Genomic DNA, 57362 nt, shown 5'->3' on the forward strand with positions numbered 1-57362 from the left:
TCCTGCGCATACACGCTCGCCCCGGTCAGGGCATTGAACAGGGTGGACTTGCCCGCATTGGTGTAACCCACCAGCGCCACAATGGGGAACGGCACGCGCCTGCGGGCCTGCCGGTGCAGCCCGCGCGTGCGGCGCACCTGCTCAAGCTCGCGCTTGAGGCGCACGATCCGGTCGCCGATCATGCGGCGGTCGGCCTCGATCTGCGTCTCGCCGGGGCCGCCAAGAAAGCCGAAGCCACCGCGCTGGCGCTCAAGATGGGTCCAGGTGCGCACAAGGCGGCTGCGCTGGTATTCCAGATGGGCGAGTTCGACCTGCAGCGTGCCTTCACGCGTGGCCGCGCGCTCGCCAAAAATATCAAGGATCAGCGCGGTCCGGTCGATCACCTTGCAGCCCAGCGCGCGCTCGAGGTTGCGCTGCTGCACCGGGGTGAGCCGGGAATCGATAATGACAACGGTGATGTTGTCGGCCTTGACCGTCTCTTTAAGCGAATCGACCTGACCGCCGCCAAGCAGGGTAGCAGGCCTGCGGGCGCGTAGCAGCAGCACCGCCTGACACACCACCACCAGCCCGATGGAGGCGGCAAGTCCCACCGCTTCCTCCAGCCGGGCTTCGGCCGCGCGGGCATCATCGTGCCTGTCAGGGCGCTCCCATGGCAGGATGACAGCGGCGCGCGTGGCGGATGAAGGCGCCGCCACCGTCACGACGGGCTGCCATCCGTGGCAGCAGGTTCTTCCGTATCCTCAGCCGGGGGATCAAACAGGCTGACGGGGGTGGCGGGCATGACGGTGCTGATCGCGTGCTTGTAGACAAGCTGCGTATGCCCGTCGCGCCGCAGCAGAACGAAAAAATTGTCAAACCAGGTGATGATGCCCTGAAGCTTGACGCCATTGACGAGGAAAATGGTGACCGGCGTTTTCGACCGGCGGACGTGGTTGAGAAACACGTCCTGTACATTCTGTGAAGGTTCTTTTGCCACGGCAGGGCCTTACTTGTTGTTTGTTGGGCGAAAATCAACACGGCACAGTCACGTGTCATGCTACGGCGTTGCCACCATCCGTATCACGGTTCGTTGTCTAGCAGGCATGCGTCAGGTGGGCAAAAGCTCATCCTGCGTTGCGATCCTCCGATGTCACGCCGAGCTGCTTGAGCTTGCGGTGCAGCGCGCTGCGCTCCATGCCCACAAAGCCCGCGGTACGGCTTATGTTCCCGCCAAAACGCAAAAGCTGCGCCTGAAGGTACTGGGTCTCGAACAGGTCGCGCGCCTCGCGCAGCGGCAGGCTCATCACATCCTCGTCAGAATCGAACTTGAGCAGCGCGGGCGCCCCATCCCCCACCGAGGACGGCAGCATGTCGGCCCGGATGGGGTCGGTGCTGTTGCCCGGCATCATGATGAGCAGGCGCTCCATCAGGTTGCGCAGTTCGCGCACGTTGCCCGGCCACTCGTAGCTCTGGAGCGCGGCAATGGCATCGCCTGAAAGCTCGCGCAGCGGCAGGCCCGCGTTTTCTGCGGCGCGGTCAAGGAACATGCGGGCAAGCTCGGGTATGTCCTCGCGCCGCTCGCGCAGGCTGGGAATACGCAGCGGCACGACGGCGAGGCGATAGTACAGATCCTCACGGAAGCGCCCGAGCCCGATCTCGGCCTGCAGGTCGCGGTTGGTGGTGGCGAGCACGCGCACATCCACCTTGACCCGCCGCGAACCGCCAAGCCGCTCAAAGGTCTGGTCCTGCAGCGCGCGCACGATCTTGCCCTGCGTCTCGAGCGGCATGTCGGACACTTCATCAAGCAAAAGCGTGCCGCCATGCGCGCGCTCGAGCACGCCGGTGCGCCGACCCGTGCCATCATCGCTGCCTTCGATGCCGAACAGTTCTTCTTCAAACCGGCCCGGGGCGAGGGTGGCGCAGTTCAGCGCAATGAACGGCCCCTCCGCGCGGCGGGAGCTGGCATGGATCATCCTTGCTGCCACTTCCTTGCCCGTGCCCGCCGCCCCCGAGATCAGCACGCGCGAGCCGGTGGGCGCCACGCGGTCGATCTGGTTGCGCACGGCGGCAATGGCGGCGCTACGCCCCTCAAGCACGGTGCCCGAGCCCGCGCGCAGGCGCAGCTCGGCATTCTCGCGCGCAAGGCGCGAGGCCTCGAGCGCGCGGCGCACCACCACGAGCAGCCGGTCAGCCTGGAAGGGTTTTTCAATAAAGTCGTACGCGCCGTGCTGCAGGGCGGCAACGGCGGTCTCGATGGTGCCGTGGCCCGAGATCATGATGACCGGGACGGACGGCTCCTCCTTGTGCAGCACATTGAGGATGCCCAGCCCATCAAGCCGTGAACCCTGCAGCCAGACATCGAGCACCACCAGCGCGGGCCGACGCTCCCTGAAGGCGGCGATGGCTGAATCGGAATCACCCGCCAGCCGCGTTTCGTATCCTTCATCGGCCAGAATGCCTTCGATAAGGAGCCGTATATCCGGCTCATCATCGACGATCAGGATTTCATGCCCCATGGTCGTCCTTTATCGGCAAAATCAACGTCGACACAGCTCCCCTGCCCCCGGCATTGTCCTCAAGCCCGATGCTGCCGCCGTGATCTTCAAGAATCTTCTTGACGATCGCAAGGCCCAGGCCGGTTCCCTTGGGCTTGTGCGTCACATATGGCTCGGTCAGCCGGGCGCGATCCTCGACCGGCAGCCCGATCCCGTCATCCTCGACGCGCAGGCGAACATGCGCGCCGTCATTTTCCAATGTAATACGGATGTGGCCAATGACGCCATCCCCGCCCGGCGCCGCGTCGGGGGCGCGCATGGCAATGGCGTCGGCTGCGTTCTGCAACAGGTTGGTCAGCGCCTGGCCCACCAGCCTGCGGTCGCAGCGCACGATCGGCCCCCGGTCGGGCAGATCGACCTCATAGACCAGTTCGGGGTGGGCGTTGCGTTGCAGGATCAGCGCCTCGCGCACGATGCGCGAGAGATCCTCGTTGCGCATGACTGGCTGCGGCATGCGGGCGAAGGCGGAAAATTCATCCACCATGCGCCCGATATCGCCCACGTGGCGGATGATGGTGTCCACGCATTGCACGAACGTATCGGGGTCGGATGAAATCTCGCGCAGAAAGCGGCGCTTGAGCCGCTCGGCCGCAAGCTGGATGGGGGTGAGCGGATTCTTGATCTCATGGGCGATGCGGCGCGCCACGTCCGCCCAGGCCGCCTTGCGCTGCGCCACCTGCAGGGCTGTTATGTCATCAAAAGTAACCACGTAGCCCTCGGCCGAGACACCAGCCACGCTGCCCTGCATTTCCGCGCCGATTCGCACCAGCAGCGTACTGGCGCGCCCGCCCGCGAGCACCTGCACCTCGCCCGTCAGCTCGCGCGCACCATCATGGGCAATGCGGTCGAGCATGTCGGCAAGTTCGGGCACCACCTCGATCAACGGGCGGCCCACGCACTCGACCATGTCGCGGTGCAGCAGCACGCTCGCCGCCCGGTTGGGCAGTTCGATCATGCGCTGCGAATCCAGCCCGATCACCCCGGCCGAAACGCCTGACAGCACGGCCTCGGTAAAGCGGCGGCGTTCATTGATCTGGTTATTGGCCTGGATCAGCTCGGCGCGCTGGGTGGCAAGCTGCGTGGTCATGCGGTTGAAGGCGCGTGACAGGCTGGCCACCTCATCATCGCGGTCGCCCTCGGGCACGTTGCTGTCGAGATCGCCCTTGCTCACCCGCTCCGATGCCAGGATGAGCAGCCCGAGCGGGCGCACGATCTGGTTGGCCAGCATCAGCCCGATCAGGATGGCGGCACCGAGCACCAGCACCGCCACGAGCGCGAAGATCAGCACGAAGGTGAACTGGATCTTGCCGCGATTGCCATTGAGCCGCTGGTAGTCGGCCACCACCTGCTCGGTGCGGTGCATGTGCTCGAGAATGTCGGGGTCAACGGGGCGGGCGATCATGAGCATGAGCGGTGGCGTATCGCCCAGCGTCACAACCGCGCGGACAGTCTTTTCATCCGCCGAATCCAGGATCGCGATCTCGTTGGTGCGGGCCATGAGGGTTGCGGCGGGCGGCGGCAGGTCCTTCATGTTGGCCGTGCGCCCCATCAGCCCGCCCGAGGCCACGACCGTGTTGGTGAACGGGTCGTACACCACCGCCACGTCCAGCCCGCGCAGCGTAGCCTGCGAATCCAGCACCTGCGAGAGCGCATCGGCGTTGTGCAGCAGGTCGTTACCCGACCCGGCCAGCGCGGTCTGGGCGCTGACCAGGTAGTTGGCCAGCGAGAAGGCCTCGGTGCGGATGTTGGCGTTATGCTCCTGCAGGTACCCGCGCGAGGTTTCGAGCGCCTCGTTCAGCGCGGTGTTCACCCGGTCGCTGAACCAGATCTGGATGCCGTAATGAAAGAACACGGCGGCAAACGTGCCCACCACGATGGTGGGCGCCACCGCCACGATGCCGAACAGCGTGACCAGCCGCACATGCAGCCGGGCACCTGCCAGCCCGCTGCGCCGCTCGGCCAGCACGCGGCCCACCTTTTCGGTCAGCGATGTGGCCAGCAGCAGCAGCACCAGAAAGTTGAGAATGAACACCAGCGCCTGGATCTGCGGGTGATGGGCCAGCGAATTGCCACCCGACAGCACCACGAAGGTCGCAACCCCCAGCACAAGCGCGAGCAGCACCAGCACCAGGGCCACGTTGCGGCGCACGAGCATGTCGAGCATGCGCCGCGCCAGCCGATAGGCAACGCTCGTGCGCGGCGGGGCGGGCGTGGTCATGCCCCCCCGCGCACCACGGGAATGTCGAGATCGCGGATCTTCTTGCGCAGGGTATTGCGGTTCAGCCCCAGCATGGCGGCGGCGCGGATCTGGTTGCCGCGCGTGGCCGAGAGCATCATGGAAATGAGCGGGCGCTCCACCTCGGCAATCACCTTGTCATAGATATCGCTCATGGGCATGTCGTCCTGCCCTGCCCCCGCCGCGAGGAAGCGGCGCAGGTGGCGCTCGACCGCCTCGGCCAGGGTTTCGGTGCTGCTGCCCCCCTCGCCCGGGGCGCCACTGCTGCTGACTTCGGCGAGTTCGGCATCAATGATGTCGGCCCCGATGTTTTCCTGCGGGTGGAGTGCGGTGATGCGGCGCATCAGGTTTTCAAGCTCGCGCACGTTGCCCGGCCAGCGATAGGCCTGCAGGCGGGCCATCGCCTCCTCATCGAGCACGCGCACGTTGCCCGCGCCATCGGCGTTCTCGTTAAGGAAGTGCCGCGCGAGCAGCGGAATGTCCTCCACCCGCTCGCGCAGGGGCGGCAGGCGCATGGGCACCACGTTCAGGCGGTAGTACAGATCCTCGCGGAAGCTGCCTTCCCGGATGGCCTGACGCAGGTCGCGATGGGTGGCGGCGATGATGCGCACATTGGCCCTGATGGGCACGGTGCCGCCCACGGTGGTGAAGGCGCCATCCTGCAGCACGCGCAAAAGCCGGGTCTGGGCCTCGGGCGGCATGTCGCCAATCTCGTCAAGGAACAGCGTGCCGCCCGCCGCCTGCTCGAAGCGCCCCGCCACCCGGCTGGTCGCCCCCGTAAAGGCCCCGCGCTCATGGCCGAACAGTTCGCTCTCGATCAGGTTGCGCGGAATGGCAGCCATGTTGATGGCCACGAACGGCCCGGTACGGCGCGGCCCGTAATCATGCAGGGCGCGGGCGACGAGTTCCTTGCCGGTGCCGCTCTCGCCCGTAATCATCACGGTCAGGTCCGATGTCGTGAGGCGGGCGATGATGCGGTAGATGTCCTGCATCACCACCGAGCGCCCGATAAGCGACATCTGCTCCTCGGGCCGGGGGGCCACCACCGCGGGCTGCACCGGCATGGCGGGGGTGGCCAGCGCGCGGGCGACAACGGCCAGCACTTCCTTGAGGTCAAACGGCTTGGGCAGGTATTCGAACGCGCCGCGCTGGGTGGCCTTGACCGCCGTCATGAGCGTGGACTGGGCGCTCATCACCACCACCCGCAGGTCGGGACGGATACGGCGGATGCGCGGAATGAGGTCCAGCCCGTTCTCATCGGGCATCACCACATCGGTAATCACGAGGTCGCCCTCGCCTTCCTCCACCCACTGCCACAGGGTGGAGGCCTGGGCCGTGGCGCGGACCTGATAGCCCGCGCGCCCAAGCGCCTGGCTCAGCACCGTGCGGATGGAGCGGTCATCATCGGCAACAAGAATGGTCGGCAGCGACATACGCTATAAATCTCTCAACTCTGGCAGGGCTTCAGGGCGTGCCCCGGTCTTCGGTCACGACAGGCAGATGCAGCAGGACCTCGGTGCGGCCGGGGCGGCTTTCCACCTCGATCACGCCGCCATGGTCGCCCACGATCTTGCCCGCAAGCGCCAGCCCCAGCCCGCTGCCCGTGGTCTTGGTGGTGAGGAACGGCTCGAACAGGTGCGGGCGGATGTTCTCGGGAATGCCCGGCCCGTTATCACGCACCGACACCAGCAGCGGCAACTGCACGCGCTGGCTGCCCGCCCCGGTGGAAACCCATATGCCGGGGCGGTAGCTGGTGGTGAGCGTAATCTGCGGCGGCGCGTCGCCCTCGGGGTGGTCGTGCAGGGCCTCGGCGGCGTTCTTGACCAGATTGAGCAGCACCTGCACCAGCTGGTCGCGGTTGCCCCACACTGGCGGCAGCGAGGGGTCATACACTTCCTCAAAGCGGATATCAGCGGCAAAGCCCTGCTGGGCCAGCCTGCGCACATGCTCGAGCACGCGGTGGATGTTGACCGGCCTGCGCTCGATCGGGCGGTCGCTGAACATGTCCATCCGGTCCACGAGGTCGCGGATGCGGTTGACCTCGTCCTGGATCAGCACGGCAAGCTCGCGGTCCGATTCGCCCACCGAGGTTTCAAGCAGTTGCGCCGCCCCCCTTATGCCGGAGAGCGGGTTCTTGACCTCATGCGCCAAAATGGCCGCCATGCCCGCAACACTGCGCGCCGCCGAGCGGAAGGTAAGCTGGCGGTCGAGCACGCGCACGGCGGAGAAGTCATGAAACGTCAGCGCGACCGAGCCCGGCTCCTCCATCACGGGGGCGCCCTGCACGGTCACGCCCTCATGGCGCAGGCGGGGGCTTTCCAGCGTGACCTCGTGCTCGACCACGGTGTGATCCTGCGCGCGCACCTGCTCCATGAGCAGGAAGAGCGGGCTGTCACCGGGCAGGATATCGGTCAGGCGCATCTGCACCAGATGCGCGCGCGACATGCCGAAAAACGGCTCGGCGGCGCTGTTAACGTAGCCGATGGCGTTATCGGCGCGCACCACCACCACCGGCAGCGCCAGCGAATCGAGTATGACCTGCCCGTTTCCCGTTACGTTGTCGGGCGCGCAGGGCACATGGCCGGAGGGTGCGGGCGGGGTATGGTTCATGCCGCGCGCGCTGCGGCCTTTTCCGCCTCAACGGTGGAGGGGCGCGGCCCGCGCACATGGCCCGCCGCGATCTGCCCGTCATAGAATTCATGGATCATGCCGATCACGCCATCGACCGTGTCCATCTTGTTCACGGCAGCGCGGAAGCCTGCCGAACCCGGCAGCCCCGCCGAGTACCATGACACATGCTTGCGCGCGAGCCGCAGGCCGGGATGGGCGCCAAAATGGTCGATCATCATGCCGTAATGCTTCAGCACGATGGCTTTTTCCGCCACCAGATCAGGCTCGGGAATATCCTCGCCATGCATGAGCGCGCGCGCCACCTGGGCCAGGAACCACGGGCGGCCATAGCAGCCGCGCCCGATCATGACACCCTGTGCGCCCGAGCGCTCAAGGGCTGTGCGGGCATCCTCCACGCTCAGGATATCGCCATTGACGATCACCGGCAGATCCACCGCATCGACCACATTGCGCACGAAGTGCCAGTCCGCCGTGCCGTTATAGAACTGCTGGCGGGTGCGGCCATGCACGGTTACCATGCGAATGCCCGATTCCTGTGCAATTCGGGCCAGTGTGGGGGCATTGAGGCTGTTATGGTCCCAGCCCATGCGCATTTTCAGCGTAACGGGCACATTGACCGCGCGCACCACGCCCTCAAGCAGGCGGCCGGCATGGGCCTCATCACGCATCAGGGCGGAGCCGGCAAGCTGGCCCACGGCCACTTTCTTGACCGGGCAGCCGAAATTGATGTCGATGATGTCTGCCCCGCGATCAACCGCGATCCGCGCCGCCTGGCCCATCGCCTCGGGGTCGCACCCGGCAAGCTGCACGGAGTTGGGGCCGTCATCAGCCACTTCGGCCATGCGCAGGGTGGTCTCGTTCTCGCGGATCATGGCCCATGACGCGATCATCTCGGACACGACAAGCCCTGCGCCGAGGCTGCGCGCCAGCCTGCGAAACGGCAGATCGGTCACCCCCGCCATGGGGGCGAGAATGACCGGCGCCTTGAGAATGACCCCGCCACCCAGATCAATGGGCGAGAGCAGTTGAGACGACATGAACCCTACTTCCCCGCCGGCTTTCCAGCCGCGTGCGGCAACGTGGAAACAGGCCAGCTACATTATCCATCAAAAATGCTTATGATTTAGGCAGAATACCTGCTCCCGCCGCCCCGTGCAATCAGCTTCAGGGCACGCAACGCACATTTTTGCCCGATCGTGACAACCCGAAAAGCACAGCCGGAACAGACCCGACATTGCCCCTGCCCGCGCACAATGCTTGACGCGCGGCCCACATGGCCGCATTGCTCCGCATCATGCGTGTTGCAGCCATTCTTCTCGCCGCGGGCCAGGGCAGCCGGTACAGCGCCCAGACCGCGACCCCCGTCGCCAAGCAGTATGTCACGCTCGGCGGCTGGCCCGTCATCCGCCACGCGGCGGATGCCCTTGCCCCTCATGTCGGCCTCATCCAGCCGGTGGGCGATCCCGCCCTGCTGGCCCGTGCGCTTGAAGGCTTTGCGCCCGAAGGCTGCACGGTCCTGCCCGTGGTGCCCGGTGGCGAGACGCGCCAGGCCAGCGTGCGCGCGGGGCTTGAGGCCCTTGACCGCCTGCCCGGGGCCGAGCGCCCCGAACTGGTGCTGATCCATGATGGCGCGCGGCCCTACGTGCCCGCCAGCGTGACGCAGGGCGTGATCGCGGCATTGGCCGAACATGCGGGCGTGATCCCCGCAGTGCCCGTGGCCGATACCATCAAGCGCGCAAAGGATGGTATCATTACCGATACCGTGCCGCGCACCGATCTATTCCGTGCCCAGACGCCGCAGGGCTTCCGCTTTGGCCTGCTGCGCGACCTGCACCGCGCGGCCGAAGCCGCCGATGCCACCGATGACGCCGCCCTGCTTGAAGGCGCGGGTCACCCCGTGGCCATCGTGCCGGGTGCAGAAGACAACATCAAACTGACCTACAAGGAGGATCTGGTGCGACTGGAACGCCTGATCGGCCCGACCCTGCTGCCGCGCACAGGCATGGGCTACGACGTGCATGCCTTTGCCGAGAACCGTCCGCTCATCATGTGCGGCATCAACGTGCCGCACACGCGCGGCCTTGCGGGCCACTCCGATGCGGATGTGGGCATCCATGCACTGTGCGATGCCATTTATGGCGCCCTGGCCGAAGGTGATATTGGCCGCCACTTTCCGCCCAGCCAGAATGAGTGGAAAGATGCCGACAGCGCGCGCTTTCTGGTGCACGCGGGCGAGCGTATCCGCCAGCGTGGCGGCATGCTGGTCAATGCCGATGTGACGCTGATCTGCGAGCGCCCCAAGATCGGCCCGCACTCCGAAGCCATGCGCGCCCGCCTTGCCGAGCTGCTCAAGGTTGATGTCGACCGCATCTCGGTCAAGGCCACCACCTCCGAGCGCCTCGGCTTTACCGGCCGCGAGGAAGGCATTGCCTGCCTGGCCAGCGCCACGGTGCTGGTGCCCTGAGGCAGGGATAAAACGGACAGTAACTGTTTTGGGGGCCGCTTTTTTTCAGGGAGGGAAAGGCGGCACCCGAAAACTTTTATCTACAAGGTTGAGGTCAGACCGCCCGGCAAAGCTGGAGGAAGCGCGTCGCATCCTCCACTTCCACTGCCTGCAGGCGCAGGGCCTCGAGCAGTTTTGCGTCCTTGCCCCATATTTCCATCTGGCTGCGCTCGTCCACGCTGGCAATCTCGGCAGCTTTTGCCGCAGGCAGCGCGCCGGTCACGACTGCCAGTCCCAGCACGATGCTTTTCATCGCGGGCACCATCACCCCCAATGCGGCCAGGGTGGCATCATCCATTTGCGTCAGCAGCGCCCGCCACGCGTCATGCACGGCAGGTGACTGCACGAGCGGCATGATGCCCGTCGTCACTGCCATGTCGATGTCATGACGCGCACGCAGCCACGCAAGCTGCGGGTCCCATAGCGCCTGCTGCTCACGGCACAGGGGGGCTGGATAATCGGCGCGGTAACACAGCAGTTCGCCATCCACATAGTGCAGCAGGGCCGCGACCTGTGCTGTGGGATCAGGGGCCACGCGCTCGATCATGGTGCCCGCGATGCGCGTCATGGGCAGGTCATCGGGCGTGAAATGGCCGCCCTTTTCCCCGCCCGCCTTCATCCATTCATCAGCAATGGCCTGTGCGAGCGCGCGCGAGGGCACGCACAGCGCCGTGCCGCCGGGCAGGCGGATGCCCCGCCCGTCAAGTTCCACCGTAAAGCCGCCACCGGCAACCGGGCTGATCGCGGCCTTGGCCCAGAACCGCCGGCGCCTGCCTGCGGTCTGGGGCGTGGGGGGGCGTACGCCGTCCTTCATCATTTCAGGATGCCCAGCCCCTTGAGCAGGCCGCCAACCTTCTTCACATCAGGCGAGGCCTTGGAGTTGTTCAGCAGGCCAGCCGCGCCATTGGCGCCCCCTTCAGCCTTGGGGGCTGCCGTGGTGGGCTCGGGGCCGGTCGCGCCTTCACGCGCGGCCTTGAGGGTGGCCGGGCACGGATCGGTCACGGCATTGCTGTTCGAGCCGCCAAGCAGCAGGCCGATGGCGTAGCGCCCGTCAGACCCCGCATCCATCTTGGGGCGCGGCGCGCTGAGCGTGCCCCCTACGCGCAGCGGCACGGAAGCCCCGGTGCCACTGATCATGAGCTGCGGCACCAGATGCAGGTCAAGCGCCTGCGAGACCATGCCCACCGTGCCCTTGCCGGTTACGGTCAGCGCATTGGTCTGCACGCCGATGGTATCGACATTGGCCGTGCCATTGGCCATGGCCATGTGCAGGCCAAAGCAGCGCAGCGCGATCGGGCCGGACCCCAGCGCGCCACGCGCGGCATCACCAAGCAGTTCGCCCAGCGCACTGCCGCTGACCGTGCCATTGACCATCGACACGCCCAGATGCCCGTTCATGCCGTTACGCAGTTCGGTGCGGGTGTTGCCCTGCGTCCTGACCGAACCCACGACCTGTAGTGCGCCCTGCACCATGTTCGAAAGCCCGGCCTTGCTCTCCAGCCAGGCGGCGGGCAGCACCAGCGTGCCGATCGTGCCCGAAACGGTGGGGGTTTTGCCTGCCGTTGCATCCACCTCAAACTGCCCGGACAGGCGGCGGCCCGTGCCTTCGGCCTGCAGGGGGTCAACCTTCAGCACGCCGTTGCGCAGGTTGATGTGGGTCAGGGCATTACGATAGGTATCGCCCTCGAATTCCATCTGCGCCACCGTCAGGCGCAGGTCCATGTCCAGCTTGCGCAGTTCATCAAACGGCAGGGCCTCGTCATTCGCCTTGGCCTGCGCGGGGGCGGCGGTCACCTTTTTCGCATCCGCCTGCGCGGGCGGGCCCATCAGGGCATCGGCATTGAGCCAGCTTGCATCAATCGTGCCACTGACCAGCGGCACCCCGCCCACGCCACCATGCACGGACAGGTCAAGGCCGCCCTTGAGCGCAAGCTGCGTGCTCTTGACCACCAGATCGGACAGCTGGAAATGCGCGCCGTTATCCTCGCTCACCAGATGGGTCGAAGCATCGAGATGATCGAGCACCGCGCCATTGGGCAGCGGCAGTTGCCCCGCCGAGGCCGTGACATTGACCACCGCGCGCGAACCGCCCAGCGTGCCCGCTACCCGCAGCGAGCCCGGATCACCCGACAGGTCGAGCGAAAGCGGCAGCGCCTCGGCCAGGTGCGACATCACCGCGGCATCAAGCTGCTGGAGCGAGCCGAGCGTGCCGGTCAGCTTCAGCCCCTTGCCCTGCCACTGGCCCTGGCTGTTGATGGTGACCGTATCCTTCGGCCCCGGCGCGTCAATCGACAGGCCCTGCAATGTCAGGCCCGACAGGTACTGCCCCGCATCAACCGCCCCCGTATCGAGGTGCAGCGAATTGAGCAGCGGCGTGCTGCCTTCCTTGTCGGCGGCACTGCCATCAACCACATTGGCCTTGAGCGTGAGGCGGCGCACGTCGGGCAGGTTCAGCCCCGGCACGAAGGCGTCGATCGCCCTGAGGCTGGCGATGTTGCCATCAACCGTGACGTTATAGCCCTTCATGTGGTCGGGGTCGGCCACGGTGCCATCAAGCGCAAGCTGCCCCACCTGCTCGCCGCCTGCCTTGAAAGCCGCCTTGAGCGCGACGGGCCAGCCGGCGCGCGCGGTGGAGGTGAGGTTGATCGAACCCGTATGCCCCGCCAGCGTAAAGCTGCCGGTATCGTTATGGCCCGCCACGTCGATCTCGGGCTTGCTGCCATCCACATCGGTCAGGTTGATGTGGTCGAGCGCCACCTTGCCCTTGCTGCCCGACAGGCGATCATCCCAGTCCACATCGGCATTGCTGATGCGGATGCTGCCGATCTGCACCTTCCAGTCCGATGCCGCCTGCTGGGTCTTGGCATCCGGCTTTGCGGTGGCCTGCGCGCCGGTGGGGGTCAGGCGCCAGTTGGCCATGCCCTGTTTGGTGCGTTCGAGGTGGATGACCGGATGGTCGAGCTTTAGGCCATCAAGCTGGATCTCGTGGTGCAGCAGCGCCATCAGGCCCACGCTGGCCTGCAGCCTGTCTGCCGTGACCATGTCGGTATAGGCCCCGCCTGCCATGTCTGACAGGCCCACATCCTTCACCGAAAGCGAAAGGGTGGGGAAAACGCTGAACTCCAGCGCCCCCATGCGTACCTGCCGGCCGGTCTGTTTTTCAAGCGCGGCAATGGCCTTGGCGCGCACGGCATCGGGGTCGAGCATGGATTTGAGCACCAGCCCCCCGCCGCCTGCTATCACCACCAGGGCGACCGCCCCCCCGATCAGGATCCGTTTTGCATTTCCGTTCTGTGCCATCTTACTTCCTGTCCTGTGGTGCCGGGCGGCATTATGTGCGCCGTGCCGGGGCGGCGGCCGGGGCGACAAACCCGATCTGCCTGAATGTCTCGCGCATGTGAGGCGAAAGTTCGGCCTCGACCACCAGCGTGCCCCCGGCGGGGTGCGGCAGTTCCAGCCTGCGGGCGTGCAGGTGCAGCCTGTCGGCAAAACCGGTGACATGCGCCTTGTCACCCCCGTATTTCGGGTCGCCCAGTATGGGGTTGCCCAGCGCCTCGCAATGCACGCGTAGCTGGTGGGTGCGGCCTGTCAGCGGCGAGAGCGCCAGCCACGACATCTTGCGCGCCGCCGCATCCAGCACTTCATATTCCGACAGGGCATGCACGGCATCCGCATCTCCGCGCTCGGCCACTACGCTGATGGCCCCTGCTCCCGCGCCCAGCTTGGTCAAAGGCTGGTCGATGATGCCGGTGGCGGGCGACGGACGCCCCACAACCACGGCCCAGTAGACCTTGCGCACGTCACGCCCCCTGAAGGCGGCTGCCAGCTTGGCCGCAACGCCCGGCGTGCGGGCCACGAGCAGCAGGCCCGACGTGTCACGGTCGATGCGGTGGACAAGACGGGGGCGCGGATCATCGGGATTTTCACGCAGGCCCTCGAGCAGCGCGTCGATATGGTGGGTGATGCCGGGGCCGCCCTGCACGGCAATGCCCGCAGGCTTGTTGAGCACAATCAGATGGTCATCGCGGTACAGCACCATCTTGTTGATCTCGCGCACCTGCCGCTCATCAAGCGGCCTGACCGCCAGCGGCGGCGGGCGGTTGGCATTGGGGATGGGCGGCACGCGCACGGCCTGCCCCGGCGCAAGGCGGGTTGCGGCGGTGGCGCGCTTGCCATCCACGCGCACCTGCCCCGTGCGGCACAGCTTTTGCAACGCGCCCTGCGTCAGGTGCGGGTAATGCCTGCGGAACCAGCGGTCGAGGCGGATATCGGCTTCGTCATCGCTGACGGTAAGGGTAACGACACTCATGACCCACGGCTTTCGCGCACTCTGTTCCAACTGTCCAGCCGTCGCGCGACTTCACGTTCATATCCGCGGTCGGTCGGCTGGTACAGTTTTGGCCTGCGCATGCCATCGGGGAAGTAGTTCTGCCCCGATATGCCGCCCTCCGTATCATGGTCATATTCATAGCCCTTGCCATAGCCGATATCCTTCATCAGCGCGGTGGGCGCGTTGAGGATGTGGGCTGGCGGCATGAGGCTGCCGGTGGCGCGTGCCGCCCGGCGGGCCATGTTGTAGCCCTTGTATACCGCGTTCGACTTGGGTGCCGTGGCCAGATGCACCACAAGCTGCGCAAGGGCCAGTTCCCCCTCCGGCGAGCCGAGGCGCTCGAAGGTTTCCCACGCGGCAACGGCCAACGGCAGGGCCTGGGGGTCGGCCATGCCCACGTCCTCGGCGGCGAAACGGGTGAGGCGGCGGGCGATGTAGCGCGGGTCCTCACCACCTTCGAGCATGCGGGCGAACCAGTACAGCGCCGCATCAGGGTCGGAGCCGCGCAGGGATTTATGCAGCGCCGAGATGAGGTTGTAATGTTCCTCGCGGTCCTTGTCATACAGCGCCGCGCGGCGGGCGAGCAGGCGCGACAGGGCGGCGGGGTCAAGCGGTTCGCGCTGCGGCGGCAGGGCCAGAAGCTGCTCGACCATGTTGAGCAGGTAGCGCCCGTCGCCATCAGCCATGGCGCGCAACGTTGCGCGGGCTTCGGGCGTAAGCGGCAGAGGCGTGCCGGTGGTGGCCTCGGCGCGGTCGAGCAACTGCTCCATCGCAGCATCATCCAGCCGGTGCAGCACCAGCACCTGGCAGCGTGAAAGCAGGGCGCTATTGAGCGCGAAGGACGGATTCTCGGTCGTGGCCCCCACCAGCACTACCGTGCCATCCTCCACCACCGGCAGGAAGCCATCCTGCTGGGCGCGGTTGAAGCGGTGAATTTCATCAACGAACAGAAGCGTGCCCCCGCCCGAGGCCGCCGTGCGCCGGGCCTCCTCAAACGCGCGCTTGAGGTCGGCAACACCCGAGAACACGGCCGAAAGCTGCACGAAGCGCAACCCGGCGGCGGCGGCAAGCAGGCGGGCGATGGTGGTCTTGCCCACGCCCGGGCCGCCCCACAAAATCAGGCTGGCGAGCGAGCCGCGCGCAAGCATCTGCCGCAGGCTGCCATCGGGGCCGAGCAGGTGGTCCTGACCTACCACCTCATCAAGCGTGGTGGGGCGCAGGCGGTCGGCAAGAGGCTGATTGCGGGCAGGCTGGGCGATGGGAGCCTGCGGAAACGCGACAGGGCCACGCGCGGGGGGCTGCGGGGCCGCGTTGCCAAACAGATCCGCCGGGCCATCATCCATGCTGTCTCGCCTGCCTGCCATATGCTCCTGCCTGTACGTGGTGCAACCGTGCCCCATTATGGGCTGTATCTGCATAGATTGGGAAGCATCATGGCCAATACCAGTCCCGGCGACATGATACTGGCGTATGTTATCTTGAAAAACAGGGATTTCTGAAGTTTTCGGGAAAAAGCTTCACCAAAAACTTCCTTCCGGTTTCTGGCAGGTTTACAGGCCGGGTTTTAAAATTTCATGGATCAAGCAATGGACATCATAAAAAAGGGCATTATCCGATCAGGTGAATACAAGGGATGGGAGATCGAAATCGATGATGACACGGCCGGAGATACAACCGGTTATTACATATACATAAAGAACATGAAAACGGAGCCCAATACTGGATATGATTTGTGGTTCCTGAATATGGAGGAACTCAAAAACGAATTGACATTTTTTGATGTCGATTGGGATGCCTGAGGATTTCGATATATCCACACAATAAAACGAATAAACGTGTTTGGGTGCCGCCTTGTTTTCAGGAAAGGCGGCATTGCCTGCACAGGCTTTCAGAACTGGAAATAGATGAACGCTTCTGGCGGCCTGCCCCCCACCAGAAACACCAGCAGCACGAAAGCGACCCCCGCCGCCACCGCCAGCCAGGGTGTGGGCCGCATGCGCTCCAGCACCATCTGCTGCGAGGCGGGACCGATGACCGCAATGACCAGCGCAAGCCCCAGCACCACGGGGTGGCCCACCGCCACGCCACCGCCGCCATGCGCGCCCAGCATTCCCGCCAGCATGCGCCCTGCCGTGGGCAGGTCGGCAGCGCGGAACACTACCCATGTCAACAACACGAAGGTCATGGTCAACCCGTAGCCCATGCCCCGTGGCAAAGTGCGCCCGGTGCGGTCCCACCCGTGAGCGGTGGCGAGGGCTGCGCCATGCAGCAGGCCCCAGACCACGAAATTCCACCCCGCACCGTGCCACAGACCGGCCAGCCCCATGGTGGCCATGACGTTCGCCGCCTGCCGCGCGGGCGCACAGCGGTTGCCGCCCAGCGGAATATAGACGTAATCACGCAGGAAGCGTGACAGCGTCATGTGCCACCGCCGCCAGAAGTCACGCACCGATACGGCCCGGTAAGGCGCATTGAAATTGAACGGCAGGCGGATGCCCATCATCAGCGCCATGCCGATCGCCATGTCCGAATAGCCGGAAAAATCGAAATAGATCTGGAGCATGAAGCTCACAGCCGCCAGCCACGCCGCCCCCAGCGCCGGGGCATGGCCCATATGGGCTGCCTCGAACACCGGCGTGCACAGGCCGCCCAGCGTATCGGCCAGCCCGACCTTCTTGCCCAGCCCCAGCAGCAGCAGCAGGCCGCCCCGGCCAAGGTTTTCCCACATGGCGGGCCCACGCGGGCTGGCATCGAACTGCGGAATCAGTTCGTTATGCCGCACGATGGGGCCTGCCACGAGTTGCGGGAAGAAGGTCACGAACTCCACAAAATCCGCCAGCCGGTAAACCCGCGCCTGCCCACGCCCGAGGTCAACGAGGTAGGATACTTTCTGGAACACGAAAAATGACAGCCCCAAGGGCAAAATCACCGGCCATGGCGCAGGCGCGCGCCCCATGGCGGCCAGCACGCAGCCCGCCAGCCAGAATGCGTATTTGAAGCCGAACAGCACCGCCAGATTGCCCGCAATGCCCAGCCACAGCCAGCCCCGCCACCGCGTGCGCCCCCACAATACGGCAACGCCCTGGCTGAAGCCGGTCATGCCCAGCAGAAAGGGCACGAACCGCCAGTCCCACAACCCGTAAAAGACAAGGGAGGCCGCGATGAGCACGGCCTGCCGGGCGCCCCTGCTGGCGGCTACGACATAATACAGCCCCAGCACCACCGGCAGGAAGACGAGCAGGAAAGGCTGGCCCGCAAACAGCATTCAGCCGCGACGTTCGGCCACGGCCTGCCCTGCCGCGTGCCCGCTGGCCCAGGCCCACTGGAAGTTGTAGCCCCCCAGCCAGCCGGTTACGTCCACCGCCTCGCCCACCATGAACAGCCCCGGTACGTCGCGTGCTTCCATATCACGCGAGGAGAGGCTGGCCGTATCCACGCCGCCGCGCGTCACCTCGGCCTTCACGTAGCCTTCCGTACCATGCGGGTTGAGCCGCCAGGCCCCGAGCATGCCAGCCGTATCGGCCAGCACCGAATCAGGCAGGCCCGCAAGCTGACCTTCGGGCAGGCAGGAGCGCGCAAAAAGCTGGGCCAGGCGCTGCGGCAGCAGCATGGACAGCATGGCCACCCCGCCCGCGCGCGGGCGGTCGCGCTTGATCTCGAGCAGGCGCGCGGCTGCGTTGATGCCCGGAAGCAGGTCGATCTCGAGCGCCTCGCCCGGCTGCCAGTACGATGATGCCTGCAAGATGGCAGGCCCCGACAGTCCGCGATGGGTGAACACCATGCCATCGCGGAAGGTGGCATGACGCGCCTGCCGCCCTGCCCCCTCATGGCAGGTAATGCCCACATTGACCGAAAGCCCGGCCAGCAGCTCCATCCACTCCCGGTCGCGCGCGCCAAAGGTCAGCGGCACGAGGGCGGGCGCGGGCGCCACCACGCGCAGCCCGAAACGGCGCGCGAGGTCATGCGCCAGCCCCGTGGCGCCAAGCTTGGGAATCGACAGCCCGCCTGTCGCCACGATCAGGCTCGGCGCATGGAACACGCCATGGTCGGTCTCGACGCGGTAATGGCCTGCCGCATCACGCGCCACGTCGATGATGCGGTGCGACAGGCGCATCTCCACGTGGCCTGCCGCGCATTCGCGCATGAGCATGTCCACGATGTCACGCGCCGAGCGGTCACAGAAGAGCTGGCCCGCCGCCTTCTCGTGCCACGGAATGCGGTGGCGCTGCACAAGGGCCAGAAAATCGGCGGGCGTGTACCGCGCCAGCGCCGATTTGGCGAAGTGCGGATTGGCGGACAGGAACTGCCCCGCCCCCGCATCCATGTTGGTGAAGTTGCACCGCCCGCCGCCCGAGATAAGGATCTTGCGCCCCGCGTGCTGCGCGTGGTCGAGCACCACCACGCGCGCGCCACCCTGCCCCGCCGTGGCAGCGGCCATGAGGCCCGCCGCCCCCGCGCCCAGCACGATGGCGTCGTGACCGCCCCCCTGCGTTGTCATGCGCTAGAAATCCAGGTCCGCGTAATGGGCGGGCGGCGTAAAGCCTGAAATCCGGTCCTGCAGCACGGAGCGGAAGCATGGCCGGCTCTTGACGCGGGCGTACCAGTCCTTGGCGGCAGGCGCTCGCGACCAGTCCACATCATCAAGAAAGTCGAGGCAGGACAGATGGGCGGCGGCCGCAAAATCTGCCAGCGAGAGCTGGTTGCCCGCCAGCCACCGCCGCGTTTCCGCCAGCCAGTCGATATAGGCGAGGTGGGTGCGGATGTTGGCATACCCCGCCCGCAGCGCCGCCCCATCGGGGTTGCCGGTGCCGGAGATGCGCTTGTACACTTTCTCGGTCAGCAGGTTGCGCGAGACCTCGTGGCCGAATTTCTCGTCAAACCACACCACCAGCCTGCGCACCTCCACCCGCTCGGCCAGCGTGCGGCCAAGCAGCGGGGTGTCGGGGTAGGCTTCCTCAAGGTATTCGCAGATCACCCACGAATCCGGAATGCACAGCCCGGTGTCTTCCTGCAGCATGGGCACGGTGCCCGCGGGGTTGCGGTCAAGATACTCGGGGCGCTGTTCCCACACACGCTCGATCTTGAGTTCAAACGGCAGCCGCTTTTCGCCCATCACGAGGCGAACCTTGCGGGCATAGGGCGAAAGGGGAAGGTGGTACAGGATGCGCATGTTCCCGCTTTATTGCATTGCCACGCCCTTCGCCAAGCCCCGAGTACGGCCCATGCCACACATCCCTGCAAAACAGGTAATGCATATCCATGAAAAGACAGGATTCCCTCGACAGTCAGGCTACGGCGCGGTAGCTGAAACAGACAGGCCCATTGACCCAGAGCAGGACAGGAACACGTTGCCAGACGAACTGCGCCCCACACCCAAGATCCGCGCCCGTGGCCGATCCTTTCTGGCCCTGGTCCTCTCCCCCGAACCCCTGCTGGCCGACTGGCTGGCAGGCCTTGATGCCCAGATCGCGCGCTCAAGCGCCTTTTTCGCGGGCAAGCCGGTCATTCTCGACCTCTCCCTGCTCGAGGCGGGAACCGAGGGGCTGGCCGGGCTTTATCCCGCGCTGCGCGCGCGCGGCATCCGCATCATTGGAATCGAAGGCGGCGACACCTCCTGGCCCGCCTGCGCCGGGTGGGACTGGCCCGCGGGCTTTCAGGGCGGCCGCGCCTCGGGCGCCGTGGAGATCCCCGATGATACGACACCTGCCCCCCCCGAGCCGCCGCGCGGGGGTTCGCTCATCATCGAGCAGCCGATCCGCTCTGGCCAGGTAATCATGAACCCTGATGGGGACATCATCATCCTCGGCTCGGTCGGTTCGGGGGCAGAGGTGACGGCAGGGGGCTCGATCCATGTCTATGGCCCGCTGCGCGGCCGCGCCATAGCAGGCATGAACGGCCAGCCCGACGCCCGAATCTTCGCCCATTCCATGCAGGCCGAACTGCTGGCGATCGACGGTTATTACATCACCGCCGAGGAAATCGACCCGCGCTATGTTGAAAAACCGGCGCAGATCATTCTCAATAATGACACACTTGTGGTCCAGCCGCTTGTTCCGCCCACCCTCAGGGGCCGCAAACCCTGAACTGACGCCCAAGCCCCCCGTTGCGCTTCACGCGCGCCCATTCATATTACAACCGTATCCATCAGGTCATGAACAAGAAAACACCCCCCAAAAGCGCACAAGGAACTACCCCCATGGCAAAAGTGCTGGTGGTCACATCCGGCAAGGGCGGCGTCGGCAAGACAACGTCCACGGCGGCACTCGGCGCGGCGCTGGCACAGACAGGCCAGAATGTGGTGGTGGTCGATTTCGATGTCGGGCTGCGTAACCTCGACCTGGTCATGGGGGCCGAGCGGCGCGTTGTGTTCGACCTGATCAACGTCATCCAGGGCGATGCCAAGCTTTCGCAGGCGCTGATCCGCGACAAGCGGATCGAGACGCTGTCCATCCTCCCCGCCTCGCAGACACGCGACAAGGATGCGCTGACCGCCGAGGGCGTGGCCAGCGTGATGGCGCAGCTGCGTGAAAAGTTCGACTGGGTGATCTGCGACAGCCCCGCCGGGATCGAGCGCGGCGCGCAACTGGCCATGCACCATGCCGACCACGCCATCGTGGTGACCAACCCCGAAGTCTCGTCGGTGCGCGACAGCGACCGCATCATCGGCATGCTCGACAGCACCACCAAGAAGGCCCAGGACGGCGGCAAGATCGAGAAGCACCTGCTGCTCACCCGCTATGATCCCGCCCGCGCCGCCCGGGGCGAGATGCTGCGCATCGAGGATGTGCTCGAGATCCTGTCCATCCCGCTGCTCGGCATCATCCCCGAAAGCGAGGAAGTGCTGCGCGCCTCCAACCTTGGCGCGCCGGTTACCCTGAGCAGCCCGGACAGCCCGCCCGCCCGCGCCTATGCCGAAGCCGCCCGCAGGCTGGAAGGCGAGAAGCTGGAAGTGACCGTGCCGGTTGAACGCAAGGGCCTGCTCGCACGTCTGTTCAAGGGGAAAAGCTGATGAGCTTGTTTGGCTCCTTTTTTGGCCGTAACAACAAGACCTCGGCCCCCGTCGCGCGCGACCGGCTGCAGATCCTGCTGGCCCACGAGCGCACGGGCAATGGCAATGAATCCGACCTGCTGAACAAGCTGCAGGCCGAAATTCTGGAAGTGATCAAGCGGCATATCGCCGTTGACCAGGACAAGGTGCAGGTCAAGCTGGACCGGGGCAATTCCGTCTCGATGCTGGAAATCGACATCGAAGTGCCGCAGCAGATGCGCCCCTCGGGCCAGCCTTAAGGCGGCCCGGGGCAGCCCCGCCGGTTACGACAGGCGGGGTTCGATCCAGCGCCGCGCGTGCTCGAAGTCACGCGTGACCGCCGCCTGGGCCGCCGCGACATCGCGCTGGCGCAGCGCCGTGATCAGGTCTTCATGCGGGTGGGTGCGCCCTTCGTGCTCGGCCTGGATCATCGGGCGCGACAGGGCATAGATCGGCCCGATCCGCATCCACAGGTTGCGCAGGATGTTTGCCGTCAGCGGCAGTTCGGCCAGGGCGGCGACGGTCGTGTGAAAATCGGCATTGAAAGCGGCCATGCCCCCGTCATCACGCGCGCGGGAGGCATCCATGAACTGGTGCTGCAAAATGACCAGCGCTTCGATGCCGTGGGTTGAGGCACGCCGGGCGGCGGCGGCGGCAAGGCGCATCTCAAGGTCCATCCGCAGGTCATGGATCTCGGCAAAGCTGCGCTGGGTCATGGCAGGCACGATGGCGGTGTTGCGGTCATTGAGTTCCAGCGCATGTTCGGACACAAGCCGCAGCAGCGCCTCACGCACGGGCGTGGGGCTCAGCCCGAGTTCAGCGGCAAGCGGGCGCAGGACCAGCCGTTCGCCAGAGCGATACCGGCTACGGATCAGCCCACGGCGCACATGATCATAGGCTTCCTCGCTCAAGGCGCGGCGGGGAAGCTTTTCGGGCTGGCCTGCGGTGAATGCTACCATGCGCTTGAGTGATCCTTAATGCAAATAGGTCTTATTAATTCAGATCAATAATGATCTGCACGTGAATGGCAACGCCTGTGCATGCGAAAAACCTGCCTTAACCCCCATTTTCTTGGGTTTATGGGCGTTTTTTCATGAACGGCGGCCCATTTTGGGGGGAACCACGCGCTCTTTCGGCCCGTTACGCCAGCAACCACCCTTCAACAGGCCTGTGGCTTGAGCAGGCCAATCCATACAGGGAAACCATCATGGCCGATGTTGCTGAAAATACGTTCCTGACCGACGTAAAGACCCTGCGCGAACGCGCGAAGAAAGCGATCGAGAAAGGCGCGCTCACCCCCGCCTATCAGGGCAACGTGCAGACCGCCATCGACCTGCTGCAGACCGTGGTGGCGACCGAGCTTGTCTGCGTGCTGCGTTATACGATGCATTCCATCTCTGTCGAGGGCATTACCAGCGAGAGCGTGGCCGCCGAGTTCGCCACCCACGCCAAGGAAGAACGCGCCCATATGATGTGGGCGGCCGAGCGCATCGATCAGCTTGGCGGCGTGCCCGACCTCTCGCCCGAGGGGCTGGCCACCCGCTCCGCCAGCGAATACGGCAATGGCGGCAACCTGGTTGAAATGGTGCGCCAGAACCTTGTGGCCGAACGGCTGGTGATCGAGCATTACCGTGAACTGATCCGCTATTTTGCCGATCACGACCCCACAACGCGCATCATGCTCGAGAAGATCCTGGCAGAAGAAGAAGAACACGCAACCGACATGCACGACCTGCTGGTGGCGCACGAGGGGCGTCCGTTCCTGAAATCCTGACCGCGTTTCCTGCCTGTTGCCCTGTGCGCATCTATCCTGCCCCGCATCCGCGGGGCGGGTAGTCCTGCCGCGCGTGTTATACTCCCCTGACCCGAACATGGAGAAACCGGATCATGAACCAGATCATGTCCCAACCGAAAACCTACGACCTGTTCATTGGTGGTGAATGGAGCGCGCCCGGCACGCCCGAGCGTGACACCATCCACAACCCCGCCACGGGCGAGGTGCTGGCCAAGGTGGCCGTGGCCAGCGAGGACGATGTCAACCGTGCGCTGCAGACCGCGCAGAAGGCTTTCCCCGCATGGAGCCGGCTGGTGGCGACCGACCGGGCTGACTATCTGTACCGGCTGATCGAGCTGATCAGACGCGACAGCGAAAAGCTGGCCCGCATCATTACCTCCGAAAACGGCAAGCCGCTCAAGGAAGCCCGCATCGAGGTCAACTTCGCCATCCAGCTCATCCGCTTCGCAGCCGAGAACGTGCGCCGCCTTGAAGGCAACATCATTCCCGGCAGCCGCCCCGGCGAGAAGATCCTGATCGAGAAGATTCCCCACGGCGTGGTGGCGGGCATCTCGGCATGGAATTTTCCGCTCGCACTCACCGCGCGCAAGCTCGGCCCGGCCCTTGCCGCAGGCAACACATTCGTCATCAAGCCGCATGAACTGACACCGCTCGCCACCTTCGCGCTGGCCGAACTCTCGGTCGAGGCGGGCTTCCCCAAAGGCGTGTTCAATGTCGTGACCGGCGGCGGCGCCACGGTGGGCAATGCACTGGTGACCAACCCCCTCACCAAGCTCATCACCATGACCGGCAGCACGCCCGCAGGCCGCAAGATCATGGCCGCGGCCTCTGAAGGGCTGAAGGAAGTGCGGCTTGAACTCGGCGGCAAGGCCCCGTTCATCGTGATGGAGGATGCCGATATTGAAAAGGCGGTAGACGCCGCCGTGGCCGCGCGCTTCATGAATTGCGGGCAGGTCTGCACGGCCAACGAGCGCACCTATGTACACACCGCCGTGTATGACGAATTCCTCAAACGCCTGCGTGAGAAGGTCGCCGCGCTGAAAACCGGCAACCCGCTCGATGAAGCCACCGACATGGGCCCCAAGATCAGCGCCGCCGAACTTGAGAAGGTGGATGCGATCGTGCAGAAAGCCATCGGGCAGGGTGCCAAGGTCGAACTCGGCGGCAAGCGCCTGACCGGCGGCGCATATGACAAGGGCAACTTCTACGCCCCCACCCTGCTGACCGGTGTCACGGCGGATATGGATATTGCGCAGAATGAAGTGTTCGGCCCCGTGCTGTCACTGATCCGCGTGAAGGACTTCGATGATGCCATCGCCCAGGCCAACAACTCGCGCTATGGCCTGTCGGCCTACATGTTCACGCAGAACCTGAAAAACATCATGCGCATGACCAACGAACTCAACTTTGGCGAGATTTACGTCAACCGCGAGGGCGGGGAAGCCGCGCAGGGCTTCCACCACGGTTATGGCGATAGCGGCATCGGTGGCGAGGACGGCCAGTACGGGCTTGAAGCCTATGTCGATACCAAGACCATCTACCTCAACGCATAAGCAGCACAGGCAGCCCCCACGCGCCATGGCGGCCCGGAGCACTCCGGGCCGCCTTTTTCATGCGCCGTAACCAAACTATAATGACCCGGACGGGTCTGTTATGGAGAGGGGCACATGGGCAGATACTACTATATGGTGTGCATGGAGTGCGGCGAGGTGGTCAACCTTGGCAAGGCCGTTGCCTTCACCGATGACCGCCTTGCGGCACCGGACCCGCTCTATGGTTTTGCGTTCACGACGGATGGCCACCAGCATGATGATGGAGACAACATCTCCCCCGTAACCATCATGACATGGCGGTACCTGGAGCATTTCATGATGCGCCATCGCGGCCATGAACTCCGCGTGCTGCCCGACCTGATTGAAAAATATGAAAATGACCATTTCCCGGTCTATGCGCCCGGCGATCCGTTCGGAACCGATGAGTACCTGCCGGATGAAAGCTACTACCGCTCCCCCACCGGCCGCCCCGACCAGGACCGCGATGCGGCACGGGTGCCCGACAGCGTCGTGAAACGGTTAAAGGAATTACAGGCCGGAAAGAACGTATCCGTACCGATATGGGACACCGAAGACCAAGCCTGATGCACCGCAAAAACGCTACTCTTTTAAAAACCGATCCTTAAATCTGGCGCATCCACACCGTATCGATCGCATGGCTGGGGCTTTTGTGCATGACCACGCGGGCGCGCTCGCGCGTGGGCAGGATGTTCTGCTGCAGGTTGGGCAGGTTGATCCGCCGCCAGATGTCGCGCGCAAGCTGCTCGGCCTCGCCTTCCGGCAGGTCGGCGTAATGGTGGAAATAGGACGTGGGCTTGCGGAAGGCGGTTTTCTGCAACAGCAGGAAGCGTTTGACGTACCAGTCCTCGATCACCCGCGTATCAGCATCGAGATAGATCGAGAAATCAAAGAAGTCAGACGCCATGAACGGCTGCTCGGACACGGTCTGGAGCACGTTCAGCCCCTCGAAGATCAGGATATCGGGCTGGTCGATCACCTGATGGCGGCCGGGGATGATGTCATAGGCCTCATGCGAGTAAACCGGCACCTTGAGGTTGCGCCCGCCCGCCTTGAGTGCCGAGAGAAAGCTGATCATCTGCCGCAGGTCATAACTTTCGGGGAAGCCCTTGCGGTGCATGAGGTTGCGCTTTTCCAGCGCGCGCGTGGGCAGCAGGAAGCCATCGGTCGTGACCAGCGCCACGTTCGGGTGGTCAGGCCAGCGCGACAGCACGGCCTGCAGCAGGCGGGCAAACGTGCTCTTGCCCACCCCCACGCTGCCCGCAATGCCGATCACGAACGGCATGGTCACACCCGGCCTGCCCATGAACGCGCTCTTGACCATGCTGTTCAGGCTGCGGGTGGCCATGACATGCAGGTTGAGCAGGCGCGACAGCGGCAGGTAGATCTCGGTTATGTCCTCAAGCGAGACCGGCTCGTTATGCCCGCGCAGCGTGGCGATATCGGCCTCGCCCAGCGATTGCGGCACATTGGCGCGGAGTGCTGCCCATTCGGGGCGGGGAAAGATCAGGTAAGGCTGCACCGGGCCGGGGGCCGGATGCGTGGAGATGACGGGACGCGCGTCCAGCATGCAGTCCTCCATGCCCTTGTCCTTTCTGCTGTGGCAGCCCGCCCATGGGTGCAGGCCATCTGCCGCGTATCACCATCGCCTGCGCCAATCCAGATATGGACCGCCCAAATTAGCGTGTACGCCCGCCACAACCCGCCGCATTCCGCCCATCCTGACACAGACGTGACAATTGTGACACACTGCGCCATGCTGCATGGATGGTATGGACCCCACGGCGCCCCTGCCGGGCATCGGGCCTGCAGGCTGGCCGTTTGCCCCTCATGGCGGCCCCTATGCCGCACCACGCCAATGACAGGGATAATGTCATGAACGACCCGACCATCCACCCGTTTTCCGCCACGGCCCGGCAGAGCACGCCCGCGGACTGGACGGACGGGCACGCCCGCGCCACCCTGCGCCGCATTCTTGATGCCGCCATCCACAGCGCCCTGCCCGAGCAGGTGCTGCAACGCTACCTGCCCCAAAGGCCCAAGGGCCGATGCGTGGTGGTGGGCGCGGGCAAGGCGGCGGCGACCATGGCAGCCGCCCTCGAACGCGCCTGGCCGGATGTGGAGATGAGCGGCTGCGTGGTCACGCGCGACGGGCACGCCGCCCCCACGCGCCGCATCCGCGTGCTGGAGGCCGCCCATCCCGTGCCCGACGCCCGCAGCGTGGCCGCAGGCCATGCCATGATGGTGGAAGTCGCCGACCTGGGGCCTGATGATCTGGTCATTGCCCTGATTTCCGGCGGTGGATCAGCGCTGCTGGAACTGCCCAAGCCGGGCGTGACGCTCGATGACCTGCGCACCATCAACCGCGCCCTGCTGCATAGCGGGGCCAGCATACGCGACATGAACGTGGTGCGCCGCCACCTCTCGGCCATCAAGGGCGGCGGGCTGGCTGTCGCCGCCAGTCCCGCGCGGGTCGTGACGCTGGCCATAAGCGACGTGCCGGGCGATGATCCGCTGACCATTGCCAGCGGCCCCACGGTGGCGGACCCCACCACCCCTGCCGATGCCCGCGCCATCATTGCCCATTATGGAATTGCCCTGCCCGAGGCAGCGCGAAAGGTGCTGGAACACGATGCCGGGCCGATGGCGCTTTCACCCGCCAATCAGGTCGTGCTGATCGCAACGCCGCTGATGGCGCTACAGGCCGCAGCCAGCGCCGCACGCGCATGCGGGCTGACACCGCTCATTTTGGGAGATGCGCTGGAGGGCGAAAGCCGCGACGCCGGCACGCTCATGGCCGGGATCGCCCTGTCGGCCCGCCTGCACGACCTGCCCGTGGCGGGGCCTGCCGTGCTGCTTTCAGGCGGCGAGACGACGGTGAGCATCGACCCGGCCGGCCCCCCGCCAGGGCGGGGCGGGCGCAATACCGAATTCCTGCTCTCCATGGCCTGCGCGCTGCAGGGGCAGCAGGGCATCTGGGCCATTGCGGCAGATAGCGATGGCATTGATGGCACCGAGGACGCGGCAGGCGCCATCATCACCCCCGATACGCTGGCCCGCGCCGAAGCCGCAGGCTGCAACCCGCGCGCCGCCCTGCGCGCGCATGACAGTTACACGGCGTTCGGGCAGACGGGCGATCTGGTCATGACCGGCCCCACGCTGACCAATGTGAACGACATCCGCGCGGTACTGGTGCTGTAAGAGCGTATCTGAAAAACAAATAGCCGTTTCCGGACGCAGCCTTTTTTCAAACAAGGCGGCATTCTCTGAGGCTTTTTGAAAACGGCTATTTGCCGCCCGGCTTGCCGAAGCTGAGCTGCGTGTCAGGCACGACAAAATGCTTGCCGTCATCACTTTCAGGCTGATCATCATCGCCAGCCTGATTGGGGTCATAACCCGATGAGATCATCCGCATCGCCTCGGCGTCAGGGGGGGGATGAAAATCCTCGGTGGCCCCGTCCTCACCGGGGTTGGGCGGCCTGGGCAGATGGCGCGAGAGCGGGCGCAGGGCATTGCTTGCATGCGTGGCATGATGCCCCTCCCACGCGCTGCGGCCGAGCGGAGGGGGCATTTCATCCACATCATCGGGATCATTATCGCCGTCGTGCCCGCTGCTACAGGCAGCAAGGCAGGCCAGCAATCCGATCATTGCAAGACGTGGTTTCATTCCCACTGCCCTTACCCCCGCTTTTCAGGCCCTGCTCCCGCCATGGCACGGGCCACGCCAGAGCGCAGGGACGATAGCCTGTTACAATGGAACAGGCCAAGGGCAATCAGTCCGCCCCCTCCTCATCGGGGCCGACGAGCATGGCTTCAGCCACGACACCGGCCTGCTCGCGCACGCGGCGCTCGATATCGGCAGCCATTTCGGGGTGGTCGCGCAGGAACTGCTTGGCGTTCTCGCGCCCCTGGCCAATGCGCTGGCTATCGCACGAGAACCAGGCACCGGACTTTTCAACAATGCCCGCCTTGACGCCAAGGTCGATCAGTTCGCCAACCTTGCTGATTCCCTCGCCATACATGATGTCGAACTCGACCTGGCGGAAGGGGGGCGCCATCTTGTTCTTGACCACCTTGACGCGGGTCTGGTTGCCGGTCACCTCATCCTTGTCCTTGATCGAGCCGATGCGGCGGATGTCCATGCGCACGGAGGCATAGAACTTCAGCGCGTTACCGCCTGTCGTGGTTTCGGGGCTGCCGAACATCACGCCAATCTTGAGCCGGATCTGGTTAAGGAAGATCAGCATGGTGTTGGAGCGCGAGACGGAGCCGGTCAGCTTGCGCAGCGCCTGGCTCATGAGGCGGGCATGCAGGCCCACATGGCTGTCGCCCATGTCGCCCTCAAGCTCGGCGCGCGGCACAAGGGCCGCCACGCTATCGACCACCAGCACGTCAATCGCGCCCGAGCGCACCAGCGTATCGGCAATCTCGAGCGCCTGCTCGCCCGCATCGGGCTGGCTGATCAGCAGGTTGTCCACATCCACGCCCAGCTTGCGGGCATAGCCGGGGTCAAGCGCGTGCTCGGCATCGATGAAGGCGCAGGTGCCACCCTTGCGCTGCGCCTCGGCAATGGCGTGCAGCGCCATGGTGGTCTTGCCCGAGCTTTCGGGGCCATAAATCTCGACAATACGGCCACGTGGCAGGCCGCCAATGCCCAGCGCGATATCGAGGCCGAGCGAACCGGTGGAGATCACATCCACCTGCTCGGACGGGCGCTCGCCCATGCGCATGATCGAGCCCTTGCCGAACGCGCGCTCGATCTGGCTCAATGCCCCTTCCAGGGCCTTGCTTTTATCTATACCCGGAGCCTGTGCCATTGCCTGCCTACCTGGTTCTGGTGGAATGAAACCTTATAACGGGCATCCTGCCCTGCCGCGCCAGCCCGGAACAGGGGGCGGGGTCATGTCCTGCAATATGGAACAAAACAGGATCATTTACAATGGCCCTGTTCCTTTCCTACCCCGATAATGATGGGCCGCCGGGCAATAACCGTGCTTTAGCGCGGCCCCATGGCCAGCCCCGCGCCACGCGGGTCGGTCACGGCGGTGCAGGTTGCGCCATCACCCGGCAGGCCATGCGGGCAGGATATGGCATTAACGCGGCCCTGCGCTGTAACAGGATGGGCATCGGGCGTCTGGCCTGCAAGGATCTGCCGCATGGCAATGCCGGTTGCCGCCGCCGCATCGTTCTGCCCCGACCCCGCCACCACCGCGCGGAAGGCACGGCCCTGGCTGGCAATGGCGGCAGCATAGAGCGGCTGCGGCAGGCGCGCTGGCGATGCGCCAAGCACGATGCCGGTATTGCCCGCCATGCGCCCGGTGCCAAACAGGTTGTCCATGCTCAGGCTGCACGCCACCGCCATGCCCGCGTGGTCAACCACGGTAAACGAGGTGGAAGCCGGCAGCGACGGCAGGCCACCGCCGCCTGCCCCGCCTGCGTTGACAAAGGCCTGCGCGCGGGCGGTCAGGTCATCGCCCGTGCCGCTGGCGTGGCTGCCATTCTGGGCACGCCAGCCCGCCACGCTGGCCTGCGCACGTGTTGCTGCATCCGATGAGGAGGCCGCGCGAAATGCCACCGCAGCACCCAGCCCGCCATCCGCAGGGGGCGGCAGGAAGCTGACCTGCGTCTCGCCACTGCTCACGGACAGCGGCAGGCGCTCGGACGGAATGCCCCCCCGCAGGTCGGCCATGGTCAGGCCCCCGCCCGCCTTCTGGCTACCCGCCACAAAGGACTGGCCCAGCGCGCCATTATAAAGATCGCCCACGCCCATGCTGCGGATCTGGTCCAGCGCGCCTGAAAGATGGGTCTGGACCAGCGCATCGCCCTCGGCCAGCGCCTTGCCATCCGAGCGGGCAAACACCGTGCGCACGCCCGCATCAGCCAGCAGCGGCACCTGCACGGCAGCAAGGTCGGTGGCAAGCTGGCGGCTGACATTGATGCCATTGGCCGCGAGCGTAATCGCGCCCGGCACCATCTCGGAAAACGCGGCCGAGCCATATTGCAGGTGCATGAGGTACAGCCCGCGCGCGAGCATGGGCACCGCTGCCGGGCGGTCGGCATGGGGCATGCCTGTTATGTCGGTTGTCCCCGCCACGGGCAGGAACATGAAGGCGCGGCCGCCATTCTGGTCACCCGGACGGTAGGCGAGGCACGCCCCGCCAGAGCCGAGCGAGGCGCGCGAAGGCAGCGTTACGGCCAGCGCGAACCCCATGGCCGTGGCCGCATCCGCCGCATTGCCGCCGCGCTGGAGAATGTCGCGCCCGACCAGCGTGGCCTGCGGCTCATCGGAGGAGACAGTGCCGATCAACTGCCCCGGCGAGGGGCCGAACATGCTGGAGACGATCTTGACGGGCGAATAGTTCTTGAAGGCGCAGCCCGTAACCGAAAGGGCCAGAACGGCACAGAGCGCCGTACGCATGGACCGACGGGCGACAGGGGTGATCGACGAATGCTCAGGCACGCAACGCTTCTCCAATAGGCAGGTCGGCTTCATTCCGTTGAACGGTTCGTAACGACCGCGCGATCGTAGCAGACCCTTCACGACTTAGCGGCGTTCCGGGCCATCGGCAACAGGCATGGCGCCAGCACGGCCCCATGGCCCATTTCTTTCCGCTGCCCGATCCTTTACACACCACCCTATCGCGACATGACAACGGAGCAAACCCGTGACCTTTCTTTCGCCCCGCCACAACCGACCCCGCCTGCTCCCCACCCTGCTCGCCACGGGGGCGATGATGGCTGCCACGGCAGGCGCGGGCCGGGCCGCGGATGCACAGGCCAGCTTCACTCCCGCCCAGCGGCAGGAAATTGTCGAGATCATGCGCAATGCGCTGAAAACCGACCCCACCATCCTGTCAGACGCCATTGCCGCCCTGCGCAGCAATGCCAACGCAGCCCAGCAGAACGCGGCCCGCTCCGCGCTGGAAAGCCACCGTGGCGACCTGACCACGCCAACGGCGACCGATGGCGTGCTGGGCAATGCCAAGGGGCAGACCACCGTTGTCGAATTCTATGACCCCCGCTGCCCCTACTGCCGCAAGGTGCTGCCCGACCTTGACCGGCTGACGCGCGAGAACAGGGACCTGCGCATTATTGAAAAGGTCATTCCCGTGCTCGGCCAGCCCAGCCTGATCGCATCGCAGGCGCTCGTGGCGGCCTTCGTGCAGGGCGGGCAGGAAGGATATTTCCGCATGCAGGGCGTGGTGATGAACGATTCCGTGCAGCCCACGGTCGAGCGCATGCGCACGCTGGCCACCCAGGCGGGGCTGAACGCCACCCAACTGGTCAGTGACATGAATGGCGCCAAGGTCACGTCCATCCTGCAGGCCAACATGGAACTCGCGCGCGCGATCGGACTTGATGGCACGCCCACCTTCGTGTTCAACGCCCGCCAGATCATTCCCGGCGCTGTCAGCTATGATGACCTGAAAAAGGCCATCGCGCAGAACCATTAAGGAAGAATAAAAGTTTTTGGGTGCCGCCTGTTTTCAAGAAGGCGGCGTTCTCCTGTAAGCTTTCTGAAAAAAGCTTCAGCAAAAACCTTACCCTGTTTCAGGGTACCGGATCAGGCCCTTCCCGCCTCCCGTGCTGACAGGAGGGCGGGAAAGGGCATGGCCTCAGGCCATGGCCACGACTGATGCCTCGGCCAGGTCATTGATCCTCAGCAGGTGGCCAAGGGCCGCCACCATCTCGTCCATCATCGCATCCGTATGGCGCGGCCCCGGCGTAAGCCGCAGCCGCTCCGTGCCACGCGGCACGGTGGGGTAGTTGATGGGGGTGGTGTACATGCCATAATCGTTGAGCAGCCGGTCGCTCAGTTCGCGGCAGCGCCGCGCATCGCCTACGGGGATGGGCACGATATGGCTCGGCGTCATGCTAAAGGGAATGCCCGCCGCCCTGAGCTTGGCGCGGAAGGTATCGACACGCTCGAAAATGCGCTCGCGCCGCCAGTTATCCTTGCGCACCTGCTTCACGCTGGCCAGCGCCGCCGCCACGACCGCGGGGGGCAGCGCCGTGGTGAAGATGAAGCCCGAGGCGTTCAGGCGCAGATATTCCACGATATTGCTCGAAGCGGTGATGTAGCCGCCATGCACGCCAAAGCCTTTGGCCAGCGTGCCCTCGATGATGTCCACCTCAGCAGCCACGCCATCGCGCTGCGACACGCCGCCGCCCTGTGCGCCATACAGGCCCACGGCATGCACTTCATCAAGGTAGGTCATGGCGCCGTATTTACGGGCCAGCGCGCAGGTGCCGGCGATGTCGGCAATATCGCCATCCATCGAATACACGCTCTCGAACGCGATCAGCTTGGGGGCGTCCTTCGGGGCTGCGGCCAGCTTGGCCTCAAGGTCGGCAAGGTCGTTATGCTCGAAAATGACCGTGCTCGACCCGCGCGCACCCTTGATGCCCGCAATCATGGAGGCATGGTTCAGCCGGTCGGAAAAGCAGATCCAGCCGGGCATGCTCGTCAGGATGGTCTGCAGCGATGCCTGGTTCGACACGTAGCCCGAGCCGAACAGCAGCCCCGCTTCCTTGCCGTGCAGGTCGGCCAGTTCCGCCTCCAGCGCGGTATGCACCGGGCTTGTGCCCGCGATATTGCGCGTGCCGCCAGCGCCTGCCCCATGCTCATGGATGGCGCGGATCGCGGCCTCGGTTACAACCGGCTCGACCCCCATGCCCAGATAGTCATTGGAGGACCAGACCACGACTTCACGGTCTTCGGGGCAGGCGGGGGTGGATGGCGTGGCCTCGGCCTCGGGCTGCTCGTATAACGGGTAGCGGTCGGCCAGCCGTGCCAGGGGCGTAAACTGCCGGTATCGCCCCTGGGCGCGGATATCGGCCAGCGCCGTCTGGCAGAACCGGAAAAACGGATGCCCATCCACATGATTACTGGACACTGCTGGTTTTCTCCATGGCATACCCCGATCGTGTTTACGGGGCCTTCATTCATTACGCCCACCGTGCGGGGTGGCCCAAGCCGGGGGGGGGATGAAACCGCCCCTTATCGGCCACTAGGGCTGGCGGTTAACCACCGGCAAGGGGGCCTTTATGGCATGACGGGGGCGGAAATTGCAAAACCGCATTGAACTACTCGACGTAAATGCAGACCTGCGTTGCACTGCCAGAGGGAACGCCCCGGGCATCCATCTCGGTCTGGGCGGTGCCTGCGCCTGCATCCATCACCGCCTGCAGCACCGGCTGGCCGTCCGTATCCACCGCCGCCTTCATGTCTGGCAGGCCGCTTGCGGCCCCCACCGGCACGTTGACCACGATGGTGAACAGCGCGTTGGGCTTGCGCGCCAGCGCATCGGCCACGGCGGCCCGGACCGCAGGCTGCCATTGCGCGGGCGGCGTCCCCGCCACGATGGTCACGAGCGGCGGCCTGTCGATGCCCGGGACCTGCGGGACCGGAGCAGCGGGCAAATGCGGCGGATCGCCTGCATGGCGGTTGAAGGTTTTCTGGCTGACCAGCCGGCACCCGCCGATGGCTGGCAGGCACAGGGCCGCCACCAGAATAGCACGGCGGGCGAAGCGGGGAGACGGACGGGTCATGACCCGCTACCGATACAGTATCCGCCCCGCCGGGCATAGGGGCGCGTGCAGCAATGTTGCCGCGGCGCACCGGGCGCAGTAACAGTACTCCACCGGCTCCGACCGATCATACCCTGCTCAATGGACGACGCCGCATGCCCGAAGACCAAGCCCGCGTGATCTCCCCCGCGCTTCCGCCCCCGCCCCCTTCCATGCCCGAGCGGCTGGCCACGGCGATCCGCCATGCCATCGGCGTTCATGAAACGGACCGGCGGCAGGCCCCACACGCCCGGGTCATGGCCGGTCTGTGCGCGGTGCTGTGGAGTCGCTTCCTGCGCTTCGACCCGGCCAGCCCCGACTGGCCAGACCGCGACCGCCTGGTCATCTCCTCGCCACGCTACCGGGTGCTGCCGCGCATCATGGCCGAACTGTCGGGCCAGGCAATCCGCCCCGGCACGCCTGCCGCGACCGACCGGCAGGCCTGCGGCCCCAACGGGCAGGGACTGGGGGCGGCGATCGGCATGGCGCTGGCCGAGCAGAAGCTGGCCGCCCGCTTTGGCCGCTCGGTGGTCAACCACCGCGTATGGGCGCTGGGGTGCTGGAGCGAGCTTTCCACCGGCGTGGCACTGGAAAGCGCCGCCCTGGCAGGCCAGCTTGGCCTTGACCGCGTGACCCTGGTGGTGGGCCTGTGGAGCAGCGAGCGCGAGGAGGTGGACACCATCCTGCCGCGCTACAGCGCATCGGGCTGGTCGGTGCGCAAGGTCGATGCGGGCAATACCGAACAGATCGCAAGCGTCATCGCCTCCGCCCAGCGCACGCAGAAGCCCTGCCTGATCGCGTGCATCGCCCCGCCCGAAACCGATCCGCCAGCACCCTTTGTCGATGATCCGGGCCTGTGGGCCGGCGCGGCGCGGCGGGGGGCCAGCGCGCGGCGCTCGTGGCTGCGCCGCCTGTTCAAGGACCGCCAGAAAGCCGAATTCGAGCGCATGGCCCGCAACCAGCGCCCCGCCTTCTGGCAGCCTGACTGGCAGCGTTCGTGGCGCGAGCACGGCGCGCTGCTGGCCCGCGCCTCGGCCGCCTTCTCGGCCCGGCGCGGACTCGAAACCCTGCATGAACTCCTGCCCGAGCTGACCTGCCTGCGCTCGCGCCAGGGCATGATGCCCGATTTCTCCGCACTGCGGCGCAGCAGTGGCGATCCGGATCTTTCATGCGGCACGCAGGTGCATGGCATGGCCGCCCTGCTCAACGGCATTGCGCTGCATGACGGGCTGCTGGCCTTTGGCGCCACCACCATCATTGCGGTGGACCGCATGCGCCCCGCCCTGCGCTACGCCGCCATGACCGGCCAGCAGGTGATCTACCTGCTCAGCGATGATGAACTGCCGCGCGGCGAGAACGCGGGCGGCTGGCAGCCCGTCGAGCAACTGGCCAGCCTGCGCGCCATGCCCAACATGGCGCTGTTCCGCCCCGCCGACCACCGCGAGACCATGGAATGCATGGAACTGGCCCTGCGGCGCACGACCGGGCCGAGCCTGCTGGTGCTGGAATCCGCCCCCTCGACCGCCGCCGCCGTGCCCGAGCGCGAACAGCATGGCCTGACCAACCTGTGCGCGCGCGGCGGCTACGTGCTGGCCGAGGCCGAAGGCCCGCGGCAGGTTACGCTGGTGGCCACGGGGCACGAGGCCATCGTGGCGCTGGCGGCGCGCGCGCTGCTGCGCGCGGCGGGCATCGGGGCGGCGGTTATATCACTTCCGTGCTGGGAACTGTTCGCCGCCCAAAAAATGACGTATCGTGATGCCGTGCTGGGAACAGCGCCCCGGATCGGAATCGAGGCCGCATCGGGTTTTGGATGGGATCGCTGGCTTGGGCCGGGCGGGCTGTTCGTGGGCATTGACGGGTTCGGGGCCTCCCCCACGCCTGACAGGCCCGACGACCCGGCCGACATCACGCCGGAACGGATCTGCCGCGACGCCATGCGGCTGCTCCACTCCCATGCCGGAACCGCGATGGAAACCGCGGGAGGAAACGGCGCGCCGCCACCATCCGGGCTGGTATCGCTCGATGCCAGTGTGTGAACATGTCTGACCCTTACGGAGATAATAAGAACATGGCTGTTAAAGTCGCAATAAACGGTTTTGGTCGCATCGGTCGCCTCGTGCTGCGTGGCATCATTGAAAGCGGGCGCACCGACGTGGTGCCGGTCGCGATCAATGACCTTGGCAGCGTGGCCGACAACGCACACCTGCTGTCCTATGACAGCGTGCACGGGCGCTTCCCCGCCGAGGTGAAGGTGGAGGGCAACCAGATCATCATCACGGCCAATGGCCGCACCTACGCCCCCATTACCGTCTCGGCCGAGGCCGACCCCACGAAGGTTCCCTTCCAGGGCGTGGACGTGGCGCTGGAATGCACGGGCCGCTTTACCGACAAGGAGAAGGCCGCGCAGCTCATTACGGCGGGCGCGCGCAAGGTGATCGTGTCCGCCCCGGCATCGGGCGTGGACGCCACCATCGTCTATGGTGTGAACCAGGACGTGCTGACCCCGGACATGACCGTGATCTCCAACGCATCCTGCACCACCAACTGCCTCGCCCCCGTGGCCAAGGTGCTTGATGACACGTTCGGCATCGAATGTGGCTACATGGTCACCATCCACTCCTACACCGGCGACCAGCGCACGGTGGACACGCTGCACAAGGACCTGCGCCGCGCGCGTGGCGCCGCCCTGAACATGATCCCGACCTCGACCGGCGCCGCGCGCGCCGTGGGGCTGGTGCTGCCGCACCTCAAGGGCCGGCTTGATGGCACCGCCATCCGCGTGCCGACCCCCAACGTGTCGCTCGTCTCGCTCGACTTCGTGCCGAAAAAGGCGCCCGCCTCCGTCGAGGACGTCAACGAGGCGCTGCGCAAGGCCGCCGAGTCGGGTCCGCTCAAGGGCATCCTAGCCTACAACACCGCGCCGCTGGTCAGCACCGACTTCAACCACTCCCCCGCCTCATCCACCTTCGATGCCACCCAGACGGCGGTGATCGATGGCGGCAAGCTGGTGCGCATCTGCAGCTGGTACGACAATGAGTGGGGCTTCTCCAACCGCATGGCCGACACGGCCGCCGTATTCGGGGCACTGTAATGGCTGCCGCAAGCTTCAAGACGCTGGATGACCTTGATGCCACGGGCAAGAAGGTTCTCCTGCGCGCTGATCTGAACGTTCCGGTCAGGAACGCCGAGATTACCGATGCCACGCGCATCCTGCGCCTGCTGCCCACCATCCAGGAACTGGCCCAGAAGGGGGCGAAGGTGATTGTTGTCAGCCACTTCGACCGCCCCAAGGGCAAGCCGGTGCCTGAAATGTCGCTTGGCCCGATTGCCGATGCGCTTGGTGATGCGCTCGGCCGCCCGGTCACCTTTGTCGATGACTGCACCGGCCCCAAGGCACAGCAGGCCGTGGATGCCATGCAAGATGGCGACGTGGTGGTGCTGGAAAACACCCGCTTCTACCCCGGCGAGGAGCAGAACGACCCGGCGCTGGCCAAGGAATTCGCCGCACTGGCCGATTATTACGTCAATGATGCGTTCTCCGCCGCCCACCGCGCCCATGCCTCGACCGAGGGCGTAGCCCGCCTGCTGCCCTCCTTTGCAGGCCGACTGATGGAGACGGAACTCAACGCGCTCAACGTAGCCCTTGAAAACCCGGCCCGCCCGGTGGGGGCCATCGTGGGCGGGGCCAAGATCTCGACCAAGCTCGACCTGATCGGCAACCTGCTTGAAAAAGTGGACATGCTGATTATTGGCGGCGCGATGGCCAATACTTTCCTTGCCGCACAGGGCGTGAACGTAGGCCGCTCGCTGCAGGAGGCCGAGATGCACGACACCGCGCGTGACATCATGGCCAAGGCGAAGGAAAAGAACTGCGAGATCATCCTGCCGGTTGATGTCGTGACCGCGACCGACTTCAGGGCGGACGTGCCCACGCGCACGGTGCCAGTGAACGCCATTCCGGCTGACGCCATGGCGCTCGACGTAGGCCCGGAGACGGTCAGGCTGATTAACGAAAAGCTCACCATGCTGAAAACGCTGGTCTGGAACGGCCCGCTTGGCGCGTTCGAGATCACGCCGTTCGATGCCGCCACCAATGCGGTGGCGCGCGAGGTTGGTCGCCTGACCGATGCGGGCGCGCTCAAGAGCATTGCAGGCGGTGGCGATACGGTCTCCGCCCTGCGCCATGCGGGGGTAGAGAAGCATATCTCCTACATCTCGAGCGCGGGCGGCGCCTTCCTTGAATGGCTGGAAGGCAAGACGCTGCCCGGCATCATGGCGCTTGAAGCCGTGTTTGAACGGGCCATGCCCATCTGACAGGCCGCGCCGTCATGACGTGAAGGAAGGGACCATCATCCGGTGGTCCCTTTTTTCATGGGCGCTCCGCTTTTTTCAAACAGCCGTTCAGTGCCGCGACAGACCCAGCCTCAGCCCGAAGCCGATAAAGACACAGCCGGTCAGCCGATCCATCAGCCGTGCCGTCGCCCCCTGGCACAGCAGGCGCGCGAGGGAATGCCCCATGCAGGCCACCACCACCAGCCATAGCAGGCTCACCCCCGCCTGCACGCCCGAGAGCACGAACAGATAGGGCCCGACGCGCACATGCGCCGGCACGAACTGCGGCAGGAAGGAAATATAGAAGACGCCAATCTTGGGGTTGAGCAGATTCTGGCACAGCCCACGCAGGAAATGGCGCCGTGGCAGCCCGCGCCGGGCGGTGTCAGGGGCCAGCATGTCGCTACGGGGGCGCAGCAGCATCCTCACTCCGGCCCATAACAGATAGGCCGCGCCGCAGGCACGGATCATATCAAACGCCAGACGCGAGGCCGCAAGCAGCGCCCCCAGCCCGGTCGCGGCGGCCACCCCCCACGCCAGGCAGCCACAGGCGATGCCCAGAGCGGTTTCCACCCCTTTTCCCCGCCCATCGCGCAAGGCCGTGCGCAGCACGAGCGCCGTATCAAGACCGGGGGTCAACGCCAGAATGAGGGTCGCAAGCACAAAGGAAAGAAAGGATTGCGAAACCGTCACGCTGGTCTTCCTCGTGCCATCGGGGCTGGAATTGTGGCGACCGCCTAGCGGTTATAGGGGTTGGTATCCACGCGCACGGCCTTGCCGGTGCGGTCGTAATATAGCACGGCGGTGCCGCGCTTCTCAGCATAGCCATCCGGCTCGCCGGTGGGGGTCCAGAACAGCAGGCGGTTCAGGTCAGGCTGTTCCTTGACCCGGTCACCCCTGGGGATGTAGCGGTACTGGCTGTAATCCATATGTAGGGTGGGTAGCGGCGGCTTTTTGGAAAGCTGATGCATGGTGGCATGGCGCTGCGAGGCCTCGCCGGGGTCTTCGTTGCCTGCATCGGCATGGCCGCTATCCGCCAGGGCCACACCCGGCGCGACAGCAGCGCCCAGCCACGCAGCAAGGACCAAGTGCCGTAACCTGATAGACATGAGCGCAGGCCTTTCCATTCTTCCCAATCGCGGGGCCACCATCCCCCTTTTCCCGGCCTGACGCAATATCCGCCGTGGCACGCCTGCCTTACTGGAAAGGCAGGTAGCGGAAATCGAAGAAGATCTCGCTCAGGCTGGTCGTGGGCGCGCCACCCATGCCACCCCATGTATGCACGCGCGAATAGGCCAGCTGCGTGCCTGCCTGCACCGTGCCATACTGGCCGTGGATGAAGCGGTACCATGCCCCGATGGTGAACTCCTCCACCGAGCGGATATTGGCGGCGCACCCTCCGCCGCCATTGATGCCGGAGCCTTCGGTCATGCAGCCCGTATTGTCGGCATTGGGGTTGCCATAGCCATAGCTGCCGCCATCTTCGTCAAAATAGTTGCGGCCCGAGCGCTGCATGCCGAAATAGCCATACACGTCGATCACCTTGTTGGGGTGCGCGATCACGCCTGCCGTGGTCTGGGCGCTCGACAGCAGGGCGGGCCCGCCATTGGCGCGCAGCGTGGCATCAGGCAGCAGCACCGAGCCGTAGCGGCCAATGCCCTTGCCCGCCAGGCCTGCGAGCCGCACTTCCAGCCGGTGGGGAATGACCGGCAGGATCATCGAGCCGCCCGCCCCCCAGGCGATGGCGGTATGGTTCTCGCCCACCCCGTTCATGACCGAACGGTCATGCGGGAAGTGGACCACGCCCTCGACTTCGTAATGACCCCATGAGGGATCCCATGCCAGCTTGCCGATGATGTCGGGCGCGATTTCGTTGGAATAGTTGGTGGTGGCGCTGCTCAGCCCCACGCCGTTCGAGCCGAGCTTGGCGTAATTGCTGCTGTTGCCCGGCAGGCGGAACTCACCATTGCCCACGTCATCGCCAAACCCGGAGGTGTCATAGATGGTGGCCGGGTTCTCGATCGACAGGCCGGTCCACAGGCGGTGCTTGAGGAAGTCCTTGACGATGCGCACCTGCCACTGCCGCGACCAGGTCTGGCCCGCGAGGATGGAGGATTCAATTGTTTCGGGCAGGCTCTCCTGGCGGGGCACGATGCCCACGCGGTCGGGTGTGAGCATGGTCCAGGCCTGGCCGATGAGGAAATGCAGGTCCGCGCGCGAATCATCCAGCGTCAGGTAAGCCTGCCGCAGCCGGGGCACGTAGGAATTGCTCTCATAGGGGTTGGTGGTCTCGGCACTCGCGCCAAAATCGGTTTCCACAAAGCCTGCCACGGTCAGGTGCGGGTTGAGCTGGCCGCGCGCCATGAGCGAGAAGCGCGAATACCGCGCATCGCCATTGAAGTTGGTGGTGTGGAAATTGGAGCTGTTGCGGAAGGGAATGGCGTTCCAGTAGTTGAAGATGCCCGATGAAACCTGACGGTTCTCGACCAGCGCCGCCGCATCGAAGAAGCCACCCAGAATGATGGCCACGGGGCCAAGATGGAACACCTTGCTACCCAGCGCGCCAGCCGACTGCGCGCCCACTGTCTCGCGGTTGTGGGGGCCGACATTGTTGTTGGCCATGTGCGAGATCAGATCTTCCTCGCGGTGCGCCACCACGGATTCAACCGTGGGCTGATCCCCGGGCTCTGATGTGGGGTCGGAATAGCCGCCGATATGGGGGCGGCCCACGCGCTCGCCACCCGTCACGGCTGCCTGCTGCGGTGCATGGCCTTCCACCGGCATCCAGCCGCCACGCACGTGCCCGCCCGTGCCGGTGACCTCAAGCGGGTGGCCCGCGCCGCCTGCCCCGCTCGCAGCCGACGTGCCGCCAAGGCGGGCGCGGTGCTGCGCGATCTGCTGGTGCATGGCGGCGAGTTCGTTCTGCAGGGCCTGCTGCTGCTGCTGCAGATGGGCCATCTGGCGTTCCATGATATCCAGCGATTCGGGATCCTCATCGCCCCATGCGGCAGCCATGGGCACCAGAACGGAACACAGCATGAGCAGGCTGGCCAGACGGCCAGCGGGCTTGCCGGAGAGGAACGGAATCTGCATTTATCGCCAGAAGGCCCCAGAACAGGTTCAAGACAGGATGTGACAAAACATGTCCGGCGGGCCGGGTAAATGATAATTTGTTTTAATAAGACATGATCCGCCGCGCCGTGCTGTTTGTGCCACGGGCATCATGGCGGAATATGGCATCCCGGCCAGCCAGTGTTACAAAACGTCAGGGCGGCGGGCCGTCAGCGCCATGACCGCATCCTTCCAGAACATGTCCTCAGGCGCGGGGGTGACGCTGCCGGTATCCACCGGGCCGAAACCCGCGCGCTGCAACAGCACGCCGAGCATGCGCCCCCGGTCATCAGGCTCGAGCGCCTGCCATAGCGCCGTGGCCTTCTGCGGCAGGAAGCGCGCGCCATACGTCATGATGATCAGGCCGCCGGGTTGCAGCACGCGGGCGACTTCACGCAGCACCTGCACCGGCTGGCGCAGATAGGGCACGACATCGCACAGAAGGACCGCGTCCATGCTTTCATCGGCGAGCGGCAGGTCGGGGGTTTCGTTGATGTCCTCCACCACGCGGTCGGTCAGGCGGGGATTGCTGTCGAGCGCCTGCGCGTTCACGCCAATGCCGATCACGCTGTCGAATTCCATGTCAGGCGGCAGGTGACTGTCGGGGCCTGCCATCAGGTCGAGGATATTGCCATCCTCGGGCAGGAGCGTGCGATAGAGCGCCGTGATGGCCGTCTGCGCGCCCTGGTCAAGCAGGGGGCCGGTTGGCCTGCGCGAATAGAACAGCGTATCGGACTCAGCCGAGGCGGCGGTGAAGGATTGCGGGTGGAACCCGTGCAGGTCGTTCATGAATGTGCCAGACAGTGCAGGTGTAACAATGCGATACGGGGTGGGCGTATCACGCCCCATGCCGTGGAGAACAGGAGAAAAGCCGAATGGCCCGTATGATCCATTCCATGATCCGCGTGCTTGATGAAGCCGCGAGCCTTGCCTTCTATGAAACCGCCTTTGGCCTGAAAGTGGCCGACCGGCTTGTTTTTGATAGCTTCAGCCTTATCTACCTGTCGAATGATGAACAGACATTCGAGCTGGAACTGACCGTAAACCACGGCCGCACCCAGCCTTATGACCTTGGTGATGGCTATGGGCACCTCGCCGTATCGGTGGCCGATGTCGATGCCGAGCATGCCCGGCTGACGAAGGCGGGCCTTGCGCCGCTGGCGGTGAAGGACATGTCGTGTGGCGAGCAGTTCGTGGGCAGGTTCTTCTTCATAACCGACCCCGATGGCTACAGGATCGAGGTGCTGCAGCGCGGAAAGCCGGGGCGTTTTATCTGATCGGGCTTGCAAGCAGGCGCGCGCGGTGCCATCCCGCTCGCATAAAGGGGTGGCGAACCGCTATACAGGACGGATGATGACCGGTTTTTTGAAAATGCATGGGCTGGGCAATGATTTTGTGGTGGTGGATGAGCGCGCGCAGCGCCATGACCTTACGCCTGCCCGCATTGCCGCCCTGTCCGACCGGCATACCGGCATTGGCTGCGACCAGTTCGTGATCCTGCGCCCGGCCTGTGCCGAAGGGGCAGATGTGTTCGTGCGCTTTTTCAACGCCGATGGCTCGGAATCCGGGGCCTGCGGCAATGCCTCGCGCTGCGTGGCCGACCTTGTGGCGCGTGAGAGCGGGCGTACCGGCATCGGCCTTCAGACCCGCGCGGGCGTGCTGCCCGCCACCATCGTGCGCCCCGGCGTGGTCACGGTGGATATGGGCGTGCCCGCGCAGGGTTGGGAAGATGTACCACTGGCTAAGGCCATGGACACGTTGTACCTGCCCATTGCGGGCGACCCGGCGGCGGTGTCGATGGGCAACCCGCATGCCACCTTCTTCCTGCCCGCGCCCGATGCGATGGACCCGTGCGTGGCGGGGCCGGAACTCGAGCATCACCCGCTCTTCCCCCAGCGCGCCAATATCGGCTTTGCCCATGTCATATCGCCTGATGCCATGCGCCTGCGCGTGTGGGAGCGTGGCAGCGGGCTGACGCGGGCCTGTGGCTCGGGCGCGTGCGCCGCCGTGGTCAACGCCATACGGCGCGGGCTGGTCGCGCGCACCTGCACCGTGGCGATGGATGGCGGGGAACTGAACATTACGTGGCGCGAGAGCGATGGCCACGTGCTCATGACCGGCCCTGCGGTGACCAGCTTTACGGGCCACTTCAACCCTGAAGATTACCCACGATGACCAAGCCCGAGATCCTTACCTTCGGCTGCCGCCTCAATACCTATGAGAGCGAGGTGATGCGCAACCACGCGGCAGGTCTGGACAATGTGGTGATCGTGAACACCTGCGCGGTAACGGGCGAGGCCGAGCGCCAGGCGCGGCAGGCCGTGCGCCGCGCCCACCGCGAGCGGCCAGATGCCCGCATCGTCGTGACCGGCTGCGCGGCCCAGATCGACCCCGGGCGCTGGGCCGCCCTGCCCGGCGTAACCCGCGTGCTGGGCAACCGCGAGAAGCTCGAGGCCGCAAGCTGGAGCGAGATGGCGCTGGGCGCAGGCCATGCCGTGTCCGACATCATGGCGGCGCGTGAGACAGCGCCGCATCTGGTAACCGAATTCGCCGGCCGCACCCGCGCGTTTGTGGAGGTGCAGCAGGGCTGCGACCATCGCTGCACCTTCTGCATCATTCCCTTCGGTCGCGGCCCCTCGCGCTCGGTGCCGGTGGGCGCTGTAGTGGAGCAGGTACGCGCACTCGTGCAGTCCGGCTACCGCGAGGTGGTGCTGACGGGGGTGGACATTACCTCCTGGGGGCACGACCTGCCGGGCAAGCCGCTGCTGGGGCAGTTGTGCCGCAGGCTGCTTGCCCTCGTGCCCGAACTCGAGCGGCTGCGCCTGTCATCCGTTGATCCGGTGGAGATTGACGAGGACATCTGGAAGCTGCTTGAGGGGGAGCCGCGCTTCATGCCTTACCTGCACCTGTCATTGCAGGCGGGCAGCGACATCATCCTCAAGCGCATGAAGCGCCGGCACCTCACGGCCGATGCTGCTGCCGTCGTGGCGCGGGCGCGCGCGCTCAGGCCCGATATCGGCATAGGGGCGGACATCATTGCAGGCTTCCCGACCGAGGATGACGCGCTGTTTGAACAGACACTCGAATTCGTGCGGGATAACGCCCTGCCCTACCTGCATGTCTTTCCCTATAGTGAGCGGCCCGGCACGCCTGCGGCCCGCATGCCCGCCATTGCGGTGCCCGAGCGCAAGGCGCGCGCGGCACGCCTGCGCGCGGCAGGGGCACAGGCGGCACGCGACTTTCATGAACGCCTGCGCGGGCGCACCCTGCGCGTGCTGATGGAAACCGACACGGCGGGACATTCGGAAGAATTCGCGCCGGTGCGACTGGTGGATGGCGCTGTGTCGGGTGCGGGGCGGATCGAGACGGTGCGCCCCGTGGCGGTTGACGATAACGGACTGGTGGCGGAAATTCTCTGATATGGCTCTTGGCTTCTTCTCACGTCTCAAGGCGGGGCTTTCGCGCTCCACCCAGAAACTCAGCGGTGGCCTGACCGCCGTCTTTACCCGGCGCAAGCTTGATGACCAGGCGCTCGAGGACCTGGAAGACCTGCTGATCTCCGCCGATCTTGGCCCCAGCGTCGCGGGCAAGGTGATTGAATCCTTCCGCCGCTCCAAATTCGGCAAGGAAGTGACCGATGAGGAAGTGCGTCAGGCCCTGGCCGAGGAAATCGCCAACATCCTCCAGCCTGTCGCCATTCCGTTCGAGCCCGACCCCAGCCACAAGCCGCATGTGGTGCTGGTGGTGGGCGTGAACGGCACCGGCAAGACCACCACCATTGGCAAGATGGCCCGCTATTATGGCGAGCAGGGCAAGAAGGTGATGATGGTGGCGGGCGATACTTTCCGCGCCGCAGCCGTCGAGCAGTTGCAGGTCTGGGGCGAGCGCACCGGCGTGCCGGTCATTGCGGGCAAGCCCAATGCCGATGCGGCGGGGCTTGCGTTCGAGGCCCTCAAGCGCGCCACGGCGGAAGGCGCCGACCTGCTGCTGGTCGACACCGCAGGCCGCCTGCACAACAAGAGCGCGCTGATGGAGGAACTGGCCAAGATCATCCGCGTCATGCGCAAGTTTGACGAAACCGCGCCGCATTCCGTGCTGCTGGTGCTTGATGCCACCACCGGGCAGAACGCGGTGGAGCAGGTGCGGGTGTTCAAGGAACTGGTCAACGTGACCGGCCTTGTGGTGACCAAGCTTGATGGCTCGGCGCGGGGCGGCATTGTGGTGGCGCTGGCCGATGCGTTCGGCCTGCCGGTGCATCTGGTAGGCGTGGGCGAGCAGGCCGAGGACCTGCGCCCCTTCTCCGCCGAGGCCTTTGCCACGGGGCTGGTGGGTGATTCCATCAAGGTGGTTGAACGCGACGATGCCCCCGCCACCGAAGCGGATGAGACGCCCGAAGCCGGTCAGCCCCCGGCGCAGTAATATCTGCGCCCCGGCTTTTGGAGGGGAACAGATAAACGTTTTTGGGTGCCGTCTTTTTGAAAAAGGCGGCGTTTTTTGAAGCTTTTTGAAAAAAGCTTCACCAAAAACTTCTTTATGGTTAAAGCACTTCCATATTTTTCAAATAAAACTGACATCTATATTTTTAATCTCACAAGCCAGAAGGGCAATGTGGTTTTTAGAATTTCTCATTTTCTGAAAAATACTTTTTCCAGCCTTAGCCCTATCTACGATCTACTTTACAGCACAGGCTTATCCTGATTCTGCATTCAGACATGTTTTATGTGCAGGAATTCATTAAAAATATAGCTTCATGAACATTTATTAATAATTTTATTTGAAGTGTCGGATATTTTACATCGCTTCACGCTTACTTTATTAAATATGTGCAAAATATTACAAATTAATTAGATTTTATAATTTGAATGCAATTGTGAAAATAATGCAATTAACGGGAAATTCTGGAACGGATTCCTCGTGAAGCAAATACTGACATCTATTGCTTTGATTTTCATAATCGTGACCTGCATTGATGACGCATTTGCCCAGAGTGAAACCTCCAAGTCCCTGCCCGTCGAGCTTGAACCCTACGCCGCCCATGCCTTTCCGCTTGAAGGCTGGGGCAATGCCGTGGTCGACCCGCAGGTGCCCACCCTGCACGGTGCCCCTCACCTGCTTGGCCAATGGTTTGGCGCCCGCCGGTGGCTGAACAGACATGGCCTGTACCTCAACTTCGCGCTCAATGAAGAATATATGGGCAACGTGCGCGGCGGGCGCACGCGCTCCGATGTGCTGGCGGGCCAGGTGGCCAGTGAACTTGATATTGACTGGCAGCGGCTTGCGCATGTCAGCGGGTTATGGACCCACATGCTCGTCATCAACGGGCATGGGCGCAACTTTGGCTACAACCTTGGTGATTCGGTCACCAACCCCGAGCAGATCTATGGCGGGCGCGGTAATGTCGTGGCGCATCTGGTGGCGCTATATGCCGAAAAGACATTCCTGCACAAACGGATCGTTGTTTCCGCCGGTGATATTCCGACCGGCAGCTTCTTTGCCTATGATTACGTGGCCTGTTCTTTCATGAACGTGTCGGTGTGCAGCAATTTCGCGCCGGGCAAATACGTGCCGGGCGGGCGTGACTGGCCCTCGGGCAATCTTGGCGGGGTGCTGCGCGTGTTCCCGGCCAAGAAGGTCTATATCATGGGGGGCATCTTCATGGTGTCGCCCCACGCCTATAACGGCGGTATTTCAGGCTGGGCGCTGGCCCAGAACGGGATGAGCAAGGTCACATCGCAGGTTGAGCTGGGGTGGATGCCATGGTTTGGCAAGCATTCGCTCCGCGGCAACTACAAGCTTGGCGCATGGTACGATAACTCGCGCTATCCCAACCTTTATTCCGATATTCATGGCAATTCCTTCCAGCTTACGGGCCAGCCGCGCCGGTATGAGGCAGGCATGAGCACGGCATGGTTCATGTTCGACCAGATGCTGGTGCGCAATGGCCCTGGCGTTGCAGAAGGACTGGTGGCGGTAGGTGGTGCGGGCTATTCGCAGGGCAACCTCGTGGCCATGCGCGACCATGAATGGATTGGCCTTGTTGAATCAGGCACGCCCTGGCACCGCAGGCAGGACCAGATTGGCGCCATGTTCCAGCACATGGACATGAGCGGCACGCTGTCGCTGCAACAGGAATCATCGCGCGCGCTCGGCATGCCCTACCTGAGCAACCAGTGGGGGCCGGTATGGGGCGTGCAGCATTGGGAAAATGTATACGAAGCATTTTACAGCACGCACGTGCTGCGCAATTCCACCACGATGCAGTTTGACTTCCAGTACCTCCAGCACCCTGGTGCCACGACGACTTTCCATGACGCTGCGGTGCTGGGTATTCAATTGACGGCCAACCTGTAAGGACGCGTGGGACAGACAGTGGAAACTGCGCGCTCTGGTATTGTGTTGTTCTGGCGGGTTTCATTTCTTTTTGGATATAAAGGGCCTCAACACAGATTCTACATAGCGGACAGGCAGGATATGCCCTCTTTTCAGACGCCCAGAAGGCTACTCGACCATTCGGTAAGCGGACTTATGATCACAAGGGATCAGTTATAGTTGCCGTGTAGCTTCATGTCTGGATTATGACTTGTGATACCGGAAGCCCTCTGTATTCTCACGAACCCATGAGAGAAATCCAAGTGTGGAGCATATAGATGAATAAGCGGTCGTATCTTGTGGCGCTCTCCATTGCCATGATCGCTTCAAATATTTTGCCTGCAAAAGCTGACAGTTTTGCTGAACAAACACGGGATGCGCTCCAACCCGTGATGAAGGAATACGATATACCCGGCCTTGTTGTCGGCATTACCCGCAACGGCAAACATGAATTTTATGCCGCTGGAGTAGCATCACAAGCCGATAACCGTCCTGCTACGCCTGATACTCTGTTTGAACTCGGCTCAATAAGCAAAATTTTCAATGTAACACTTGCAGCATTGGCCGAGGAACGCGGTGAACTCAGCCTCAATGACACAGTGGCACATCATGTCTGTGCAGACGCCTGCTCGATAGGCAATCGGCTGACCCTCATGGATCTGGCAACGCACCATTCGGGAGGACTGCCTTTGCAGGTGCCAGACAACATAACCGACGTCGATGGGCTGGTGACCTGGCTAAAGAACTGGCACCCGCCGGAACCGGGAGCAAGAAGCTATTCCAACATCAGCATCGGAATGCTCGGCTATATCACTGGCAAGGCCATGAACTCGAACTATAAGCAGGTCGTGCAAGACCTGCTTTTTCCGATGTTCGGGCTGCAGCATACCTGGATTGACGTACCAGAGAGCGAAATGGGCCAGTACGCCTGGGGATATGACCGAAAGACCAACGCACCAATCCGAATGACCCCTGGCGTTTTGGCCGATGAAGCCTACAGCGTAAAATCGAGCGCCCGGGACATGCTGAAGGTCCTGGATGTGGAGATGGGACAGGGGACAGCTTCGGAAGAATTGCGTAAGGCAGTCAGGAGAACCCATGAAGGACAGTACAAAACATCGTTCTTCACGCAGGATATGATCTGGGAGCAATACACCTGGCCCACTGAGCTGCAGAAGATGACACTGGGCAATGGCTATGACTTTATTATGAAGCCACAACCAGAACAGAAGTTGAACCCGCCACTCTCCCCCCAGAAAAACGTTTTCCTGAACAAGACTGGATCAACGAACGGCTTTGGTGGCTATATTGCGATCCTGCCCGGTGAAAATATCGGCATAGTTGTCCTGGCGAACAAAAACTATCCGAATGAATCCCGGGTGAAGGCGGTCTACTCGCTCATCGAGTCACTGAATTCCAGGCCTTAGTCGCCATCGGCGAAAACGTCTGAGTTTGAAGACAGGTGTCCGAAACCGGACATTCCATTGCCCCCATGCGGGTAAAACACAACCTTGATGCAGTCATCTTTCTTATCACGAAACTTCTCATACAAAGCAGGCCCCTCTTCAAGGTCGGTGGAGCGATGGCTGATGACGAAAGAAGGGTCAATCTCCCCCTTCTCAATACGCTCAAGCAGGGGCTGGAGGTATTTCTGGGCATTGGTCTGCCCCGTGCGCAGGGTCAGGCCCTTGTTCATTAGCACCCCGACCATGACCGGCCCGAGCGCACCCGCGTAAACGCCGGGCATCGACACGATGCCGCCGGGCCTGCAGCCCAGAATGGCCTGGTTGAGTGCAAAGGGCCGCTCGAGCGTGGTGGCCGAGAGCAGGGCCGAGCCGACCTTCTGCATCATGGTGTCCGCACCATGGGCTTCCATGCCTACCGCCTCGATCACCGCATCCGGCCCCAGCCCGTGGGTCATTTCAACAAGGGTGTGCTGAATGTTCTCGGTGCCAAAATCAATTGTCTCGGCACCAGCAGCCCGCGCCATGGCCAGCCGCTCGGGCACCTGATCTATGGCGATGACGCGTTTGGCCCCGAGCAGGAAGCATGAGCGGATCGCCATCTGCCCCACCGGGCCGCAGCCCCATATGGCGATGGTCTTTTCGGCCTCGGGCGTAATGTCGCACTGTTCGGCGGCCTGATAGCCGGTGGGAAAGATATCGGACAGGAAAAGAACCTGATCGTCACTCAGCCCGTCTGGCACGATGATCGGCCCGATATCGGCATGCGGCACCCGCAGATATTCCGCCTGCCCACCGGGAAAACCGCCCGTCATGTGCGAATAGCCAAACAGCCCTGCCAGCGGGTAGCCAAATGTCTCGGCCTGCTGGCGGCCATTGGGGTTGGTGCGCTCGCAACAACTCCAGTTGCCCCATTTGCATTGCCGGCATACCCCGCACGAGATGGTAAAGGGCACCACAACCCGGTCGCCTACCGTAAGGCGGGTGTTTTCCCGCCCCACCTCCACCACTTCGCCCATGGTTTCGTGGCCGAGGATGTCGCCGCACTGCATGGTCGGCATCATGCCATCCATCAAATGCAGGTCGGAGCCACAGATGGCGCAGGCGGTCACCCTGATGATGGCGTCATGCCCATCCATAATGGCGGGATCAGGCACGCTTTCGCATGTGATCTTGCCTTTCTTCTGCCAGGTCAGTGCTTTCATGGGAAAACGTCCTGCTTGAGGGGAATATCAGGCAGACGCATGGGGGGCGGTATGGTTTGCTGGCCCGCTCCATAAAAGAGAGATCCTGTTCGAAAATAACCTTGATGAAAAACAGAAGTTTTCGGGTGCCGCCTTTTTTCAAAAAAGCGGTGTTCTTCTGGAGCTTTTTGTAAAAAGCTTCACCAAAAACTTTTATTCTTGTGGGCCAGTTTCGCGCGGGGCGTAAAGCTGCTCCAGCATGGGGGCATCAAGCACATCGGCTGCGGGCCCGTCGGCCATGATCCGCCCCTGTCGCAGCGCAATGGCGCGGTCAAACACGCGGGCGGCAGCAAGCGGGTCATGCGTGGTGGCCACAATGGCATGGCCTTGGCTGGCAAGTCTGTGCAGCAGGGCATAAAGCCGCTGCTTCTGCCCGTAATCCAGCCCGGTTTCCGGCTCATCAAGAATGAGCGTGCGCGCCCCCTGCGCCAAAGCGCGGGCCAGCAGGGCCGCCTGCCGCTCGCCGCCCGAAAGTTCGGTATAGGGCCTGTCCGCCAGATGGATGATGCCCAGCGCATGCAGGGCGTGCGTTACCTCATCGCGGTCATGGCGGCCCAGGTTGAGGGCAAAGGGCGTTTCCGCCAGGCGGCCCATGCCCACGATGTCACGCACGCTGTAGGGAAAAAGCGGCACATGCCCCTGCGGCACATGAGCAATCCGCCGCGCCACCTCGCGCCGTGACCAGGCCTGCATGGGCTGGCCATCAAGCAGCACCTGCCCTGCGTCTGGCCGCGCCAGTCCCAGCAGCAGGCGCAAAAGCGTGGTCTTGCCCGCGCCATTGGGGCCGAGCAGCGCGGTCATCTCCCCTGCCCTGATGCCAAACGAAAGGTCATGCAGCACGGTGCGCCCGGCATGGCGGAAGCTGACATGATCCATGCGCAGCACAGCCTTCATGCCCGCCACCCCCGCCGCAGCAACGGCAGCACGGCCACGAACAGCGCCACACCGAGCAGGTCGGCAATCAGGCCCACGGGAATTTCCTCCACCGAGAGCGTGCGCGCCAGGTCATCGCACACCAGCAGGAACATACCACCAAGACACGCACTTGCAGGCAGTACCCGCATGTTGCATGGCCCCACCAGCAACCTGGCCACATGCGGCACCACCAGCCCCACCCAGCCAATCATGCCCGCAACCGAGACCGTGAGCGCCGCCAGCACCGTGGCGGCGCCAATCACGCCATAGCGCAGCGCCATAACGGGAATGCCCAGCGTGCGGGCCTCCTCATCGCCCATGGCCAGGCCATCGAGCATGCGCCCGCATGCGCTGAGCAGCACGATGCCAATCGCCACTGGCCCTGCCATCACGCCCAGCGCATGTGGCGTGACCTGCGTCAGGCTGCCCAGCAGCCAGAACACGATGTCGGGCAACTGGTTCTGCGGGTCGGCAATGTATTTGAGCAGCGACAGCAGCGCCGTGAAGAGTGCCGAACTGATCAGCCCGCCAAAAACCAGCATCAGCATCGATGCCGCATCGAACAGATGCGCCACGCCCACGCCAAGGGCCACGGCCAGCAGCCCCCCGATAAAGGACAGCCCCGCCACACCCACGGGCCCCAGCCCCCACACGATGCCCAGCGCCGCCCCCGTGCCAGCCCCCGCCAGCACGCCGAGCAGGCCGGGCGAGACCAGCGGGTTGCGAAACACCGCCTGATACGCCGCCCCCGCCACCGAAAGCGCCGCCCCCACGCAGATAGCACCCCCAATACGCGGCAGACGCGCACCAAACACGACGCTATGCACCATATGCGCCTGCGGCGTATCGCCCTGTGCCACCAGTCCGATGCTGGCGGCCAGCGCGTGCAGCACCTGCGCGGGCGGCACCGCAAAGCGCCCGATACAGGCCGAGAAAACCGCAAGCCCCACCAGCCCCATGACCGCCAGCGCCGCAATACGCACGCCGCGCAGCCTCAAGGAGCGGTACCCGGCTGCGGCGGGTGGCCTGCAAGGATGCGCTGCGCATCGTCCCCGGTCAGGTTGTAGTGGAAATAGGTGCGGTAGAAGTCCTGCGTCAGCGCCACGGGGTCGGTCTGCGCAAACAGGTCGGGGTGCAGCGTTTTCGCGGCCCAACTGATCTGGAGCGGCAGTTCGCTGCCATAGCGATCCCACGGGAACACGCCAGACGGATTGGCATGCACGCGCCCGTTGCGCATGGCGGCGAGGCGCTGCCACAACCCGCCATCAGCAGCAGGGTCGATGGTGCCGCAATCGGGGCCGAGGATGATGACATCGGGGTTCCACGCCGCCACCTGTTCGGGCGTGACCGGCTTCATGTTGCCGCTCACCCCGGTTGCGGCATTGCGGCCGCCCGCCAGCGTAATCCATTCATCCACGATGCTGTCCGCCCCATCCACCCGCAGCGGATGCAGTGACTGGATGTGCAGCACGCGCGGGCGCGCGGCCTCGGGCACGCTGGCCAGGCGCTCGCGCACGTCATTGACTGTCTGCTTCATCATGGTGCGGTAATGGGCCGCGGTGGCGTGCGCGTGCTCGGTGCCCAGGGCCGCAGCCGTCATGTCCACCACGCGCAGCAGGCCATCGACATCGTGAAACGACGAGACCAGCACCGGAATGTCCACCGCGCCAAACGCCGTAATGGCCGCCGAGGCCTGCGGCACGAACACAAGGTCCACCTGATCGCGCAGCAGGGATTCCGCATTGACCTGCGGCCCGTTGACAAGCTGCGCCTGCGCGAGTGCCGGAAACACCCGGTACATCCACGGCCGCGCCTGCGGGCTGTCCACCGTCATGACAATCTGCTGCACGCCGCCGAGCATCAGCAGCAGTTCATTATGGGCGAACCACAGATCGGCAATGCGGGCGGGATGATCGGGCACGGCCTGCGCGTGGCCCGCCATGTCCGTTATCTCGCGCGCCGTGGCGGGAGTAACAGCAAGACCCGCTGCCAGAGCCCATGCCCACAGTCCCGTGGCTACAGTCGATCTCCCCGAGTTCACGGTCCTGTCCTCATTTTCTGGCCGGTTATTATATCCTTGCAGATATATAGACTAACTGCCCCGGCGCAATCAGCCCCGCAGAGGTTACCTGAAAAGGCAATTCAGGAAACATCTTGAAAACATAAGGATGTTTTTGGTGAAGCTTTTTTCAAAAAGCAAAAAAATGCCGCCTTTTTGAAAAAAAGGCGGCACCCGGAAACGTTTACCGTTCTTGCAAATCCGCCCCTCAGGCCTCGTAAGTGCTCATGTCAGGGCAGGAGCACACAAGGTTGCGATCACCATAGGCATTGTCCAGCCGGTTGACGGGCGACCAGTATTTGCTCGCCGGATGCACCCCGCCGGGCAGGCAGGCGCTCGCGCGGTCATAGGCGCGCGCCCAGTCGGGGTCGGTCAGGTCGCGCACGGTGTGCGGCGCGTGGCGCAGGGGGCTTTCCTCAATGGTCAGTTCGCCTGCGGCAACCGCGCTGATTTCCTTGCGGATGGCAATCATCGCATCACAGAACCGGTCCAGTTCGGCCCGGCTTTCGGACTCGGTCGGCTCGATCATGAACGTGCCTGCAACCGGAAAGCTGACCGTAGGCGCATGAAAGCCGTGGTCAACCAGCCGCTTGGCAATGTCATCGACCGTAACCCCCGTCTCGTCCTTGAGCGGGCGCAGGTCGATAATGCATTCATGCGCCACGCGGCCATTCGCACCCTGATACAGCACCGGGTAGTGACCGGACAGGCGGCTAGCGATGTAATTGGAGTTCAGGATCGCGACCTCGGTAGCGCGTTTCAGCCCCGCATCGCCCATCATGACCATGTACATCCACGAAATGGGCAGCACATCGGCCGAGCCAAAGGGCGCTGCCGAAATGGCATTGGCCTCGCCATTCTGTGGCGCACCCGGCAGGTAGGGTGCGAGATGCGCGCCCACCCCAATCGGCCCCATGCCGGGGCCACCGCCCCCATGAGGGATGCAGAAGGTCTTGTGCAGGTTGAAGTGACTGACATCGCCGCCATACATGCCCGGCTGCGCAAGGCCCACCTGCGCGTTGAGGTTCGCGCCATCCACGTAAACCTGCCCGCCTGCCGCATGCACGAGGTCACAGATCTCGCGCACGTTCTCCTCGAACACGCCATGCGTGGATGGATAGGTAATCATGATCGCGGCCAGCGCATCGGCATGTTTTGCAATCTTGGCCTTCAGGTCCGCGATATCAACATTGCCGTGGCTGTCGCACGCCACCACCACTACCTTCATGCCCGCCATCTGGGCCGAGGCCGGGTTGGTGCCATGCGCCGAGGCCGGGATGAGGCACACGTCACGCGCCATGTCACCACGCGCGCGGTGGTAGCCACGAATGGCCATCAGCCCCGCGAACTCGCCCTGCGCACCAGAATTGGGCTGGAGCGACACCGCCGCATAGCCGCTGATCTGGCACAGCATGCGCTCAAGATCGGTGAACAGCCGGGCATAACCACGCGTCTGGTCCGCTGGCGCAAAGGGATGGATGTTGCAGAATTCGGGCCACGTGATCGGCAGCATCTCCGCCGTGGCGTTGAGCTTCATGGTGCACGAGCCCAGCGGAATCATGGAGCGGTCAAGCGCCAGGTCACGATCGGCCAGGCGGCGCATGTAGCGCAGCATGTCGGTTTCCGACTGACAGGCCGAGAAGATCGGCTGGGCCAGAAGTTCACCCGTGCGCACTAGGCTTGCGGGAATGGCGCTGCCCGGGGTGGCAAGTCCGGCCTCGACCTGCGCGGCGCGCGCCGCATCGCCACTCACGCAGGCCCATAGCGCACGCACCGTATCGGGTGTCGTGGTCTCATCAAGGCTGATGCCCACATGCGCTGCATCGACCCGGCGCAGGTTCATACCCGCATCGAGCGCCCGCGCCATGACCGCATCCGTTTCCGCGCCGGTGTTGAGCGTTACGGTATCAAAGAATGCCTGCGTTACCACCTCGGCGCCAAGCGCACGCAGGCCAGCGGCAAGGATGGTGGCGAGTTTGTGGATGCGCGTGGCAATGGCCTTCAGCCCGACCGGCCCATGATACAGCGCGTACATGGACGACACGATGGCTGGCAGCGCCTGGGCCGTGCAGATGTTCGAGGTCGCCTTCTCGCGGCGGATATGCTGCTCGCGCGTCTGGAGTGCCAGACGGTAGGCAGGCTTGCCGCGTGCATCAATCGACACGCCCACGATGCGGCCGGGAATGTTGCGGCGGAAGGCATCGCGCACCGCCATATAGGCCGCATGCGGGCCACCAGCCCCCATGGGCATGCCGTAGCGCTGCATGGAGCCGACTGCAATATCGGCCCCCAGTGCGCCGGGGCTTTGCAGCAGCATCAGCGCCAGCGGGTCGGCGCACAGCGTGGCGATAGCGCCGGCCGCGTGCAGCTTTTCAATCCACGCGCGCGGGTCACGAACTTCACCTGTCGAACCGGGATACTGGAACACCGCGCCAAATACCGCCTGCGCATCAAGGTCGGTGGCGGGATCACCCACCACCACCTGCCAGCCCAGCGGCTCGGCGCGGGTACGGATGACGGCGATGGTCTGCGGGTGGCAGCCGGCATCGACAAAGAAGGCGCTGGCCTTGCTTTTGGCCACGCGGCGGGCCATGGCCATGGCCTCGGCGGCGGCGGTGCCTTCATCGAGCAGCGAGGCGTTGGCCACGTCCAGCCCGGTCAGTTCGATCACCAGCGTCTGGAAATTGAGCAGCGCTTCAAGCCGCCCCTGGCTGATCTCGGGCTGATAGGGCGTATAGGCGGTGTACCAGGCCGGGTTCTCCAGCACGTTGCGCTGGATCACGCCGGGCAGGATGGTGTCGTAATAGCCCTGGCCGATCAGCGAGGTCAGCACCCGGTTCTCGCTTGCGATGCCGCGCAGCCGGGCCAGCGCCACATGCTCGGGCACGCCAGCGCCAAGACCCATCGCGCCATCAAGGCGGATGGAACCGGGCACGGTCTGGGCCATCAGGATGTCGAGCGTATCCGCGCCCACCACGCGCAGCATGGCCGCCACGTCATTTGCATCGGGGCCAACATGCCGGGCGCAGAACGCCCCGGCATCATCGCCCGTATCTTGCCACAGGGAAGAAGAACCGCAGGAAGAAGACGTCACGGCCAGCATACTCCGTCAAAGGTGGGAACGAGGGAAAAATCAGCCAACCAGCGCGGTGTAGGTGGCGTGGTCCATCAGGCCTTCAAGCTGGGTGGCGTCCGCAATGGTCATGCGCACGATCCAGCCTTCGCCCTCGGGGTCGCGGTTGATGAGGGCCGCGTCATCGGTGAGCGCGTCATTGAAGGCCAGCACGTCGCCCGTGACGGGGGCATAGATGTCGGATGCCGCCTTGACGGATTCGACCACCGCTACGCTATCGCCCTGCTCCACGGTGGTGCCGGGGTCGCGGGCTTCGGAAAACACGATTTCGCCGAGTTCGTTGGCCGCATGCGCCGTGATGCCGACAACGGCCACATTGCCTTCAACGCGCAGCCACTCATGTTCCTTGGTGTAATAGACGGTCATTGTCCGTGCTTCCTTGATGAATATGGGTTTGAAAAAAACAGCGAAAAATCAGCGCCTGAACGTAGCCGCCACGAAAGGCAGCGCCACGACCGACACAGGCAGCAGCCGCCCGCGCACGCTGGCGAACAGCCGCGTGCCCACGCCCGCAAGGTCAGTTGCCACATAGCCCATGG

51 protein-coding genes (2 of these 51 only partly in view) are annotated in these 57362 nt (G+C 64.4%); 19 read left to right on the forward strand and 32 right to left on the reverse strand.

Annotated features, from left to right (window positions below; genetic code table 11):
• The 7 genes from hflX to dusB form a co-directional block, all read right to left on the reverse strand.
• Positions 1 to 701, reverse strand: the 5' portion of a protein-coding gene (gene hflX, locus R5N89_RS11140; RefSeq protein WP_110566802.1) for a GTPase HflX. It extends 610 nt beyond the left edge of the window; only the first 701 of its 1311 coding nucleotides appear in the window; it begins with the start codon at positions 699 to 701; the stop codon falls past the left edge of the window.
• Positions 698 to 976, reverse strand: a complete 279-nt coding sequence (gene hfq / locus R5N89_RS11145) for an RNA chaperone Hfq (RefSeq protein ID WP_110566804.1) — start codon at positions 974 to 976, stop codon at positions 698 to 700. Before hfq ends, hflX begins: the two co-directional genes overlap by 4 nt.
• Positions 977 to 1103: 127 nt before the next feature.
• Positions 1104 to 2495, reverse strand: coding sequence for a sigma-54 dependent transcriptional regulator (locus R5N89_RS11150; protein WP_110566806.1), 1392 nt, complete (start codon positions 2493 to 2495; stop codon positions 1104 to 1106).
• Positions 2485 to 4752: a PAS domain-containing sensor histidine kinase gene (locus tag R5N89_RS11155; RefSeq protein ID WP_110566808.1), complete on the reverse strand. Its 2268-nt coding sequence runs from the start codon at positions 4750 to 4752 to the stop codon at positions 2485 to 2487. Before R5N89_RS11155 ends, R5N89_RS11150 begins: the two co-directional genes overlap by 11 nt.
• Positions 4749 to 6203, reverse strand: a complete 1455-nt coding sequence (gene ntrC / locus R5N89_RS11160) for a nitrogen regulation protein NR(I) (protein WP_110566810.1) — start codon at positions 6201 to 6203, stop codon at positions 4749 to 4751. Before ntrC ends, R5N89_RS11155 begins: the two co-directional genes overlap by 4 nt.
• Positions 6204 to 6234: 31 nt before the next feature.
• Entirely contained in the window at positions 6235 to 7380 is a 1146-nt protein-coding gene (locus tag R5N89_RS11165) for a nitrogen regulation protein NR(II) (protein WP_110566812.1), read from the reverse strand.
• On the reverse strand, positions 7377 to 8438 hold the full coding sequence (gene dusB / locus R5N89_RS11170; RefSeq protein WP_110566814.1) for a tRNA dihydrouridine synthase DusB: 1062 nt from the start codon (positions 8436 to 8438) through the stop codon (positions 7377 to 7379). Before dusB ends, R5N89_RS11165 begins: the two co-directional genes overlap by 4 nt.
• Before the next feature lie 257 nt (positions 8439 to 8695).
• On the opposite strand from dusB, the gene ispF reads away from it, so the two are divergent.
• Positions 8696 to 9865 carry a 2-C-methyl-D-erythritol 2,4-cyclodiphosphate synthase gene (ispF, locus tag R5N89_RS11175; RefSeq protein WP_110566950.1) on the forward strand — a complete coding sequence of 390 codons (1170 nt, stop codon included), beginning with the start codon at positions 8696 to 8698 and terminating at the stop codon, positions 9863 to 9865.
• A gap of 94 nt (positions 9866 to 9959) precedes the next feature.
• Here ispF and R5N89_RS11180 read toward each other — a convergent pair whose 3' ends face one another.
• Genes R5N89_RS11180 through R5N89_RS11195 form a run of 4 tightly spaced genes read right to left on the reverse strand, consistent with a single transcriptional unit; the run spans position 9960 to position 15598 of the window.
• On the reverse strand, positions 9960 to 10721 hold the full coding sequence (locus R5N89_RS11180) for an ATP12 family chaperone protein (protein ID WP_110566816.1): 762 nt from the start codon (positions 10719 to 10721) through the stop codon (positions 9960 to 9962).
• Positions 10718 to 13204, reverse strand: a complete 2487-nt coding sequence (locus tag R5N89_RS11185; RefSeq protein WP_110566818.1) for an AsmA family protein — start codon at positions 13202 to 13204, stop codon at positions 10718 to 10720. Before R5N89_RS11185 ends, R5N89_RS11180 begins: the two co-directional genes overlap by 4 nt.
• A gap of 31 nt (positions 13205 to 13235) precedes the next feature.
• Positions 13236 to 14213 (reverse strand): RluA family pseudouridine synthase, encoded by a 978-nt coding sequence (locus R5N89_RS11190; protein ID WP_110566820.1) that lies wholly within the window; start codon positions 14211 to 14213, stop codon positions 13236 to 13238.
• Positions 14210 to 15598 carry a replication-associated recombination protein A gene (locus tag R5N89_RS11195; RefSeq protein WP_110566822.1) on the reverse strand — a complete coding sequence of 463 codons (1389 nt, stop codon included), beginning with the start codon at positions 15596 to 15598 and terminating at the stop codon, positions 14210 to 14212. Before R5N89_RS11195 ends, R5N89_RS11190 begins: the two co-directional genes overlap by 4 nt.
• Before the next feature lie 210 nt (positions 15599 to 15808).
• Here R5N89_RS11195 and R5N89_RS11200 point away from each other — a divergent pair, with 210 nt between their 5' ends.
• A complete protein-coding gene (locus R5N89_RS11200; RefSeq protein ID WP_146220175.1) occupies positions 15809 to 16033 on the forward strand; it encodes a hypothetical protein in 225 nt (74 codons plus the stop codon).
• A gap of 89 nt (positions 16034 to 16122) precedes the next feature.
• Here R5N89_RS11200 and R5N89_RS11205 read toward each other — a convergent pair whose 3' ends face one another.
• Genes R5N89_RS11205 through R5N89_RS11215 form a run of 3 tightly spaced genes read right to left on the reverse strand, consistent with a single transcriptional unit; the run spans position 16123 to position 19404 of the window.
• Positions 16123 to 17499, reverse strand: coding sequence for an MBOAT family protein (locus R5N89_RS11205; protein WP_110566826.1), 1377 nt, complete (start codon positions 17497 to 17499; stop codon positions 16123 to 16125).
• Positions 17500 to 18732: an aminoacetone oxidase family FAD-binding enzyme gene (locus R5N89_RS11210; RefSeq protein ID WP_110566828.1), complete on the reverse strand. Its 1233-nt coding sequence runs from the start codon at positions 18730 to 18732 to the stop codon at positions 17500 to 17502.
• Positions 18733 to 18735: 3 nt separating this feature from the next.
• Complete coding sequence (locus R5N89_RS11215) at positions 18736 to 19404, reverse strand: glutathione S-transferase family protein (protein WP_110566830.1); 669 nt, start codon at positions 19402 to 19404, stop codon at positions 18736 to 18738.
• Between the two features lie 178 nt (positions 19405 to 19582).
• Between R5N89_RS11215 and minC the strand changes: the two genes are divergently transcribed.
• From minC to minE, 3 genes are all read left to right on the forward strand, one after another.
• Entirely contained in the window at positions 19583 to 20317 is a 735-nt protein-coding gene (gene minC, locus R5N89_RS11220; protein ID WP_110566832.1) for a septum site-determining protein MinC, read from the forward strand.
• Positions 20318 to 20430: 113 nt separating this feature from the next.
• A complete protein-coding gene (gene minD, locus R5N89_RS11225) occupies positions 20431 to 21243 on the forward strand; it encodes a septum site-determining protein MinD (RefSeq protein WP_110566834.1) in 813 nt (270 codons plus the stop codon).
• On the forward strand, positions 21243 to 21521 hold the full coding sequence (minE, locus tag R5N89_RS11230; RefSeq protein ID WP_110566836.1) for a cell division topological specificity factor MinE: 279 nt from the start codon (positions 21243 to 21245) through the stop codon (positions 21519 to 21521). The genes minD and minE overlap by 1 nt, the downstream gene beginning before the upstream one ends.
• A 24-nt stretch (positions 21522 to 21545) precedes the next feature.
• Here minE and R5N89_RS11235 read toward each other — a convergent pair whose 3' ends face one another.
• Complete coding sequence (locus R5N89_RS11235; protein ID WP_110566838.1) at positions 21546 to 22220, reverse strand: GntR family transcriptional regulator; 675 nt, start codon at positions 22218 to 22220, stop codon at positions 21546 to 21548.
• A 248-nt stretch (positions 22221 to 22468) separates the two neighbouring features.
• Between R5N89_RS11235 and R5N89_RS11240 the strand changes: the two genes are divergently transcribed.
• From R5N89_RS11240 to R5N89_RS11250, 3 genes are all read left to right on the forward strand, one after another.
• Positions 22469 to 23035: a bacterioferritin gene (locus R5N89_RS11240; protein WP_110566840.1), complete on the forward strand. Its 567-nt coding sequence runs from the start codon at positions 22469 to 22471 to the stop codon at positions 23033 to 23035.
• A 125-nt stretch (positions 23036 to 23160) separates the two neighbouring features.
• Positions 23161 to 24609: an aldehyde dehydrogenase gene (aldA, locus tag R5N89_RS11245; RefSeq protein ID WP_110566952.1), complete on the forward strand. Its 1449-nt coding sequence runs from the start codon at positions 23161 to 23163 to the stop codon at positions 24607 to 24609.
• A gap of 114 nt (positions 24610 to 24723) precedes the next feature.
• Complete coding sequence (locus R5N89_RS11250; protein ID WP_110566842.1) at positions 24724 to 25194, forward strand: hypothetical protein; 471 nt, start codon at positions 24724 to 24726, stop codon at positions 25192 to 25194.
• 37 nt (positions 25195 to 25231) lie between these two features.
• On the opposite strand, the gene coaA is transcribed toward R5N89_RS11250, so the two are convergent.
• On the reverse strand, positions 25232 to 26197 hold the full coding sequence (gene coaA, locus R5N89_RS11255; protein WP_244192030.1) for a type I pantothenate kinase: 966 nt from the start codon (positions 26195 to 26197) through the stop codon (positions 25232 to 25234).
• Between the two features lie 305 nt (positions 26198 to 26502).
• Here coaA and R5N89_RS11260 point away from each other — a divergent pair, with 305 nt between their 5' ends.
• A complete protein-coding gene (locus R5N89_RS11260; protein ID WP_110566954.1) occupies positions 26503 to 27828 on the forward strand; it encodes a glycerate kinase in 1326 nt (441 codons plus the stop codon).
• 85 nt (positions 27829 to 27913) lie between these two features.
• On the opposite strand, the gene R5N89_RS11265 is transcribed toward R5N89_RS11260, so the two are convergent.
• From R5N89_RS11265 to R5N89_RS11275, 3 genes are all read right to left on the reverse strand, one after another.
• On the reverse strand, positions 27914 to 28294 hold the full coding sequence (locus R5N89_RS11265; protein WP_244192031.1) for a hypothetical protein: 381 nt from the start codon (positions 28292 to 28294) through the stop codon (positions 27914 to 27916).
• A gap of 106 nt (positions 28295 to 28400) precedes the next feature.
• On the reverse strand, positions 28401 to 29444 hold the full coding sequence (recA, locus tag R5N89_RS11270; RefSeq protein ID WP_078526443.1) for a recombinase RecA: 1044 nt from the start codon (positions 29442 to 29444) through the stop codon (positions 28401 to 28403).
• 179 nt (positions 29445 to 29623) lie between these two features.
• Positions 29624 to 31045: a gamma-glutamyltransferase gene (locus R5N89_RS11275; protein ID WP_110566847.1), complete on the reverse strand. Its 1422-nt coding sequence runs from the start codon at positions 31043 to 31045 to the stop codon at positions 29624 to 29626.
• Between the two features lie 247 nt (positions 31046 to 31292).
• Between R5N89_RS11275 and R5N89_RS11280 the strand changes: the two genes are divergently transcribed.
• Positions 31293 to 32081 carry a DsbA family protein gene (locus R5N89_RS11280; protein WP_110566849.1) on the forward strand — a complete coding sequence of 263 codons (789 nt, stop codon included), beginning with the start codon at positions 31293 to 31295 and terminating at the stop codon, positions 32079 to 32081.
• A gap of 162 nt (positions 32082 to 32243) precedes the next feature.
• On the opposite strand, the gene hemA is transcribed toward R5N89_RS11280, so the two are convergent.
• Together hemA and R5N89_RS11290 are read right to left on the reverse strand one after the other, a co-directional pair.
• Positions 32244 to 33545 (reverse strand): 5-aminolevulinate synthase, encoded by a 1302-nt coding sequence (hemA, locus tag R5N89_RS11285; protein ID WP_110566851.1) that lies wholly within the window; start codon positions 33543 to 33545, stop codon positions 32244 to 32246.
• Between the two features lie 169 nt (positions 33546 to 33714).
• Positions 33715 to 34179, reverse strand: a complete 465-nt coding sequence (locus R5N89_RS11290; protein WP_110566853.1) for a hypothetical protein — start codon at positions 34177 to 34179, stop codon at positions 33715 to 33717.
• A gap of 134 nt (positions 34180 to 34313) precedes the next feature.
• Between R5N89_RS11290 and R5N89_RS11295 the strand changes: the two genes are divergently transcribed.
• From R5N89_RS11295 to R5N89_RS11305, 3 genes are read left to right on the forward strand one after another with little or no spacing between them, the layout of a single operon-like run.
• The gene (locus R5N89_RS11295; protein ID WP_110566855.1) at positions 34314 to 36233 is read left to right on the forward strand and encodes a transketolase-like TK C-terminal-containing protein; all 1920 of its coding nucleotides are present in this window, start codon (positions 34314 to 34316) and stop codon (positions 36231 to 36233) included.
• Positions 36234 to 36265: 32 nt separating this feature from the next.
• On the forward strand, positions 36266 to 37288 hold the full coding sequence (gap, locus tag R5N89_RS11300; protein WP_110566857.1) for a type I glyceraldehyde-3-phosphate dehydrogenase: 1023 nt from the start codon (positions 36266 to 36268) through the stop codon (positions 37286 to 37288).
• Positions 37288 to 38511: a phosphoglycerate kinase gene (locus R5N89_RS11305; protein WP_110566859.1), complete on the forward strand. Its 1224-nt coding sequence runs from the start codon at positions 37288 to 37290 to the stop codon at positions 38509 to 38511. Before gap ends, R5N89_RS11305 begins: the two co-directional genes overlap by 1 nt.
• Positions 38512 to 38598: 87 nt before the next feature.
• On the opposite strand, the gene R5N89_RS11310 is transcribed toward R5N89_RS11305, so the two are convergent.
• From R5N89_RS11310 to R5N89_RS11325, 4 genes are all read right to left on the reverse strand, one after another.
• Positions 38599 to 39222: a LysE family translocator gene (locus R5N89_RS11310; RefSeq protein WP_110566861.1), complete on the reverse strand. Its 624-nt coding sequence runs from the start codon at positions 39220 to 39222 to the stop codon at positions 38599 to 38601.
• 44 nt (positions 39223 to 39266) lie between these two features.
• On the reverse strand, positions 39267 to 39569 hold the full coding sequence (locus tag R5N89_RS11315) for a hypothetical protein (RefSeq protein ID WP_110566956.1): 303 nt from the start codon (positions 39567 to 39569) through the stop codon (positions 39267 to 39269).
• 157 nt (positions 39570 to 39726) lie between these two features.
• Positions 39727 to 41622, reverse strand: coding sequence for a hypothetical protein (locus tag R5N89_RS11320; RefSeq protein ID WP_110566863.1), 1896 nt, complete (start codon positions 41620 to 41622; stop codon positions 39727 to 39729).
• Positions 41623 to 41784: 162 nt separating this feature from the next.
• Complete coding sequence (locus R5N89_RS11325) at positions 41785 to 42429, reverse strand: class I SAM-dependent methyltransferase (RefSeq protein ID WP_110566865.1); 645 nt, start codon at positions 42427 to 42429, stop codon at positions 41785 to 41787.
• A gap of 86 nt (positions 42430 to 42515) precedes the next feature.
• Between R5N89_RS11325 and R5N89_RS11330 the strand changes: the two genes are divergently transcribed.
• The 6 genes from R5N89_RS11330 to ampC all read left to right on the forward strand — a co-directional run bounded on the left by R5N89_RS11330 (position 42516) and on the right by ampC (position 49436).
• Positions 42516 to 42917: a VOC family protein gene (locus tag R5N89_RS11330; RefSeq protein WP_110566867.1), complete on the forward strand. Its 402-nt coding sequence runs from the start codon at positions 42516 to 42518 to the stop codon at positions 42915 to 42917.
• A 73-nt stretch (positions 42918 to 42990) separates the two neighbouring features.
• Positions 42991 to 43815 carry a diaminopimelate epimerase gene (dapF, locus tag R5N89_RS11335; RefSeq protein ID WP_110566869.1) on the forward strand — a complete coding sequence of 275 codons (825 nt, stop codon included), beginning with the start codon at positions 42991 to 42993 and terminating at the stop codon, positions 43813 to 43815.
• Positions 43812 to 45059: a tRNA (N(6)-L-threonylcarbamoyladenosine(37)-C(2))-methylthiotransferase MtaB gene (mtaB, locus tag R5N89_RS11340; protein WP_110566871.1), complete on the forward strand. Its 1248-nt coding sequence runs from the start codon at positions 43812 to 43814 to the stop codon at positions 45057 to 45059. The genes dapF and mtaB overlap by 4 nt, the downstream gene beginning before the upstream one ends.
• 1 nt (position 45060) lies before the next feature.
• Positions 45061 to 46059: a signal recognition particle-docking protein FtsY gene (gene ftsY / locus R5N89_RS11345; RefSeq protein ID WP_110566873.1), complete on the forward strand. Its 999-nt coding sequence runs from the start codon at positions 45061 to 45063 to the stop codon at positions 46057 to 46059.
• Between the two features lie 531 nt (positions 46060 to 46590).
• Complete coding sequence (locus tag R5N89_RS11350; protein ID WP_373320381.1) at positions 46591 to 47991, forward strand: carbohydrate porin; 1401 nt, start codon at positions 46591 to 46593, stop codon at positions 47989 to 47991.
• Between the two features lie 296 nt (positions 47992 to 48287).
• Entirely contained in the window at positions 48288 to 49436 is a 1149-nt protein-coding gene (gene ampC / locus R5N89_RS11355) for a class C beta-lactamase (RefSeq protein WP_354680680.1), read from the forward strand.
• Here ampC and R5N89_RS11360 read toward each other — a convergent pair.
• The 7 genes from R5N89_RS11360 to gcvT form a co-directional block, all read right to left on the reverse strand.
• Positions 49433 to 50677, reverse strand: a complete 1245-nt coding sequence (locus R5N89_RS11360; protein ID WP_110569408.1) for a zinc-dependent alcohol dehydrogenase — start codon at positions 50675 to 50677, stop codon at positions 49433 to 49435. The two genes, ampC and R5N89_RS11360, sit on opposite strands and share 4 nt — an antisense overlap.
• Before the next feature lie 192 nt (positions 50678 to 50869).
• Entirely contained in the window at positions 50870 to 51610 is a 741-nt protein-coding gene (locus tag R5N89_RS11365) for an ABC transporter ATP-binding protein (RefSeq protein ID WP_167400882.1), read from the reverse strand.
• Entirely contained in the window at positions 51607 to 52590 is a 984-nt protein-coding gene (locus R5N89_RS11370; RefSeq protein ID WP_110569496.1) for an iron ABC transporter permease, read from the reverse strand. The genes R5N89_RS11365 and R5N89_RS11370 overlap by 4 nt, the downstream gene beginning before the upstream one ends.
• 35 nt (positions 52591 to 52625) lie before the next feature.
• The gene (locus R5N89_RS11375) at positions 52626 to 53573 is read right to left on the reverse strand and encodes an ABC transporter substrate-binding protein (RefSeq protein ID WP_110569411.1); all 948 of its coding nucleotides are present in this window, start codon (positions 53571 to 53573) and stop codon (positions 52626 to 52628) included.
• A 325-nt stretch (positions 53574 to 53898) separates the two neighbouring features.
• On the reverse strand, positions 53899 to 56793 hold the full coding sequence (gcvP, locus tag R5N89_RS11380; protein ID WP_110569412.1) for an aminomethyl-transferring glycine dehydrogenase: 2895 nt from the start codon (positions 56791 to 56793) through the stop codon (positions 53899 to 53901).
• 30 nt (positions 56794 to 56823) lie between these two features.
• On the reverse strand, positions 56824 to 57189 hold the full coding sequence (gene gcvH, locus R5N89_RS11385) for a glycine cleavage system protein GcvH (protein ID WP_110569413.1): 366 nt from the start codon (positions 57187 to 57189) through the stop codon (positions 56824 to 56826).
• Positions 57190 to 57237: 48 nt separating this feature from the next.
• Positions 57238 to 57362, reverse strand: the 3' end of a protein-coding gene (gcvT, locus tag R5N89_RS11390; RefSeq protein WP_110569414.1) for a glycine cleavage system aminomethyltransferase GcvT. 1009 nt of this gene lie beyond the right edge of the window; only the last 125 of its 1134 coding nucleotides appear in the window; the start codon falls outside the window, past its right edge — the gene reads right to left on this strand; its stop codon occupies positions 57238 to 57240.

It is taken from the genome of Komagataeibacter sucrofermentans DSM 15973, assembly GCF_040581405.1.
In the GTDB taxonomy this organism is placed as follows: domain Bacteria; phylum Pseudomonadota; class Alphaproteobacteria; order Acetobacterales; family Acetobacteraceae; genus Komagataeibacter; species Komagataeibacter sucrofermentans.

Excerpts from the sequence above, each read along its gene's own strand:
- R5N89_RS11195 (WP_110566822.1), bottom strand. The coding sequence starts at position 15,598 with ATGGCAGGCAGGCGAGACAGCATGGATGATGGCCCGGCGGATCTGTTT.
- coaA (WP_244192030.1), bottom strand. The coding sequence starts at position 26,197 with ATGCTGGACGCGCGTCCCGTCATCTCCACGCATCCGGCCCCCGGCCCG.
- R5N89_RS11190 (WP_110566820.1), bottom strand. The coding sequence starts at position 14,213 with ATGAGTGTCGTTACCCTTACCGTCAGCGATGACGAAGCCGATATCCGC.
- R5N89_RS11150 (WP_110566806.1), bottom strand. The coding sequence starts at position 2,495 with ATGGGGCATGAAATCCTGATCGTCGATGATGAGCCGGATATACGGCTC.
- ntrC (WP_110566810.1), bottom strand. The coding sequence starts at position 6,203 with ATGTCGCTGCCGACCATTCTTGTTGCCGATGATGACCGCTCCATCCGC.
- ispF (WP_110566950.1), top strand. The coding sequence starts at position 8,696 with ATGCGTGTTGCAGCCATTCTTCTCGCCGCGGGCCAGGGCAGCCGGTAC.
- aldA (WP_110566952.1), top strand. The coding sequence starts at position 23,161 with ATGTCCCAACCGAAAACCTACGACCTGTTCATTGGTGGTGAATGGAGC.
- R5N89_RS11290 (WP_110566853.1), bottom strand. The coding sequence starts at position 34,179 with ATGACCCGTCCGTCTCCCCGCTTCGCCCGCCGTGCTATTCTGGTGGCG.
- R5N89_RS11155 (WP_110566808.1), bottom strand. The coding sequence starts at position 4,752 with ATGACCACGCCCGCCCCGCCGCGCACGAGCGTTGCCTATCGGCTGGCG.
- gap (WP_110566857.1), top strand. The coding sequence starts at position 36,266 with ATGGCTGTTAAAGTCGCAATAAACGGTTTTGGTCGCATCGGTCGCCTC.
- R5N89_RS11240 (WP_110566840.1), top strand. The coding sequence starts at position 22,469 with ATGGCCGATGTTGCTGAAAATACGTTCCTGACCGACGTAAAGACCCTG.
- R5N89_RS11265 (WP_244192031.1), bottom strand. The coding sequence starts at position 28,294 with ATGAAACCACGTCTTGCAATGATCGGATTGCTGGCCTGCCTTGCTGCC.
- R5N89_RS11365 (WP_167400882.1), bottom strand. The coding sequence starts at position 51,610 with ATGAAGGCTGTGCTGCGCATGGATCATGTCAGCTTCCGCCATGCCGGG.
- dusB (WP_110566814.1), bottom strand. The coding sequence starts at position 8,438 with ATGTCGTCTCAACTGCTCTCGCCCATTGATCTGGGTGGCGGGGTCATT.
- recA (WP_078526443.1), bottom strand. The coding sequence starts at position 29,444 with ATGGCACAGGCTCCGGGTATAGATAAAAGCAAGGCCCTGGAAGGGGCA.
- R5N89_RS11215 (WP_110566830.1), bottom strand. The coding sequence starts at position 19,404 with ATGCGCATCCTGTACCACCTTCCCCTTTCGCCCTATGCCCGCAAGGTT.
- R5N89_RS11305 (WP_110566859.1), top strand. The coding sequence starts at position 37,288 with ATGGCTGCCGCAAGCTTCAAGACGCTGGATGACCTTGATGCCACGGGC.
- R5N89_RS11260 (WP_110566954.1), top strand. The coding sequence starts at position 26,503 with ATGAACGACCCGACCATCCACCCGTTTTCCGCCACGGCCCGGCAGAGC.
- hemA (WP_110566851.1), bottom strand. The coding sequence starts at position 33,545 with ATGCCATGGAGAAAACCAGCAGTGTCCAGTAATCATGTGGATGGGCAT.
- R5N89_RS11325 (WP_110566865.1), bottom strand. The coding sequence starts at position 42,429 with ATGAACGACCTGCACGGGTTCCACCCGCAATCCTTCACCGCCGCCTCG.
- minE (WP_110566836.1), top strand. The coding sequence starts at position 21,243 with ATGAGCTTGTTTGGCTCCTTTTTTGGCCGTAACAACAAGACCTCGGCC.
- R5N89_RS11275 (WP_110566847.1), bottom strand. The coding sequence starts at position 31,045 with ATGCGTACGGCGCTCTGTGCCGTTCTGGCCCTTTCGGTTACGGGCTGC.
- R5N89_RS11200 (WP_146220175.1), top strand. The coding sequence starts at position 15,809 with ATGGATCAAGCAATGGACATCATAAAAAAGGGCATTATCCGATCAGGT.
- R5N89_RS11360 (WP_110569408.1), bottom strand. The coding sequence starts at position 50,677 with ATGAAAGCACTGACCTGGCAGAAGAAAGGCAAGATCACATGCGAAAGC.
- gcvH (WP_110569413.1), bottom strand. The coding sequence starts at position 57,189 with ATGACCGTCTATTACACCAAGGAACATGAGTGGCTGCGCGTTGAAGGC.
- R5N89_RS11185 (WP_110566818.1), bottom strand. The coding sequence starts at position 13,204 with ATGGCACAGAACGGAAATGCAAAACGGATCCTGATCGGGGGGGCGGTC.
- R5N89_RS11210 (WP_110566828.1), bottom strand. The coding sequence starts at position 18,732 with ATGACAACGCAGGGGGGCGGTCACGACGCCATCGTGCTGGGCGCGGGG.
- R5N89_RS11375 (WP_110569411.1), bottom strand. The coding sequence starts at position 53,573 with ATGGCGGGCCACGCGCAGGCCGTGCCCGATCATCCCGCCCGCATTGCC.
- mtaB (WP_110566871.1), top strand. The coding sequence starts at position 43,812 with ATGACCAAGCCCGAGATCCTTACCTTCGGCTGCCGCCTCAATACCTAT.
- R5N89_RS11205 (WP_110566826.1), bottom strand. The coding sequence starts at position 17,499 with ATGCTGTTTGCGGGCCAGCCTTTCCTGCTCGTCTTCCTGCCGGTGGTG.
- minD (WP_110566834.1), top strand. The coding sequence starts at position 20,431 with ATGGCAAAAGTGCTGGTGGTCACATCCGGCAAGGGCGGCGTCGGCAAG.
- R5N89_RS11320 (WP_110566863.1), bottom strand. The coding sequence starts at position 41,622 with ATGCAGATTCCGTTCCTCTCCGGCAAGCCCGCTGGCCGTCTGGCCAGC.
- R5N89_RS11330 (WP_110566867.1), top strand. The coding sequence starts at position 42,516 with ATGGCCCGTATGATCCATTCCATGATCCGCGTGCTTGATGAAGCCGCG.
- R5N89_RS11180 (WP_110566816.1), bottom strand. The coding sequence starts at position 10,721 with ATGATGAAGGACGGCGTACGCCCCCCCACGCCCCAGACCGCAGGCAGG.
- R5N89_RS11235 (WP_110566838.1), bottom strand. The coding sequence starts at position 22,220 with ATGGTAGCATTCACCGCAGGCCAGCCCGAAAAGCTTCCCCGCCGCGCC.
- ampC (WP_354680680.1), top strand. The coding sequence starts at position 48,288 with ATGAATAAGCGGTCGTATCTTGTGGCGCTCTCCATTGCCATGATCGCT.
- gcvP (WP_110569412.1), bottom strand. The coding sequence starts at position 56,793 with ATGCTGGCCGTGACGTCTTCTTCCTGCGGTTCTTCTTCCCTGTGGCAA.
- R5N89_RS11165 (WP_110566812.1), bottom strand. The coding sequence starts at position 7,380 with ATGAACCATACCCCGCCCGCACCCTCCGGCCATGTGCCCTGCGCGCCC.
- R5N89_RS11370 (WP_110569496.1), bottom strand. The coding sequence starts at position 52,590 with ATGGGGCTGGTGGGGCTTGCGGTTTTCTCGGCCTGTATCGGGCGCTTT.
- R5N89_RS11295 (WP_110566855.1), top strand. The coding sequence starts at position 34,314 with ATGCCCGAAGACCAAGCCCGCGTGATCTCCCCCGCGCTTCCGCCCCCG.
- dapF (WP_110566869.1), top strand. The coding sequence starts at position 42,991 with ATGATGACCGGTTTTTTGAAAATGCATGGGCTGGGCAATGATTTTGTG.
- ftsY (WP_110566873.1), top strand. The coding sequence starts at position 45,061 with ATGGCTCTTGGCTTCTTCTCACGTCTCAAGGCGGGGCTTTCGCGCTCC.
- R5N89_RS11250 (WP_110566842.1), top strand. The coding sequence starts at position 24,724 with ATGGGCAGATACTACTATATGGTGTGCATGGAGTGCGGCGAGGTGGTC.